At 58.6% G+C, this 57,671-nt stretch carries 49 protein-coding genes (1 of these 49 running past the window's edge); 28 read left to right on the top strand and 21 right to left on the bottom strand.

What is annotated here, in order from left to right; all coding sequences use genetic code 11:
* Positions 1-905 carry the 5' portion of a UDP-N-acetylmuramate dehydrogenase gene (murB, locus tag HUU60_09580; GenBank protein ID NUL82958.1) on the bottom strand. 73 nt of this gene lie to the left of the window's left edge, so the window shows 905 of its 978 coding nt (coding positions 1-905); the start codon lies at positions 903-905; its stop codon lies beyond the left edge, outside the window.
* A gap of 3 nt (positions 906-908) precedes the next feature.
* Positions 909-1,127, bottom strand: coding sequence for a 50S ribosomal protein L28 (locus tag HUU60_09575; protein NUL82957.1), 219 nt, complete (start codon positions 1,125-1,127; stop codon positions 909-911).
* Between the two features lie 62 nt (positions 1,128-1,189).
* Here HUU60_09575 and gatB point away from each other — a divergent pair, with 62 nt between their 5' ends.
* The 3 genes from gatB to HUU60_09560 are packed head-to-tail and all read left to right on the top strand — an operon-like array spanning position 1,190 to position 4,524.
* Complete coding sequence (gene gatB / locus HUU60_09570) at positions 1,190-2,629, top strand: Asp-tRNA(Asn)/Glu-tRNA(Gln) amidotransferase subunit GatB (GenBank protein NUL82956.1); 1,440 nt, start codon at positions 1,190-1,192, stop codon at positions 2,627-2,629.
* On the top strand, positions 2,626-3,408 hold the full coding sequence (locus HUU60_09565) for a hypothetical protein (protein ID NUL82955.1): 783 nt from the start codon (positions 2,626-2,628) through the stop codon (positions 3,406-3,408). Before gatB ends, HUU60_09565 begins: the two co-directional genes overlap by 4 nt.
* 6 nt (positions 3,409-3,414) lie before the next feature.
* On the top strand, positions 3,415-4,524 hold the full coding sequence (locus HUU60_09560; protein ID NUL82954.1) for an SLBB domain-containing protein: 1,110 nt from the start codon (positions 3,415-3,417) through the stop codon (positions 4,522-4,524).
* Here HUU60_09560 and HUU60_09555 read toward each other — a convergent pair.
* The 5 genes from HUU60_09555 to HUU60_09535 all read right to left on the bottom strand — a co-directional run bounded on the left by HUU60_09555 (position 4,493) and on the right by HUU60_09535 (position 8,711).
* On the bottom strand, positions 4,493-4,969 hold the full coding sequence (locus HUU60_09555; protein ID NUL82953.1) for a GNAT family N-acetyltransferase: 477 nt from the start codon (positions 4,967-4,969) through the stop codon (positions 4,493-4,495). The genes HUU60_09560 and HUU60_09555 overlap by 32 nt on opposite strands.
* Before the next feature lie 22 nt (positions 4,970-4,991).
* A complete protein-coding gene (locus HUU60_09550; GenBank protein ID NUL82952.1) occupies positions 4,992-6,350 on the bottom strand; it encodes a hypothetical protein in 1,359 nt (452 codons plus the stop codon).
* A gap of 10 nt (positions 6,351-6,360) precedes the next feature.
* On the bottom strand, positions 6,361-8,025 hold the full coding sequence (locus HUU60_09545; protein NUL82951.1) for a DUF1573 domain-containing protein: 1,665 nt from the start codon (positions 8,023-8,025) through the stop codon (positions 6,361-6,363).
* 69 nt (positions 8,026-8,094) lie between these two features.
* Positions 8,095-8,385 (bottom strand): hypothetical protein, encoded by a 291-nt coding sequence (locus tag HUU60_09540; GenBank protein NUL82950.1) that lies wholly within the window; start codon positions 8,383-8,385, stop codon positions 8,095-8,097.
* Positions 8,361-8,711: a hypothetical protein gene (locus HUU60_09535; protein ID NUL82949.1), complete on the bottom strand. Its 351-nt coding sequence runs from the start codon at positions 8,709-8,711 to the stop codon at positions 8,361-8,363. The genes HUU60_09540 and HUU60_09535 overlap by 25 nt, the downstream gene beginning before the upstream one ends.
* 149 nt (positions 8,712-8,860) lie before the next feature.
* Here HUU60_09535 and nuoG point away from each other — a divergent pair, with 149 nt between their 5' ends.
* Genes nuoG through HUU60_09520 form a run of 3 tightly spaced genes read left to right on the top strand, consistent with a single transcriptional unit; the run spans position 8,861 to position 13,632 of the window.
* The gene (gene nuoG, locus HUU60_09530) at positions 8,861-11,041 is read left to right on the top strand and encodes an NADH-quinone oxidoreductase subunit NuoG (protein ID NUL82948.1); all 2,181 of its coding nucleotides are present in this window, start codon (positions 8,861-8,863) and stop codon (positions 11,039-11,041) included.
* A gap of 6 nt (positions 11,042-11,047) precedes the next feature.
* On the top strand, positions 11,048-13,153 hold the full coding sequence (locus tag HUU60_09525; protein NUL82947.1) for a glycoside hydrolase N-terminal domain-containing protein: 2,106 nt from the start codon (positions 11,048-11,050) through the stop codon (positions 13,151-13,153).
* Positions 13,150-13,632, top strand: coding sequence for a thermonuclease family protein (locus HUU60_09520; GenBank protein ID NUL82946.1), 483 nt, complete (start codon positions 13,150-13,152; stop codon positions 13,630-13,632). The genes HUU60_09525 and HUU60_09520 overlap by 4 nt, the downstream gene beginning before the upstream one ends.
* Positions 13,633-13,752: 120 nt before the next feature.
* Here the strand turns inward: HUU60_09520 and HUU60_09515 are convergent, their stop codons facing one another.
* Together HUU60_09515 and HUU60_09510 are read right to left on the bottom strand one after the other, a co-directional pair.
* The gene (locus HUU60_09515) at positions 13,753-14,826 is read right to left on the bottom strand and encodes a mechanosensitive ion channel family protein (GenBank protein ID NUL82945.1); all 1,074 of its coding nucleotides are present in this window, start codon (positions 14,824-14,826) and stop codon (positions 13,753-13,755) included.
* Complete coding sequence (locus HUU60_09510; GenBank protein ID NUL82944.1) at positions 14,807-16,717, bottom strand: alginate lyase family protein; 1,911 nt, start codon at positions 16,715-16,717, stop codon at positions 14,807-14,809. The genes HUU60_09515 and HUU60_09510 overlap by 20 nt, the downstream gene beginning before the upstream one ends.
* 66 nt (positions 16,718-16,783) lie before the next feature.
* Between HUU60_09510 and ndk the strand changes: the two genes are divergently transcribed.
* Together ndk and HUU60_09500 are read left to right on the top strand one after the other, a co-directional pair.
* Complete coding sequence (ndk, locus tag HUU60_09505; GenBank protein ID NUL82943.1) at positions 16,784-17,203, top strand: nucleoside-diphosphate kinase; 420 nt, start codon at positions 16,784-16,786, stop codon at positions 17,201-17,203.
* Positions 17,204-17,208: 5 nt separating this feature from the next.
* Positions 17,209-18,429 carry a glycosyltransferase family 4 protein gene (locus tag HUU60_09500; protein ID NUL82942.1) on the top strand — a complete coding sequence of 407 codons (1,221 nt, stop codon included), beginning with the start codon at positions 17,209-17,211 and terminating at the stop codon, positions 18,427-18,429.
* Here HUU60_09500 and HUU60_09495 read toward each other — a convergent pair.
* Both HUU60_09495 and HUU60_09490 read right to left on the bottom strand, forming a co-directional pair.
* Complete coding sequence (locus HUU60_09495; GenBank protein NUL82941.1) at positions 18,417-19,763, bottom strand: VanW family protein; 1,347 nt, start codon at positions 19,761-19,763, stop codon at positions 18,417-18,419. The genes HUU60_09500 and HUU60_09495 overlap by 13 nt on opposite strands.
* Before the next feature lie 75 nt (positions 19,764-19,838).
* Positions 19,839-21,263 carry a cysteine--tRNA ligase gene (locus HUU60_09490; GenBank protein ID NUL82940.1) on the bottom strand — a complete coding sequence of 475 codons (1,425 nt, stop codon included), beginning with the start codon at positions 21,261-21,263 and terminating at the stop codon, positions 19,839-19,841.
* A gap of 97 nt (positions 21,264-21,360) precedes the next feature.
* On the opposite strand from HUU60_09490, the gene HUU60_09485 reads away from it, so the two are divergent.
* Genes HUU60_09485 through HUU60_09475 form a run of 3 tightly spaced genes read left to right on the top strand, consistent with a single transcriptional unit; the run spans position 21,361 to position 22,935 of the window.
* The gene (locus HUU60_09485) at positions 21,361-21,867 is read left to right on the top strand and encodes a hypothetical protein (GenBank protein ID NUL82939.1); all 507 of its coding nucleotides are present in this window, start codon (positions 21,361-21,363) and stop codon (positions 21,865-21,867) included.
* 23 nt (positions 21,868-21,890) lie between these two features.
* Positions 21,891-22,391: a hypothetical protein gene (locus tag HUU60_09480; protein ID NUL82938.1), complete on the top strand. Its 501-nt coding sequence runs from the start codon at positions 21,891-21,893 to the stop codon at positions 22,389-22,391.
* A gap of 43 nt (positions 22,392-22,434) precedes the next feature.
* Entirely contained in the window at positions 22,435-22,935 is a 501-nt protein-coding gene (locus HUU60_09475) for a hypothetical protein (protein NUL82937.1), read from the top strand.
* Here HUU60_09475 and HUU60_09470 read toward each other — a convergent pair.
* Positions 22,932-24,917: a carbohydrate binding family 9 domain-containing protein gene (locus HUU60_09470; GenBank protein NUL82936.1), complete on the bottom strand. Its 1,986-nt coding sequence runs from the start codon at positions 24,915-24,917 to the stop codon at positions 22,932-22,934. The genes HUU60_09475 and HUU60_09470 overlap by 4 nt on opposite strands.
* 61 nt (positions 24,918-24,978) lie before the next feature.
* Between HUU60_09470 and HUU60_09465 the strand changes: the two genes are divergently transcribed.
* Together HUU60_09465 and HUU60_09460 are read left to right on the top strand one after the other, a co-directional pair.
* Entirely contained in the window at positions 24,979-25,536 is a 558-nt protein-coding gene (locus HUU60_09465; protein NUL82935.1) for an HDIG domain-containing protein, read from the top strand.
* A gap of 4 nt (positions 25,537-25,540) precedes the next feature.
* Complete coding sequence (locus HUU60_09460) at positions 25,541-27,085, top strand: MBL fold metallo-hydrolase (protein NUL82934.1); 1,545 nt, start codon at positions 25,541-25,543, stop codon at positions 27,083-27,085.
* On the opposite strand, the gene HUU60_09455 is transcribed toward HUU60_09460, so the two are convergent.
* From HUU60_09455 to rimO, 3 genes are read right to left on the bottom strand one after another with little or no spacing between them, the layout of a single operon-like run.
* A complete protein-coding gene (locus HUU60_09455; protein ID NUL82933.1) occupies positions 27,082-28,248 on the bottom strand; it encodes a xylose isomerase in 1,167 nt (388 codons plus the stop codon). The genes HUU60_09460 and HUU60_09455 overlap by 4 nt on opposite strands.
* 24 nt (positions 28,249-28,272) lie before the next feature.
* Positions 28,273-30,234, bottom strand: a complete 1,962-nt coding sequence (locus HUU60_09450) for an AMP-binding protein (GenBank protein ID NUL82932.1) — start codon at positions 30,232-30,234, stop codon at positions 28,273-28,275.
* Positions 30,227-31,543 carry a 30S ribosomal protein S12 methylthiotransferase RimO gene (rimO, locus tag HUU60_09445; protein ID NUL82931.1) on the bottom strand — a complete coding sequence of 439 codons (1,317 nt, stop codon included), beginning with the start codon at positions 31,541-31,543 and terminating at the stop codon, positions 30,227-30,229. The genes HUU60_09450 and rimO overlap by 8 nt, the downstream gene beginning before the upstream one ends.
* Before the next feature lie 180 nt (positions 31,544-31,723).
* Between rimO and HUU60_09440 the strand changes: the two genes are divergently transcribed.
* The 13 genes from HUU60_09440 to HUU60_09380 all read left to right on the top strand — a co-directional run bounded on the left by HUU60_09440 (position 31,724) and on the right by HUU60_09380 (position 47,900).
* The gene (locus tag HUU60_09440) at positions 31,724-33,373 is read left to right on the top strand and encodes a hypothetical protein (GenBank protein NUL82930.1); all 1,650 of its coding nucleotides are present in this window, start codon (positions 31,724-31,726) and stop codon (positions 33,371-33,373) included.
* A 113-nt stretch (positions 33,374-33,486) separates the two neighbouring features.
* Positions 33,487-34,257 carry a hypothetical protein gene (locus HUU60_09435; protein NUL82929.1) on the top strand — a complete coding sequence of 257 codons (771 nt, stop codon included), beginning with the start codon at positions 33,487-33,489 and terminating at the stop codon, positions 34,255-34,257.
* A gap of 73 nt (positions 34,258-34,330) precedes the next feature.
* Entirely contained in the window at positions 34,331-35,095 is a 765-nt protein-coding gene (locus HUU60_09430) for a hypothetical protein (protein NUL82928.1), read from the top strand.
* 42 nt (positions 35,096-35,137) lie between these two features.
* Positions 35,138-36,091, top strand: coding sequence for a DUF1702 family protein (locus HUU60_09425; GenBank protein ID NUL82927.1), 954 nt, complete (start codon positions 35,138-35,140; stop codon positions 36,089-36,091).
* On the top strand, positions 36,088-36,855 hold the full coding sequence (locus tag HUU60_09420) for an ABC transporter permease (protein NUL82926.1): 768 nt from the start codon (positions 36,088-36,090) through the stop codon (positions 36,853-36,855). Before HUU60_09425 ends, HUU60_09420 begins: the two co-directional genes overlap by 4 nt.
* On the top strand, positions 36,845-37,591 hold the full coding sequence (locus HUU60_09415; GenBank protein NUL82925.1) for an ABC transporter ATP-binding protein: 747 nt from the start codon (positions 36,845-36,847) through the stop codon (positions 37,589-37,591). Before HUU60_09420 ends, HUU60_09415 begins: the two co-directional genes overlap by 11 nt.
* Positions 37,588-38,595, top strand: coding sequence for an ABC transporter substrate-binding protein (locus tag HUU60_09410; protein ID NUL82924.1), 1,008 nt, complete (start codon positions 37,588-37,590; stop codon positions 38,593-38,595). Before HUU60_09415 ends, HUU60_09410 begins: the two co-directional genes overlap by 4 nt.
* A 10-nt stretch (positions 38,596-38,605) precedes the next feature.
* Positions 38,606-38,884, top strand: coding sequence for a hypothetical protein (locus HUU60_09405; protein ID NUL82923.1), 279 nt, complete (start codon positions 38,606-38,608; stop codon positions 38,882-38,884).
* On the top strand, positions 38,885-39,166 hold the full coding sequence (locus HUU60_09400) for a hypothetical protein (protein ID NUL82922.1): 282 nt from the start codon (positions 38,885-38,887) through the stop codon (positions 39,164-39,166). It abuts the gene before it with no gap.
* Complete coding sequence (locus HUU60_09395) at positions 39,163-41,037, top strand: CRTAC1 family protein (protein ID NUL82921.1); 1,875 nt, start codon at positions 39,163-39,165, stop codon at positions 41,035-41,037. Before HUU60_09400 ends, HUU60_09395 begins: the two co-directional genes overlap by 4 nt.
* Complete coding sequence (locus HUU60_09390) at positions 41,034-41,966, top strand: RnfABCDGE type electron transport complex subunit D (GenBank protein ID NUL82920.1); 933 nt, start codon at positions 41,034-41,036, stop codon at positions 41,964-41,966. The genes HUU60_09395 and HUU60_09390 overlap by 4 nt, the downstream gene beginning before the upstream one ends.
* Positions 41,963-47,485 carry an SDR family NAD(P)-dependent oxidoreductase gene (locus HUU60_09385; GenBank protein NUL82919.1) on the top strand — a complete coding sequence of 1,841 codons (5,523 nt, stop codon included), beginning with the start codon at positions 41,963-41,965 and terminating at the stop codon, positions 47,483-47,485. The genes HUU60_09390 and HUU60_09385 overlap by 4 nt, the downstream gene beginning before the upstream one ends.
* Positions 47,478-47,900 (top strand): acyl-CoA thioesterase, encoded by a 423-nt coding sequence (locus HUU60_09380; GenBank protein ID NUL82918.1) that lies wholly within the window; start codon positions 47,478-47,480, stop codon positions 47,898-47,900. Before HUU60_09385 ends, HUU60_09380 begins: the two co-directional genes overlap by 8 nt.
* On the opposite strand, the gene HUU60_09375 is transcribed toward HUU60_09380, so the two are convergent.
* From HUU60_09375 to nadC, 4 genes are all read right to left on the bottom strand, one after another.
* Positions 47,897-48,529, bottom strand: a complete 633-nt coding sequence (locus HUU60_09375) for a hypothetical protein (protein ID NUL82917.1) — start codon at positions 48,527-48,529, stop codon at positions 47,897-47,899. The two genes, HUU60_09380 and HUU60_09375, sit on opposite strands and share 4 nt — an antisense overlap.
* The gene (locus tag HUU60_09370; protein ID NUL82916.1) at positions 48,529-50,172 is read right to left on the bottom strand and encodes an Rne/Rng family ribonuclease; all 1,644 of its coding nucleotides are present in this window, start codon (positions 50,170-50,172) and stop codon (positions 48,529-48,531) included. The genes HUU60_09375 and HUU60_09370 overlap by 1 nt, the downstream gene beginning before the upstream one ends.
* Before the next feature lie 114 nt (positions 50,173-50,286).
* Complete coding sequence (locus HUU60_09365; protein ID NUL82915.1) at positions 50,287-51,879, bottom strand: glycosyltransferase family 39 protein; 1,593 nt, start codon at positions 51,877-51,879, stop codon at positions 50,287-50,289.
* A gap of 14 nt (positions 51,880-51,893) precedes the next feature.
* Positions 51,894-52,736, bottom strand: a complete 843-nt coding sequence (gene nadC / locus HUU60_09360; GenBank protein ID NUL82914.1) for a carboxylating nicotinate-nucleotide diphosphorylase — start codon at positions 52,734-52,736, stop codon at positions 51,894-51,896.
* 35 nt (positions 52,737-52,771) lie between these two features.
* Here nadC and HUU60_09355 point away from each other — a divergent pair, with 35 nt between their 5' ends.
* Positions 52,772-53,626 (top strand): hypothetical protein, encoded by an 855-nt coding sequence (locus tag HUU60_09355; protein NUL82913.1) that lies wholly within the window; start codon positions 52,772-52,774, stop codon positions 53,624-53,626.
* Between the two features lie 35 nt (positions 53,627-53,661).
* On the opposite strand, the gene HUU60_09350 is transcribed toward HUU60_09355, so the two are convergent.
* Positions 53,662-54,684, bottom strand: coding sequence for a PEP-CTERM sorting domain-containing protein (locus HUU60_09350; protein ID NUL82912.1), 1,023 nt, complete (start codon positions 54,682-54,684; stop codon positions 53,662-53,664).
* 176 nt (positions 54,685-54,860) lie between these two features.
* Here HUU60_09350 and HUU60_09345 point away from each other — a divergent pair, with 176 nt between their 5' ends.
* A complete protein-coding gene (locus HUU60_09345) occupies positions 54,861-56,840 on the top strand; it encodes a DUF1929 domain-containing protein (GenBank protein NUL82911.1) in 1,980 nt (659 codons plus the stop codon).
* Here HUU60_09345 and HUU60_09340 read toward each other — a convergent pair.
* Entirely contained in the window at positions 56,837-57,463 is a 627-nt protein-coding gene (locus tag HUU60_09340; protein NUL82910.1) for a L,D-transpeptidase family protein, read from the bottom strand. The two genes, HUU60_09345 and HUU60_09340, sit on opposite strands and share 4 nt — an antisense overlap.
* Positions 57,464-57,671 lie beyond the last annotated feature (208 nt).

Below are 57,671 nucleotides of genomic sequence, written 5' to 3'. Positions count from 1 at the left end.
GCCTTCTTGGCCATCGAAGCCAGTTTCTTGATCTCGCTGGCTGTCGCGCCGCCAAAGTTGAGGATGAAGTTGGCGTGCTTTCCGCTAAAGCCCGCTCCCCCCAATCGCAGGCCTTTCAATCCGCACGCTTGGATCAAGTAGCCTGCGGGCACTACGCCTGCGGCTTTATGGCCCTCGGGCAGTTCGACAATCTTCTCGGCCAGCGCGTTGTCGTAGACGTTCTTGAAGAAACTTCCGACGCTCGGGCCGGGCGGCTGGCTGAGGATTCTGCGCCGTTGGTACTCTCGGGCTTCGGCAAAAATCTTGCGCGTATCCCTTGGCGCCAGCTTCATCCTGACCGCTAAGAGCGCGATGGGCAGAGCCGGATTCTGTCTCAGCCGACTGTCTCGGTAAGAGAACTGCATCCAGTCGGGCGAGACGGTCAGCCGTTCTCCTTGATAGACTACTTGCAAGTCGATCAGCAGATCGGCGATATTTTTGCGATAAGCGCCGGCATTGCTGACGAGCGCTCCGCCCAGGGTGCCGGGGATGCCCACTGCAAACTCCAGTCCGCTCAATCCTGCTTGCGCGTTCTTGAGGAACACTTCCTTGAACGGCGCCCCTGTTTCGGCGTAAGACTCCTCTCCCGGCACAATCTTCTCGCAGCCGTTATAGATGACCAGCGCTCGCACTCCTTTGTCGCTGACCAGGATGTTGCTTCCGTGCCCGATGACGAAGATCGGGATGTTCAGTTGTTGCGCAGTGGCCGTTAGTTCGGCAAACTCATCCAGGTCGGTTGCCTGATAAAAAAGGTCGGCGGGGCCGCCGACCCTCAATGCGCTGTGTTTCGACATAGGCTCGTCGCGCAGCAGCCTATGGGGAGACCGAATCCGTTCGACCAGTCGGTCGTACGGTTGTGGAGTCATTCTCTAAATGGCGCGAACGATCTTGCCCTTTTTCAGACAAGAGGTGCAGACTTTGAGTCTTTTGGCCGCGCCGTTCGCCAGCAAAACTCGGGCGCTTTGAAGGTTCGGCAGCCATGTGCGCTTGGTGCGCGGCGCTCGAAACTTCCATGCTCCCGAGTGTCGGTGTCTTATGTTCTGTCCAAATTGGTTGCCTTTGCCGCAAATGTCGCAAACTCGTGCCATGCTGCCCCTCCGCTAAATGTTCGGACGGTTAGTATACCCGGCGCTTAGGTAGAATCGGGCGGATGGAATATGTCGGCAGCGTCGGCATGGAGGTGCACGCCCAGCTCTTAACCAAGAGCAAAATGTTCTGCGCCTGCCCGACATCGTTTGGCGAAAAGCCCAACACGAACGTCTGTCCGGTTTGCCTGGGCCTGCCTGGGGCCCTGCCCATCGCGAACAAGCGCGCCGTTGAGCACGTTATCCGAACCTCCCTTGCCCTTAACTGCCAGATCGCTCCGTTGACCGAGTTTTATCGCAAGAACTACTTCTACCCGGATCTTCCAAAGGGCTACCAAATCTCGCAATACGGCGACTTGCATCCTATCGGACAGCACGGCTGGCTGGAAATCCCGACAGCAAACGGCAAAAAGAAGATCCATATTCGCCGCGTTCATCTGGAAGAGGACACGGGGAAGCTCTTGCACCTGATTCCCGGCGAAAGCGAGGTCGATTTTAACCGGTGCGGCATGCCATTGATGGAGATTGTAACCGAGTTTCCGCCCGACATCGAGAACGCAGAAGAGGCCAAGGAGTACCTGGTCCAACTCCGGGCGATTTTGACCTATATCGGAGCGAGCGAAGCGAGAATGGAGGCCGGCCAGCTCCGTTGCGAACCCAATATCAGCGTTCGTCCGTTCGGCTCGTCGGAGTATGGCGTAAAGACCGAACTCAAGAACTTAAACTCTTTCCGGTCCGTGCAGCGAGGGATCGAATACGAGATCGAGCGACAGATTGCCGAACTCAAGGCAGGCGGCAGGATAATCCAAGAAACGCGAGGGTGGAACGAGGCCCTCGGAAACAGTTTTGTGATGCGGGTCAAAGAGCACGAGCAGGACTACCGCTATTTCCCCGAGCCGGATTTGACGCCTATCAGAATCACGTCCGAATGGATCGAGGAGATTCGTTCGACCTTGCCCGAGCTGCCGCTGGCCAAACTCGAGCGCTATCAGAGCGAGTACGCGCTTTCGGCCTACGATGCCGGCGTGCTGACCGCCGACCGAGCGACCGCGGAGTATTTCGAGGCCTGCATCGCTCTTGGGGCGGATGCAAAGACCGCCGCCAACTGGATCACGGGCGATCTGGCGGCCAAACTCAACGAGACGGGGGTTCTTATCGACGCCGCCAAGGCGACCCCCAACCACCTGGTCGAGCTGATAAAACTGATCGAATCGAACGCGATCACCGGTCGCGTCGCCAAGGATGTGTTTGCAGAGGCCTTTGCGACGGGCGACTTGCCGTCTGCAATCGTCCAGCGCGAGGGCCTGACCCAGATTGCCGACAACGACGCTCTTGTCGCCATTGCGCGAAAGGTCATCGAGGCTAACCCAGACGCGGCGGCCAACTATCGCAACGGCAAAGAGACCGCCATGGGTTTCTTAAAGGGCCAAGCCATGAAAGAGACCCGCGGTCGCGCCAACCCGCAGGCTATCGAAGAGGCTTTGAAGAGAGAACTTTCACAATGACCGATCTGAACGAAACCCTGCTCAGGGAAGTCATGCAAGAGGCTCTCGAATCGCAAGGCGCCACCGTGATCGAGATTACCGAAGAGGAATGCCGGTACAAGATGGGAGAGTTCCATGGCGCTATTCGTTACGAAGCGTTGCGGAGATCGTTCGGCGAGGACCCGAATCCTGAAGTCGCCGTCCGGTTCATCCAAAAGTTTACGCCTGGGACGGATAGGTACTCGACATGGGACGAGGCCAAGACTGCGCTCGTGCTGGGCTTGGAAAGACAAGACACGATCTTGCCCGATCATCCCTGTAAGCCTATCGGCAACACGGTCGCGCAGATTCTGGGCATCGTTCCGGACGATGGCGATTCATGGCGATTCGTAACCGACAAGATGCTTGCAGGATGGGGCGTCGATCCCGAGGAAGCATGGGCGATTGCCGACTCCAACTCAAACCGTCGTATGGCGGAAAACGGGATCGAATCGACCGAACTGAAGGGCGTCAAGATGTGGTATTTCAGCACCGATTCGCTCGAAAAGGCAGGGTACCTTGCCGCCTCAGGCCTCAAGGAGTTTGTCAAAGACAAGATCGGCTGGCCGATCGTTGCCATAGCCCCCGCACAGGATTTTGTGCTGATGATCGATGCCAAGGACGATGTGAGCGTATTAGGCTATCCCGCAGTCAACGAGCATGAGAGTTCGCCGTTCTGCTTGACCACGGAAGTGTTCGAGGTTTCCGACGAAGGCATCCAGATCATTGGCGAGTTCAGACCCGATTCCGAGGAGGAGTAAGCAATCATGATAAGGACTTTCTTGGCGCTGATGTTGGTTGTGGCAGTTGCCTTGCCCGCGCTGTCGCAACAACGGCTCAAAGCGGGCGATTCCGTGCGGATCACGGTCGAAGAGGACGCTTCCCTCTCTCGGGTCTATGTCGTCAACCAGTCGGGCAATCTGATGCTGCCTTTGATCGGTATGGTGAAGGCCGAAGGTTTGACCCTGGACGAATTGGCGCAGACGGTTGCCCGCTTGCTGATAGAAGGGCGATTTTTCACCCGGCCGACCGTGAAGGCAGAACTGGCAACCTCGGGGCCAAAAGCGATCACGATCGAGGGGGCGGTGCGAACGAGCGGCAAACGCACGGTCAAGCCCACCGACCGATTGGCAGACGCTCTGGAACCGGCCGCCCCTTTTGAAGACGCCGATCTGACCGCCATCGAGATCAAGGCGGCCTCGGGGGCGACCAAAAGGGTCAACTTTGCTAAGTTCAAGGCCGACGGCGACCAGTCGCAGAATCCGCTGCTTCAAGATGGCGATACGATCATCGTGCCTCTGAGGCCGCAGGAGAACAAGGTCATGATCCTTGGTGCGGTCGCGCGTCCCGGCGTTCAACCGTGGGCCGAAGGCGATACGCTCGCCGTCGCGGTGGCAAAGGCTGGCGGACCGACGTCGGAGGCCGATGCGACCAAGATACGCCTGAAGCGAAAGGACGGCACGGCCACCGAGGTTGATCTGGCAAAGGACGGCGATCTTGCGCTCGGACCGGGAGACGAAGCGCTCGTTCCCATTCGAGCCGCCAGAGCCTTTATCGTTGTGCGAGGAGCTGTGCGCAATGCAGGCGTCGTCAACCACGCGGCAGGCATGACCATTACGCAGGCTTTGGATGCTGCCGGCGGGCCGGCAGAGGACGCTCGGTTGGACAAGGTCGTGATTGAGAGGCCGGAGGGGCGGCGCACAAAGAAGATCCATGTTAACGTGATGCAGATTGCGCAGGGCGGTCGAACGGACGAACCGCTTCAGGCGGGAGACACGGTCATGGTGCCCGGCGCCCCCAAGGAGAGAAACGTCGGCGACATTGTCCAAGTGGTCGGCGCCGTCATCAGCCTGATTTTTCTGCTTGGCCGTCGATGATTTTAGTCTCGCGCTTAAACTCGACAAAGCCGCGCGCCAGATAGTTCGGCAGGGCGGCGGGAGCGTCGAGCGTGCAGGTGTGCAACCAAACTCTGCGCTCGCCATTGGCAAACGCGGTCTCGGTCGCCTTGGTCAACAGCGATCCGCCCAACCCCTGACCGATGAACTCGGGCAAAAGTCCGAAGTAAGCGATCTGCGTCTCTTCGCCTTGCCGCTCCAACTCAAAGTAGCCGACCGTCTTTCCGTCCCGATAGGCCGCATAGAACTCGACATCGGGCTGGTCGACGCGAGCGGTCCAATCGTCAAGGCCCCAGTGCGAACGGTCGTTCCACGCCCAGTCGCGCCCCACTTCGCCATATAGCCGCATGGCCAAGTCAGAGTCTGCAAACCGCTGGAGATCGATTTGCGGCCCAACGTTCGGCTTAAGCCGTTCGATGCCCAACATCTCCAAATAGACGATCGTAACGCTAATGCTTGATCTGCTCCCAATATTTGGGCCAGTTGAAGTTCGGGCTGTGTTCGGGCACATGGCAGCTCAGCGCGCAGGTGTTTTCGTCGCCGCGAAGCGGCTTTACCTTGAGCGGATCGTCCACATGTTTGGAGCCTGGGCCGTGGCATGCCTCGCAGCCCACATCCTTTAGCATCCGCGTCTCCTGCATGTTCTTGAATCCCGACAGTTTGTCCATTCCCACCACATGGCACGCGACGCACTCGGGGTCTTTGTCCGCTTTGTCGTCGATCAGCGTCTTCATGGCGACGGCATGTTTGGTGTTGCGCCAGATGACCAATGCCTCTGAATGGCAGCTGCCGCAGACCGTATTGCCCACATAGGTCGAGCCGTCCGAAGTGGGCGATTTGGGCACTTGATTCAGCAGGTCTTCGGCCACAACTCGCGCGTCGTAGCTGTCCTTTATCTGCCGGATGGTCGGCTCGTCGGCAAAGTCGTCCGTTAGCTTCACATAGTCGGCCTTGGGCGCCTTCCAAGCCGATTCGTGCGTCAAATCGGATCGTCCGACATACTTGCCGTCGTTGCCGTTGGTAACCAAAAGCGCGTTTCCGACCCTCTTTTGCTCGGTTGGGCGATAATCTCCTGCTTCGGCAAACACGACCAGCGTAAAGGCGCCGATTACGCTTTCGCCTAACGCCTCGGCTTCTTTCTGAGAACCCTGAAAGAGCAGAATCTGCAGATCGCTGTTCCGGCTCAAGTCGCTCATCACCCGCTGGATTGTGTCTGAAGCGGGATCGACCTTTACGCCGGGATTCTGCGAGGAAATCATCAACCCATGCTTGTCGGAGATAACGCCGGTAATGCCGATGCGCACCTTTTTGCCCTGGACCTCGCGCTCGACGATTGCCATCTCTTCGAACAAGGGCGAGCCATCGGACTTTCTCGCGTTGGCCGAGAGCATCTTGCCCTTAAATCGAGCCTTGAGCGTCTCTAATGTCGGTACGCCGATCTTGTACTCGTTCGGGCCCAAATTGATCGCGTCGTACTTCAGCGCGTTGTACATGTCGATAAAGGCGTCCAGTTTCAAGGCGTCCTGGCGACCCCAGGCGTCGGGCGTATGGGCGCCTTTGGTCAAATTGCCGTTATCGACCAGCACGGTCGCAATGGCCGCGTCCAGTCCCTTGAGGTAGGTGGCTCGCCTGGGCATGCCGCCGGTAACCGGTTTGGCACATCCACAAGGCGTCAAGTAACCGTTCTGATCGGTGTTGAAAATGACCGTCAGCTGCGTGGCCGCGCGCGGAGCCGAGCCGGTTATCAAGAGGGCGGCGGCCAGCACAATGGGGGCCGCAATCCATGCGCTAAGAAGTTTGATCGACATCGCCGATTCCTTAGCCGCCCAGAAGATTGGCCATGACCGTGATCTCGATGCGCGGCTGGTTCGGATCGTCGGTATGGACGATCACGCTCTTGCGCGCCTGGCCCAAGGGCCAACCGCCTTTGTATCCAATGATCAGCCGATATTGCGACCCATCCTGAATGGTCTCAATTCGGTGCGTCATCGCTGGATCGCTGTTCTCAACGCTCGTGATCTTGAACGGTCCGCTTCGCTTGACCATGGTAACCGTCTGTTCGATGGGCAACGGCGTGGTCGGCGTGATCGCGCCCAGCCAAACGGAGATCGGCATCACGATGATCCCTTTCTCGCAGCTCACGCTGATCGTAACCTGAGGCTCGTTGATCGAGGTCGTCTGAACGGTCAGCAAGAAGATCGAACGACCAATGGGCGCTTCGGGTTTGACGGTTGCTTTGACTTTGTAGACGCCATCGCCATTTGCCGTCTTTTCCAACGCTGCCTCGACATAGGGCACGTTGGCCGTTACGCGAGTGATCTGAGCGTTTAGTTTCGGGCTGACGCGAAGCTCGAATTCTTGCACGGTCGGGCCCGTGTCGTTCAGCGTCAAAGTGTGGGCTTCCGAAGGGAGAATCTGCACGCCTTGCACGATAGTGCATCCAATTCGCACGGAGGAGAGCGGCTTGTCCGGATCGTTCGATGTGATCTCGATCGACTTGGCAAACTCGCCGCGATAGCCGGCGGTCTTCATTTCGGCTTTGATGATGCCTTCCGACTTAGGCGGAATGACTTTATCGTAATTGGCCACGGTGCATCCGCAGGTCGGCTTGGCCTCGATCTCCAGGGGGGCATCGCCGGAGTTTCGAACCTTCACCTCGAACCAGGCGCTGTCGCCTCGCATGATATCGCCAGCGTGATACTCCATCTTCTCAAGCACGAGGATCGGCTTGGGCATGTAGACCACGGTTCGGGCCTGCGCCAATTGCGCTAGCTTCGCGCGCCCCTGCTGCAGCGCCAAGGCACGCTTGACATCGTTGGCCGAAGGGGTCAGCGCGACTTTGTCGCTGTGCCAATCGGGACCCATAAAGTCTTCCTCGCTAGAGGTGGGCGCCAATCCAAGATAGCTGCCCAGCGCGTGGCCGGTCAAGTGCTGGATCGAATCGACCGTGTGCATATTTTCGGTGTAGGGAATCTTCAAGGAAATCCGAGCCAACCCAGCGCGCTTGCGCGAGAAGTCCGGCTCTTGCCCAGGGCCTGCCACGGGATACGAGATTCGCGTGTCCGAACAGATCAGCTTGAATTGCCCAAAGCTGATCTCGGCCACGTCCCATTCGTACAGAAGGATCAGATCGGCCTCGTCCGCGTTGTTGGTCGGTGTGAATTTGATGGCTCCGTTGAGAGCCGAGTTCCAAGCGCCGATCGCCTTGTTCGTCGCTGCGACGTAGGTTTCTCGCTGAGCTCTTGGAATGCTGACGCTGTTAATGTAAACCTTGATGTTCGAGGGAGCGGCTAAGCAACTGGCGTATTTGGCGGCTGTCTCAAACTCGCCTCGCGCCAACATGCTGGAGGTCCGTTTCAGCAAGTCTAACTCGACCGAAGCCGTCTCCTTGGGGAACTCGGGCGCTGGAATGCGATTGTCTTGGGCGGTCGCGACAAGGGACAGCGCTATCGCAAATAGCCCAGCGGTAACTAAGGCTCTCATCTTTAATATCCTCCTAACCAATGGGGCGCCAAACCGTGGCAGACCCTTAATATTATAGCCCAAACTTGGTCAGGGTAGCAGTGTGGCGCCGGGTGCGGACCTGACGACATTGGAATCTCGACCGCGATTGTCTCGCCCTGTGCGTTCTTGCCCTTTGCGCAACAGAGGCATAATCCCGGCAACGGCTCTATCGCCCTGATCCATCAAAGCAAAGGCAAAGCCGGGGTCCATCGAAGCAACATCGTAAAGGGTCTGTTTTGCCATCGGGTCGATCTCGGCAAGCGATAGGCTGAACTCGGCAAGTCGTCTTAATTCACCGTCGGTGAACTGAGAGATCAGCGCCAGCGTTCTTTCTTCCAACTGGCGGGGGGCCTTACGGTTCCTCGCGGGCTGCTCCGGCTAAAGACTTGATGCCCGTCGATCGATTCCCAATGTCGGTCCAGACATCGGGCCAATGTCTCCATCGCGCGCTTGCCAGCCGGTTTGCTATAGAACGCCTCGACGACTCCGGCGTTGACATTAACGTCGACAAAGAGCGAGGTTCTCTCCATTGCCGCAACCTGCGCCAAGGTCTCGCGCCAGCCTTGTTCAAGCATGGCGGATGTTGGGGTCTTCTGTTCGACATCTTGGCAATAACCGCAGGCTAAAAGCGCACACTGCGCGAGGAGAATCTTTGCTATTTTCATCGAGCGACCGCCTCCCACTCGATCTATGCCGCCAAGTCCATAGTTTCGCGTCGGACAACAGATTCCTTTCGCCCGAAAGGCGATGCGGCAGCCGCATGAGTCCCCATGTGCTAAAATTCACAAACTCGCCCGCTTTAGGAGGTTGGTCGATGCCGCGCCCCGCGCCACAAGAGCCAAAGCTGGTTAACATAACGATCAATGGCGTCGATATTCAGGCGCCGGAAGGCGAACTCCTTGTCGAAGCGGCCAAGCGCGCCAACGTCGACATCCCCATCTTTTGCTATCACAAATATATGGAACCGGTCGGCATGTGCCGCATGTGCCTGGTCGAAATCGGCTTCAAGCAGCCAGACGGAAGCGTTCGGAACATGCCCAAACCGCAGGCCGCCTGCACGCTGCCCGTTTCGGAAGGCATGGTCTGCTTTTCGGAGACTCAGCAGATCATCGAAGACCGGCGCGGCGTCCTTGAATTCCTTTTGATCAACCACCCCCTTGATTGTCCCATCTGCGACCGAGGCGGCGAATGCCCTTTGCAGAACAACACCCAGTTCTACGGCCCCTCTACCTCAAGATATATTGAGATCAAACGGCATCTGCCCAAGTCTTTCCCGCTATCTCAGCACGTTACGCTCGATTTGGAGCGGTGCATTCAGTGCGGCCGGTGCGTTCGGTTTACCGACGAGGTTTCGGGCGATAGCCAGCTCGCCTTTCTCTTCCGCGGGGCGCAAATGCAGCCCAGAAGCTTTCAGTTGACCGATTACGCCAGCCGGTTTAGCGGCAACGTGATCGAGATCTGTCCGGTCGGCGCCCTCACCAGCCGAGACTATCGATTCCGCGCGCGCCCTTGGGACATCGTAACGCAAAAGTCGGTGTGCAACGTTTGCTCTAACGGTTGCAACGTCTATGTCGACGGGCGGGATCGCCAGGTCATTCGCGTCAACGGTCGAGAAAACCCCGAGGTGAACGAGACTTGGACTTGCGACAAGGGCAAATTCACGATGGGACGCCCCAAGCGGCGGATCGAACAGCCGATGATCCGCAAGGACGGCATGCTCCAGCCTGCGACGTGGCCGGAAGCCTATGACGCCGTTATCAGCAAGTTCAAAGAGGCAGGCGCCAAGGCCGCGCTGGGCGGCTCGCGGCTGCCCAACGAAGACGCCTATCTGTTTAAGAGGCTGATGAAAGAGGCGTTTGGCGCTGCGAACCTCGATCATCGCTACTATCGGCTTCAGACCGAGTCTCCGGTCAAGAAGCGGTTGGGCGCGACGGCATCGCAGCGCTCTATCGAAGCGCTTGAGGACACGGGTCTGATTTTTGTCTTTGGCTCGCATCTGGCCGAGGAGCAGCCGATCGTCTACCTTCGGGCGCGAAAGGCCTGGCATCGATGGAAGACGCCGGTGATCGTGGCGCATCCTGTGCAGAACGATGTGGAGCAGTTCGCCTCAGTCTCGATGCGCTATCAATCTGGAACTGAATACGAGCTGATGTGCGGTCTGCTGAAAGCCGTTTGCGACCAGACTCCAGCGGGCGAACCGTTGCGCGCGGCGCTGGCCGAATGCACCCCGGAATGGACAGAACGGACGACCGGCGTATCTAAAATTGTGCTACAAAATGCGGCAAAAGCCGTTTTGGAGGCCGAGAGCATGATCCTCTTGGCCGGCGACCGCGCGCTCAACCATCGCGACCCCGAGAGGCTGATCGACGGCCTGATCAATTGGGTGGCGGTTACCGGCAACGCGACCCATCCGAAGGGCGGTCTTAACCTGATGCTGCCCGATTGCAACTCGCACGGCACTATGGATCTGGGGCTGACGCCAGAGGCCGGCGGGCTCAACACCGACGCAATCCTGAACGGGTGCATTCGCGGCGAGATCGAGAGCCTCTATTTGCTTGACAGCGACTTGCCCGATCGCCATTACGACCCGCTATTGGCCGAAGAAGCAGTGCGCCGTGCGCCGTTCTTGGTCGTGCAGTCGGCCGAATGGGGCTATGCCTCGGAGTATGCCGACGTGCTGTTGCCGGCTAAGTCGCTAGTCGAGCGAGAAGGCACCCTGACGAATTTGGAAGGTCGCGTCCAGAGGTTTTGGCAGGCGATCGACTGCCCGCATGACGCCAAGGAAGATTGGAAGATATTTGCCGACTTGCTTTTGCGGACGACGCTTCGGACGCCGCCTTTCAGCGCCCGGGAGATCATGGCAGAGATCGCATCGACCGTGCCCGGCTACGAAGGCGCCCAGTATCAGAATCTTGGCGCTCAAGGTATGTTGTTGCCGTTGCCGCCGCCTACGAGCGTCGATCTGGCGCCTATGGCGGCGCCGACCTTCGCATAACCCATCATGCTCCTGCCCGAAGAGAGGCACGGATTGCTTTACGACCGTCCCGCCATGCGATGGGACGAGGCGTTCCCTTTGGGCAACGGTCTTCTTGGAGCGCTGGTCTGGGGCGACGGGGCTCCGTTGCGCATCTCGCTCGATCGCACCGACCTGTGGGATTTGCGCAAAGTTCCCGAGTTCGACGGCGCCGACTATGACTACCAAACGATGGTTGCATGGCACCGAGCCGGACGGCACGACGACCTCGTCCGAGTCTATGAGAAACCCTATGAGCGGCCTTGGCCCACCAAGATTCCAGCAGGCCGCATCGAAATCGATTTGCCCGCCCAGTTCGTATCGGGGAAGTTAGACCTTTTGACGGCGACCGCTTCGGCAGGCGCAGTCCATTGCCTTGTACATGCCAAGGAAGCCGTCGGTCTGGTTTGGAGCCCAGAGTCTGAACTCCGAGCAAGGTTGATCGCCCCCGCGTTCGGCGGCAAAGCAGAGAACTTGGCGTCGGGCGGCATTACGGCCGGCGACCTTGCCCAGTTGGGCTACCCAGCGCCCATCAGGCGCCAAGGCAAGAATTGGGAAGGTTTCTTTCAGCAGGGCGCAGAGGGCTTTTCGTTCGCGGCCTGCATCGGCTGGAGCGACGATAGACGGCGCCTTTGTTGGTCGGTCGCTTCGTCCTTTGAGGGCAAAGACCCGTTTAGAATCGCCCAGCAACGGGTCGAGCGAGGCTTAGCGCGGTTCGATCGCTTGATCCGGTCCCATCAAGCTTGGTGGCGCGACCAATGGGCCAAAGTCGGTTTGCGGGTTCCCAACAAAGTTATCGAAAGACAGTGGTATCTGGACACGTACAAGTTCCTTTCGGCCTCTCGGCGAGGCAGCCCGCCCATCACCCTGCAAGGCCCATGGACGGCGGACGACGGCGGCCTGCCGCCGTGGAAAGGCGATTATCACCACGATCTGAACACTCAGCTGAGCTACTGGCCTTGCTACAGCGGGAATCGCTTAAACGAAGGGTTGTCCTATCTCGATTGGCTATGGAACACGCGAGACCATTGCCGAGACTGGACGCGCAGATTCTTCAAGCTGCCGGGCCTCTGTGTTCCGATGACTGCAGACTTGAACAACAGGCAGATAGGCGGCTGGCGGCAATATACGCACTCTCCCACCACGGCGGCCTGGCTTGCGCATCACTTTTATCTTCACTGGCGATTCTCGGGCGACAAGGAGTTTCTCAAGAACAGAGCCTTTCCCTATCTGCGCGAGTGCGCCGTTTTTATTGAGGCCGTTACGCGGTCGGAAGGCAAGCGTCGGTTGCCGCTCTGCTCATCGCCGGAGATCAACGACAACTCGCCCGGCGCCTGGTTCGATGTTTGGACGAACTATGACTTGGCGCTCTGCCGTTGGCTGATGGGCGCGACGGCCGAGCTGGCGGGCGCTCTAGGTCGGCGGTCGGAAGCATCCGGCTGGCGAGCCGTGCTGGCCCAATTCCCTAACCTTTATCGCGCCGAGGACGGCCGGCTGCTGGTGGCCGAGAATTATCCTCTAAAGGGCTCTCATCGCCACTTTTCGCACCTCATGGCGCTCCATCCCCTTGCAATCGACCAAGGTCCGCATTCGATCCGCCAAAGTTTGGCGGAGTTAGAGCGGATCGGTTCCGACTATTGGACGGGGTATAGCTTCGCCTGGCTGGGCAACATTGCGGCCTGGGCGGGCGAGGGCGCCAAAGCCGAGCGCGCCTTGACCGTTTTTTCGGAGGCCTTCTGCCTGCGCAACTCCTTTCATTGCAACGGGGATCAGAGCGGCAAGGGCCATTCTCGATTCACCTATCGTCCTTTTACGCTGGAAGGCAATTTTGCCGCCGCGGCTGGTCTTCAGGAGATGCTGGTTCAAAGCCATGGCGATGTTGCACACTTCTTTCCGGCTGTGCCCACGGGGTGGCGGGAGGCTCAGTTCGTTGGGCTGCGGCTTGCGGGCGCGTTCGTCGCGTCCGGGCAGATGAGCGGTTCCAAGATCGAGGCGGAGTGCCTTGCTGAGCGGGGCGGCGCACTGCGTTATCGCTTAGGTTTGGGCGAGGAGAGGCAGATTAAGATGAGAGCCGGAAGCAGGGCCCGTTTATGAAGATTTTGAGCGCATTAAGGCCGACTTTAGCCATGCTGCTGGTGGTTGTCCAACTTTCAGGCTGCAATGATACGAAGTCGTTTGCGGGCGAGGTGGTCGGCGTTACGGACGGCGATACGATCGGCGTTATGCGCGGCGGCAAGGAGGAAAAAGTCCGGTTGCACGGCATCGATTGTCCGGAGATGGGACAAGCCTATGGATCGAATGCCAAGGCTTTCACCAGCGAGTTGGCCTTTGGCAAGACGGTCGAGGTGCGCGAGCGAGGCAAGGATGGTTACGGCCGGACGATCGGCGATGTGGTTTTGCCGGACGGCCGGCTGCTCAATCATCAGTTGGTCGAGGAAGGGCTGGCCTGGTGGTACAGGAAGTACGCGCCCGGCGATAAGAGGCTTGAAGAGTTGGAAAGGGGCGCGAGAGAGTCCAGGACGGGCTTGTGGGCGGACGCTGATCCAACTCCGCCTTGGGATTATCGGAATTAAAGAGACTCGGCGCGCTCCGAGGGTTTGGGGGAGATTCGTACTCAAAATTGTGCTACATTTGTGCAGATTCCCGTTCGGATCGCGGGGACGCTCGCCTTCCCGTCGCCTAGCCCTGTCCGGTCAACTTTCGGTAATCACGCGCCTGATCGGATAGGGGATCTCGATGCCGACCTCTCGGTAGCGTTTGTGCAGCGCCTTGACAAACTCGGACTGAAGCAGATATTGTGCGGTCGGGTCTTTCACCCTTAGAATCACAACGAACGTGATCGAAAAGTCGCCGAAGGTCTTCCATCGCACCAAGGGCGTCCATTCCGGATGGCCGCCCTCTACGGCATTCTGCACCTGTTGTCCGACCTCGACCGTGATTTTTTCGACGAACTCCAGATCGCTGTCGTAGGAGACCCCGCAAGGAATGTTGACCGAAGTCTCTTGGGCGGGCTGGTTGTAATTGATCAAAATGCTTTCGCTCAGTTTGCCGTTGGGGATAATAACGACGTTGTTCGACCAGAGTTTGATCTTCGAGTTCCGCCAGCCGATCTCTTCGATAAACCCTTCCTCGCCCGACTGGAGTTTTACCAAGTCCCCGATTCGCATCGGTCGATCGACGTTCATCAAGAAGCCGGCGGCTATGTTGGACAGCACGTCCTTCATTGAGATGCCGCCGATGATGCCTCCCACCGCGCCGCTGGCCAACAACGGTCCGGTGTCTATCCCTAGAATCCGAAGGGCATAAAGGCCGCCTAGCAGAATCACAACGACGTAGGCGACCTTTCTCAAGATACTTGCGCGGTGGGCAATCTCGGCGACGTTCTCGGCTTGACGGTGCGAGTATGCCTCGGCTGTGGCATTGATCACCCCGAATGCGGTAACGATGGCCAAGGCCGTCCAAGCGAGCGATAATCCTTTTGCAAGGCTCTCGGAGATGCCCGGCTTGTCCTGTATGAATAGGAGGCTGTCCACGGCATAGTAGATTCCGGCAAGCACGAGCGCCCAGACGACCAACCCTCTCGCCGGTTTGATCAAGAGGTCGCCCGCCATTCCTGGGTCGGGGCCCAAAAGCCGCATCATGAGACTCTTCCACGCGAGGCGAACGACAATGGCAGCGCCCAAGAAAAGCGCGAGAATCGCGCCGCTCGTCAGCCAATCGGCCAGCTGCGGGCGCGCCTCCCAGAACTCAGAGGACCAAAGAGGCATCGAATCTCCAAATCGCCTTTACGGGCAGGCTCGCGACCGGAATGGTCAAGACTGCTACCGAACAGCGAACTTTTTGACCAAATTGCGGCGAGTACCAACCTTCTTCTATTGCGATCGCAGGCAATCGGTCGCCGTCTACTCGGACGGTCAGCGCGCAATTCTCGCTAGTCGCCCTGACCGACTGTTCGTCAATCGCCGAAACCTGCCAGTCGGGATGAAAATGCCATCTCCACATAAGTTTCGCCGCCTGAGCGCCCTGTTTGGACATGATCGCGTCCTCGACCGTTAGCGAATTCGGTTCCCATCGAACGCCTCGCTGGTGCATGATGGGCGAATAGCCGTCGTGCACGGCGACCACATCTGTTGTGTCGTCGTTGCAGTCGACTAGGCTGGTTTCGGCGCGCTTGCCCCACAAGAAAGCGCCGAGATTCTGAGACTGGTCGGTATCGTTGACCTGCACGGTGTTGTGCGCGGCTGTGCTGCGAAAATGGTTGCGCCAGTCGGGGTCCTCGTGATAAGCGTACGTGCCCGAATCGATCAGGCACGGCTTGCCGCCGATAGACATCGCGATCGAAAGCGCGTCGGCGTGCCCATGGGCCGCGATGGAACCCAGCCCAAGCGGCCCGCAGTCAAACAAGGCGTAGAGAAGGCCATCGCCGCCGCGGAGCGAAACGAGCCCTCCTTGACGATAAACTGCTCGCTCCTTGAGCAATGATCCGCCGCTGGGCGCTTGGCCCGTCAACATGACGCACAGTTCATCGTGCGTCGGATCGAGCGCGGGCGGCGGCTCCTCGCCAAGCGCTTGCGCCAACGCCCTCCCGACCACAATGTGCCGGTTCGAGCCAATCGGCCAACAGGGCACGATCGACCCGTCGTCCTCATCTCCCAGTTGTGGCACATAGCCCGATTCGTCCATCACATTGCGGGCAAACGCCAGGTTTTTGACCAGCCTATCGCGAACCGTTTGATCGCCTTCCCATGCGCGGGCGTGCAGGCAGAACTCCCAGACGAACGGCAGGTAGCCGAAGGCTTGCTCGGCGTTAACGCCATCCTCGTAGAATTGCCGGGCGATCTCGCTCTGCAAGATGCTCATGCCCCTTGCGCGCCAAGCCTCGGACATTTGGCTGGGCAATCGCTCGGCCAGGAATGCCAGCGCCGCGGCCTCGCCTAGTACGTGGTTGTTGGCCGACGAACCGACCGAAAGATGCCGATCGATGAACTCTCCATGTTGAAGCAGCGCGCCCGCGATCGATTCGTGGTCTATTGCGACGTTGCTGCGCGAAATCCAGGCCCAAGCGTAGAGCCAGGCAAACGCCCTAATGCCGTGTTCGAGCGCAGAAGTCCAATGAATGCCATGGCCGCGAGGGTTTGTTTGAATCCAGTTTTCGAACCATGTAGCACAAGTTTGAGCGTACTTTTCATCGCCTGTAACCGCATAGGCTTGCGCCAAACGCACCAATGGCCCGCCTCGAGAAGGCTCCCAGACATACTTTACGCCGCCTGCCAAGTCGATTCGGCGATAATCCAGAGTCTTGGCAGACTGGTCGGGCCACTCTTGTCCCGACGCGTAGTTTTTGCGCCAGTTGGGCGGGTTGTCGAACTGGACGTCGTACCCAAAGAAGCGCCATCGGCCTTCCAACAGGGCATCGGCTTCTTGAACGAGCCTTGCCAAGGATTCGGAAGAGAGCGCTGAGAAGTCGTTCGGCAGTCGTTGCGCTTGTTCTCGAACGATCTCGATCGCAGGGCGCCGGAGGAGTCTTTCGGCGGTTTCGTGCGGGCTTTCCTTGGGCAGCGGCGATAGTCGGTCGCGGGCAGCCCGGGCCGCTCGCACCGCGATCTCGGAGGGGCTCATCGCCAACAAACGACGCATCTTCCATCGCAGGCCGCTCATGCCTGCTGATTATACTTGGCGGCTGGTATACTTGGCCTAAAGCAACCTCAGCCTCAGGAGGAGCGCATGAGCGAACGAACTCTTATTTTCGTCAAGCCCGATGGAGTGCAGAAGGGCTTGGTCGGAGAAATCATTTCCCGGTTTGAGCGCCGCGGAATTCGAATAGTCGGTCTAAAGCAGATTCACCCCAGCCGTCCGTTGGCCGAAGGGCACTACAGCGTTCATCGCGAGCGGCCGTTCTTCGAGGCGGTGGTCGAGTTCATCACATCCGGCCCTGTGGTGGCTATGGTTTTGGAATGTCCGAACGCCATTGAAGTGACTCGCTCGATGATGGGCGCGACCGATCCGTCCAAATCGGCTCCAGGGACGATTCGCGGCGACTTTGGCCTTGACATCGAGCGCAACATCATTCATGGCTCGTCCGATCCGGAAGCGGCGGCCTACGAGATTCCCTTGTGGTTTAAGCCTGAAGAGCTTTTGGCCTGATCGAGATGCCCGCTCGCGGCCAAGTTTTGATGCTGACTTGGGAGTATCCGCCTAAGATTGTTGGCGGCATCTCGCGAGTGGCGCAAGAACTCTCCGAAGCTTTGGTCGAACAGGGCTGGCGCGTCATTGTGGTTACGGCCTCGCATCCGGGGGCACCCGAACAGGAGAGCGTCAACGGCGTCGAGGTAACCCGAGTCGACCCCGGAGGCGACGACAGCGATTTTGTCGCTTGGGTCAAGAGGCTCAATAGCGCCATGGAGAAGGCGGCGGACGAGATCCTAGCTGGCATCGATGCGGCGACTCCGGTTGTGCTTCACGCGCACGACTGGCTGACGCATGCCTGCGCCGTGGCGCTCAAGGAGAAGCACAAACTGCCGCTAATCTCCACGGTTCACGCCACAGAGCACGGAAGGCACGGCGGCATCTACGGCGAGACTTCGCAATACATCCACGAGGTCGAGCGGAAGTTGGTTTACGATTCGTGGCGCGTCATCGTTTGTACGGAGTTTATGAAGGAGCAGGTCGCGGCGACTTTGGGCGCCCCTGCCGACAAGATGGATGTTATTCCGAACGGCGTCAACGCAGAGAAGTTCGAGTTTGGGTTTTCTGACGAAGAGAGACGAGCGTTCCGCGCCCGCTTTGCCGCGCCAGACGAGAAGATAGTCTTTTTTGTCGGTCGGATGGTGCCGGAGAAGGGCGCTCATCTCTTAATCGATGCGATGATGACGGTGAGGGCGCTTCAAAAGAACGCCCGATTGGTCATTGCGGGCGGCGGTTATCGAGATCATCTCGTCGGTTTCTCTCGCTTCATTCGCATGGGGCGCGACGTTACCTTTACCGGCTTTATCCCTGATAGCGATTTGCTCAAGCTTTATCGGTCGATCGATTGCGCGGTCTATCCCAGTCTTTACGAGCCCTTTGGCATTGTGGCGCTAGAGGCGATGGCCGCTAAAGCGCCTGTCGTGGTCTCCGATATCGGCGGCTTTCGGGAGATCGTCCGACACGAGATCAATGGAATCCAAACGTACGCGGGCAACTCGGAGAGCATCGCGTGGGGGATTTTGCGCTGCCTTCAAGACCCAGAGAGCGCGCAGAGGCGAGTGGAAGCGGCTTATAAAGACGCCACAGAGATTTTCAATTGGGAGCGTATTGCGAGCGCTACAGGCTCGGTCTACGATCGGGTCTGGTCGGAATATCTGGCCAGCGGCTGGGGTCAGGGCAACTGAGGCTCGGGCGCAGGCTTCGAGCCGACGGCAACGACCCTGGGCGACGCAGGATAGACGCTTAAACAGATTTGCTCATGCTTCACTTTTGCGCCGTTCTTGTACACCGTTCGATAGGTGGCCACTCGTCTGCCCGAGGCTCCCTTTTCGAGCACTTTCGTCTTGCCGGTCTCCAAGGTCGCCAAAGTCGTCTGCTTGGTCGGCGCGGGGGATGCGCTGAGATACCGGGTTGTAACGACGACTTTCTTATCCGGTTCGGGCGTGCCCAAGAAGCGAACGGTCAGGCTGGAAGCGCCGACGCTGACGTTTAGTGCGATCGCATGGTCCAAGCTGTTTTCGATCACCAGGTCGTGTCCCGAATCGGTTACTGTCGCATCGCGACCCATTGGCACATAGCCGATCGCCATCGAGTGGTTCGAACGCTTGACGATCTTTAGATCGGCCAACATCGCCGCGTTGAAAAGCGTGGACGACACTTGGCAGACGCCGCCGCCAATGCCCTGCTCTTTTTTGCCGCGAATGATGACCGGCGCTAGGCGATAGCCACGGCTGCGCAATCGCTTGCCCACCGTTTCGTTGTAGCTGAGTTTGTCGCCCGGCATGAGAATGAGGCCGTCCAGAGGCGACGAAGCCAGCGCGATATTGTTGTTACGATTCGTTTGGCTCTTTGGGAAATTTGTTGTAAAGCTGCCCAGAACGCCCGATATGTGGGAAAGTTGATCGGCCTTGATGGGCGCTTGGGCAAGCACTGTCAACGCATCAAAGGCGATTCGATCTGGTTGAGCATCCAAGGACACCCTCGAAAGTTCGTCAAAAAGACTCTCTTGCGCCATCGAAACGTCTAGAACGGCGCCGATTTCGTCCGGCAAGACGACCACTTTGCCCTCGCGCCAAACTGCTCGCGCATTCTTGGGCTGGCTGTCGTGCTCTTTCAACGGCTCCAACGCTCGATCGAATCGGGATGAATCGATGCTCCAAACCGCATCGACTTCAATTTGCGGGCGACCGATCAATTTCTCGACAGGTCCGGTCTGCTTCCATGCTTCTATGGCTTGCTTGGCCGTGGCTTCCACATCCAGTCGCACGCCCCACGCCCACAACGGTTTGGAAATTTCTGGTTTTTGGGCAACGACGGTCGGCGTGCGGCCGATTTTCTTCCAAGCGGCGGTTAGCTCGGTTTTCAGGTCTTCCTCGGTCAGCCGCTTGGCGACCATCCCGCCTACCTTAACCGTTGCCGAGAGCGGGGTCGAAGATTGAGCGGCATAGTAGATAGACCCGCCCGCTACAAGCGAGAGGGCGACAACGGTCAGGAGTACGGCAACGATCCAGCGCTTCATGCGTTTCTCTTCATCCATCCTGGGATCAAGCTTCCTTTACAATAAGTATCGGTCAAACCCGACAATTGTTCCAACTTATGCGCGTCGCCAGCTCGTGCCCTGCGCGCCGTCTTCCAACAGCAGTCCGATCTCCTTCAGGTCGTCTCGGATTTGGTCGGCGATTTCGAACTGCTTGCGGTATCTCAGATCTTGCCGCCACTGGATGACCTTCTCCATCAACGGGCCGATCAGTCCGTCGTCGGCTATAGTCTCGCTTACGAGCGGAATCCCCAGCGCGTCCTTTAGCATCCAACGCAGGGCCTCTAAAAGCGCCGCCCACTTCTTGGCGCCTTCGGCATCGCCCGTCGATCCGATCGCCGCCAAGCCGCTATTGATCTCTCCGATTAGTTCGAATACGACTCCTAGGGCGCCTGCCGTGTTAAAGTCGTCGTTCATCGCGGCTGTAAAGCGTTCGCGATAGGCTCTGGCCGAATCGTCGTCCGATGATTCTAACTCGCCGTGAGACGTCAACCACGATTCCGCTCTCGAGACCGCAGCTCGGATCCGCTCGTATGCCGCTTTTGTTTCGTCCAGTTTTTCGAAAGAGAACTCCATCGGCTTGCGGTAGGCGGTCGACATCAGGTAGAGCCTCAGCACCACGGGGCCGTATCGCTCTAGCGCTTCGCGGATGGAGACGACGTGTCCGGTCGACTTGGACATTTTTTCCTTGTCCAATCGAACGGCGCCCCAATGCATCCAGTACTTGGCAAACGGCTTGCCCTCTAAGTAAGCCTCGGATTGGGCGATTTCGTTTTCGTGGTGCGGAAAGATCAAGTCCGTGCCGCCCGCATGGATGTCGAACGTCGCTCCCAGGTACTTGAGGCTGAGGGCGGAGCATTCGATGTGCCAACCTGGGCGACCGCGCCCCCAAGGGCTGTCCCAGGCGGGTTCTCCCGGTTTGGCCGCCTTCCAAAGGGCAAAGTCGCCCGGATGGCGTTTCCGTTCGTCTACCTCGATCCGGGCGCCCGAGATCATCTCTTCGATCGTCCGACCGGAGAGTTTGCCGTAATCTTCAAACTTCTCGACCGCGAAGTAGACGTCGCCGTCCGCCTGATACGCGGCGCCCAGTTCGACCAGCCGCTCGATCATGGCGACGATGTCGGCCATGTGCTCGGTTACGGTGACGAATTTGGGCGGCTGGATGCCCAGTTCCATCGCATCGTCTCGGTACATCTTGCTGTACTTTGCCGCTATCTCTTCGGTCGTGAGACCTTCTTCTTGAGCTCGGCGAATGATTTTGTCGTCGATGTCTGTGAAGTTTTGGACAAAAAGCACTTCGTAGCCTAATTGCTCGAGCCAGCGCTGAACGACGTCCATAAACACGACGCCACGCATGTGGCCGACATGGGGCGGCGCCTGGGGCGTCAAGCCGCAAGCGTACATCGAGACCTTGCCCGGTTCGCGGGGAACAAAGGTCTCCGTCCTTCTGGTCAGCGTGTCGTAGATGCGCAGGTCGCCCATGGTATTTCGAGTTCGAACTCAAATTATACCGTTCTGCCGACGCGCAATCGTCCAAAATCGGGGTAGAATATGTCGGAAAGGAGGCTGGCGAGGGGATATGTTGCGACTCATGGCGGCTGTTTGTGCGGTCTTAGCAGTGGCCGGGCTATGCATGGCTCAGGACGTGAGAAGGGTGAACGTGGGACCAAACTTCTCGTTTAGATTTGTGGACTCGGTGACGAACACTGGGATCAGCCGAATCAAGGCAGGAGATACCGTCAGGTGGGTATGGATCAGCGGGTCGCATACGATCACATCGGATACGGGGTTGTTTAACACTTCATTCAATAGCACTAGCCCCCCATTCAATTTCCAGTTTAACGTGCCGGGTCAATACTCGTATCGATGCCAGCCGCACTTCTCTTTTGGCATGGTGGGCACGGTGATCGTGCTGCCTCGCGGGGACGTGGACGGCAACGGTTGCGTCGACGATGTCGATTTGGCACTAATCTTGCAGAGATTTGGAGAGTCGTGCGCCGGGTGCGGAGAGGATTTGAATCGGGACGGCATTGTGGACGATGTCGATCTTGCGATCGTCCTGACCGAGTTTGGCGTCGGATGTTGAGAACAACGCACAGGAGAAGGACAATGAGCAAACTGATATTGAGTCTGTTAGTCGCAACGCTGATCGGCACGGCGACATTTGCGGACGAGCGCGAAGTCATCGTCGGGCCCGATTCGGATTACTCCTTTATGGACGTGGTGTCGCACAATCGAACCACCAAGATCAAGACCGGCGATTCCGTGAAGTGGGTCTGGGAGACCGGCTATCACACGACCACTTCGGTCGACGGCTATTGGGACGCCGAAATATGGTTCGACAACCCGGAGTTCATCTACACCTTCAACACGCCAGGCGTCTACGAGTACGTCTGCACGCCTCACATCTTCCTCGATATGGTGGGCACCGTCATTGTCCATGCGCCGGGCGATGTGAACGGAGACGGTTGCGCGGACGACACCGACCTCTCGTTAGTGCTCGAAGCCTTCGGCCTAGACGGGAATCGGGATGAGGACTTGAACGGCGACGGTATCGTCGACGATGCCGACCTTGCCGAAGTTTTAACCTATTTTGGAACTGGTTGCTAATTAGTTTCTGTTAGCCAAGTAGAATACGAAAGGAGGCTCGCCCATGTGCAAGCTTTTGACCTTCTTGTCGTCTGCTTGGCTAGTTGTTTGTCTCAGCTGTGCCGATACCCGCACCGTCGTGGTCGATCCGCAGGGCAACTTTGACTTTGTGGATGCGGTGTCCGGCAACTCTCTCTCCAAGATCAAGGTCGGCGATACAGTCCGTTGGGTGCCAGGGCAAGGTTTTCACACGACGACCTCTCGTACCGGGCTATGGGATGCGATCATCTTTGAGGGGGCCCCCCCGTTCGAATACACTTTTACAGCAGCTGGTACGTACGAGTACCTTTGTGTGTTTCACGAGTTCTTCAACATGTTCGGCACGGTAGTAGTCCATTCGCCCGGCGATGTGAACGGCGACGGATGCGCGGACGATACCGACCTCTCGATGGTGTTAGAGGCCTTTGGGCTGACGGGCAATCGGCCGGAAGATTTGAACGGCGATCGGATTGTAGACGACGCCGACTTGGCCGAAGTTCTGGCTTTCTTCGGTACAGGCTGTTAGCGCAGTTCCATCGGCGTTACGATCTTTAGCGCAAACCTTGTCTGAGTTCGCGAGGCGTTGGGCAGTCCGAACAAGAAGTAGACGTCGGCGCCTCGCCGAGCTCTTTGGAGGAACGTTACGAACCAATTGTTGACGCTCGATAGACTCCCCAGCGATTCTCCTTGTCCCACAAACCGCAAGCCGATGGAACGCTCTGCGCTCAAGTCGTAGTTGGCCGTGAACACAAGCTGGCTTAGCCGAATGTTTGTGTGGATAGACGGCTGAGGATAGGTCAGCTCGAATCGTTCGTAAGAAGCCGCAAAGTGGGACTTCTCGTCTAAGGGCCATCTCTGCTCTAAACTGATGTAGCGGCTTTCGCCGCCGCCCTGCTTTCCAATCAGTACAAACGCGCTGCCCGAACGGTAGTTGTCCAGCACGTTCCAGCCATGCGATACGCTCATGTATCGGTCTCTAAACGGCGGTCGATTGCCTGCCGTGTAAGACAGGCTGAACGAGCGATGCGATCGCAGTCGAACGCTAAAAGTTCCGCGCGCAGTCTCGTCCAACAGGCCGCCCGTTGCGCGCTCGCGCTTGTTTAAGAAGGCTGAAGCTGTCCATGAGAGAAGAGCGCTGGAGGAAGGCCGATCGAACCAGAAGACGAACAGACGTTGGCCTCGAAATCCGGTTTCAGGCACAAACCCGGTGGAGGGGGCAAACCCTGCCGTTACTTCGCTGAACGCCAAGTCCCAATTCAGCGTCCTCTCCGGTCCCGAGTATCTTAGATTGACGGTCGAAGATGAACCAGACTGAGCGCCGGAATAAACCAGATGCGACGCATAGGCGGCGTATTGACCCAAGCGTTGTTTGATCGTATACTCAAAGTCGGCTCCGTAGACCTCTTCGTCGATGCCATTGTGTCGCCCGGCCAGACCCATTGCTCCGATATGCGACTGGGGTGCGAACTGATACTGGATCCGTCCTACCGACAGCCCTTTCCCAGCGTTCGTCAACCCCAATGCGCCATATTGGATTGGGCCAGAAGTTCCAAACGTCTTAAACGCGGCGTCAACTTCCCGCGCGCGAAGAGAGTAGAAGACGCTCTGGGGAGGAAAGAAGCCGGCGCCCTCCTGAAAGAAGGGCCGCGTTTCTTCCAACGACTTCTCTGTATAGGAAAAATCGATGCTCGCCACGTCGCCCAGAATATTCTCGAAATCTGGGCGCACGGTCAGCTGCGCCGTGGATCCGTTCGCCATCAGATACTTCGCGTCCAATCCGATTCGACCGTTCTCATTCATACGGTCCGCCGATCCGATCGCGTAGGGCATGATCAAAATCGGACGCCTTGGGTCGGGAGTCCTTAGACCGACCCATCGAGCGTGCTTGTGCTCGTCCATAAAACGTTCCATGTTCGGAAACACATGGTAAGCCTCGTCCCTCGGTATCGAGCGAATGAACGCAACGCCAAACGCCGTCTGCCCAGACGGGTAGCGCAACAGCCTGAACGGGATTCTGGCCTCTAACTCCCAACCTGATTCGGTGGTACGGGCCTTGGCCGTCCAATCACCGCTCCAGCCTATGACCTCTGTGTTTCCGCCCGGCGTGTCCAGTTTCTGAGTGCCCAAAGGGTTCACTTGGAACCAGTAGGGCGTGCGCCTTCGGTCTTCCGGATCGATTAGGATCGCGAACAGGTCGTCGTTCTCGACCTTGCCGTCTCGCTTTTTCTCTTGTGCGATGATCTTGTTCGGCTCAGGATCGCTCAGAATTGCGGCGATGTACAAGGCCTCGGAATCGAAACCGAGATAGACGACGGACTTGAAAGCGGACGGCTCCCCGCTCTTGCCGTCCCAGAACTGATCGATGGCCGCCGCTTGCGACCACTCTGCCGCTTCCACTCTCCCGTCGATCGTGGGCGCGGTTTCGAGTTCGCGCGCGGGCACCGAGCCGTAATCCTGCCCAAATGCGGAACCCAAAACCAACGCAACGAAAGCCCCCCAACCTTTCACGCCCATATTCTACTTCCCTGTGCAGGTTTCACGGTCTAACTTGACGAAGCCTTTCATTCCGATGAACAAGACGCGCGAGGATGCCTGGGCGCTGCTCTGTCGATACACGCAGTCGGAGAATCTTCGCCGCCACATGCTTGCGGTCGAAGCGGCGATGCGCCATTATGCAGCGTTGTTGGGAGGCGATCCCGATCAGTGGGGCATGGCCGGGCTATTGCACGACTTTGATTACGAGCAGAATCCCACGCTGGACAAGCATCCTTTTGCCGGCATGGAGATTCTGCGCGCCGAAGGATGGCCGGACGAGTTTATACAGACGATCGCCAGCCATGCGCCGCACACGGGCCAGCCCAGAGACACGATCGAGCGCAAAACGCTCTTTGCGTGCGACGAGCTTTGCGGATTTGTAACGGCGGTCGCGTTGGTGCGCCCGTCCAAGAAGCTCAGCGAGGTTGAGCCGAGATCGGTGATCAAGAAGATGAAGGACAAGGCCTTTGCCCGTGGAGTCAGCCGCGAAGACTTGGTTTTAGGCGCCGAGGAGTTGGGCCTGCCGCTGGAAACGCACATCCAGAACGTGATCGACGCGCTGTTGCCCATCGCGGACGAATTGGGAGTATAAGGAAGTGCAGATTACATTTTGGGACGGGATCGGTTGCATCGGCGGCAACAAGATGCTGTTAGAGCGCTCTGACGGGCGCTTCTTGTTGGATTTTGGCACGAACATCGGACGTTCGAACCAGTTTTACGACGCCTTTTTGCAATCGCGGGAATCGGCGACCGGCGTTTTCGAGCCGATTCGGATGGGTTTGCTGCCCAATGTCCAAGGCCTTTATCGGGACGATTTTTTGTGGGGCGGCGCTCCTGACGGTCCGGCCGTCGAAACGCCCGACGCGCTGTTGCTTTCTCATGCCCATGCCGATCATGTGGGCGCGGTTAGTTACCTGCGGCACGAGGTCAAGGTCTATTGCACGCTGATGTCGGCGGCCATGATCAGGGCTTTGGAAGAGACCTCGACCTTTTCTCAAGGCGTCTGCGTGATGCGGATGAAAGAGACCAATGAGGAGGGTTTGATCAAGGGCGTGCGAGGGAAAGTATCCGAGCCCAAGACCGAGAGGCGTTGGCGGCCCTATTTCAGCGCCGATAGAGCGCCCTCGAATGAACTCGCGTCTATCTGGGTCTCCAGAGTAACGGCTGAAGAGAAGTATAACGAACCGCTCGACTTGTCGCATGACCTTCCAGACGGGGTTAAACACTGGCCTGTGGACCACTCCATCTACGGCGCCTGCGCTTTTGGCGTCGAAACGGAAGCGGGCTGGGTGGTTTACACCGGCGACCTTCGATTCCATGGCAGCAATCGAACGCTCAGCGAGGCGTTTCGACGCGAGGCGGCGGCTCTCGGGCCCAGAGCCTTGATCATTGAGGGCACGACCTTATCGCCAGGCAAGAGCGCTAAGTCCACAGACACTGAATTAGAAGTGCGCGACCGGGCCGCCGATTTGATGCGAACGGCCGAAGGGCTCGTCGTGGCCGACTTTTCGCAAAGACATCTCGAACGGCTTTGCCTGATGTGGGAGGCTGCTCGAGCCAGCAATCGCACGCTGGTTATTCCTGCCGACGACGCCTATCTGCTCTACATGGCCAGTCTGGCCGCCAGCGAACATGAGAAGTTGCCCCAGTTCGATGAGATCGCGATTTTTGTTCCTTATTCGACCGGACATGACAAGACCTGGCGAAAGAAGCTGGACGATTTCTTGCCGGATGTCCGAAGGCTCGCCCCGCCCGAAGTACGAGCCAATGCAGGCGAACTTGTCCTTTGCATCGGTTACTTCAATCTCAACCAGTTGCCCTATGTCGCACCCAAGCAAGGCGGTCTGTGGATACGTTCTAGCAGCGAGCCCTTTAACGAGGAGATGGAGCTCGACATCAAGCGGCTTAAGACTTGGCTGGACGAGTTTGGTTTCCGATACGCGCCCGATGAGGAGGAGGATCCGTTGCACGTCTCGGGCCATGCGTCGCCCGAAGACCTGTTCGAGACTGTGCGCGCGATACGGCCCCAGACCCTTATCCCGATCCACTCCGAGCATCCCGAATTGTATGAGCCCTTGTGCCAAGAGTTGGGAATCGAGCTGTGGATTCCGCAACAGCCAGGCGACCAGTTCGGCGTCTAGCGGACGCCTAAGAGCAGTTCGGTTGTCAGTTGGTCCAACTTCTCATACATCAGGCCGCGCGAACCCATTGCCGTTCGATCGAAAGATCGGCTCCTTAAAGCCTCCGCGCTGCCGGCGGAGTAGTTTGCGCACAATCCCTCTAACTCAGGGTCGCCCGAACGAATCTGATAGAGAATTTCCTGGATGTCGGGGTCGGCGTTGAAGCGCGCGGCTTTCTCTTTCAAAATCAGATAGGTCTTCATGCAGCCGCGGGCAAAATCCCATACGCCTTCTTGATCTTCGGTTCGATAGGCGTGCGCGTCGAAGTGTCGCGGGCCAGCGTAGCCGTTGTCCTCTAGGAGCTTTACCAAAAAGAAAGCGCCCTTAAGGTCTTCCGCTCCAAAGCGCAGATCTTGATCGTAGCGCGCCAATTTCTGGCCGTTCAAATCGATATGAAAAAGTTTCCCGCGCTCCAAGGCCTGCGCTACGGCGTGCGTAAAGTTCAAGCCGGCCATGTGTTCGTGCGCGACCTCTGGATTGACGCCGCACATGGCCGGATCGTCCAGCGTCTCGATAAAGGCCAGCATGGAGCCGGTGGTGGGCAGGAAGATGTCTCCCCTCGGCTCGTTCGGTTTTGGCTCTAGCGCGAATCGAAGCTTATACCCCTTATCCTTCACATATCCGGTCAGCCAGTTGATGCCCTCGCGCATCCATTTGATCGCCTGAACGGGGTCTTTGCCGGCGTCTGTCTCGGTGCCTTCGCGCCCGCCCCAAAAGACGTACGTCTCTGCGCCCAGCTCGACCGCCATGTCGATCGAAGCCATCGACTTTTGAAGCGTGAAGGCCCGTACTTGCGGATCGTTGCTCGTGAACGCGCCATCCTTGAACGCCGCATCGAAAAAGAGGTTTGTCGTACCCATCACGACGCGCATTCCAGTCTCATTCAGCGCCTGTTTGAACTCGGCTACGATTCGGTCCCGCTCGCTCGGGGTGGCATCAATGGGGACCAAGTCGTTATCGTGAAGGTTCACCCCATAGGCGCCTAATTCGGCCAACTTGTGGACGATCTGCACCGGCGTAACGCCGGGGCGCACAAAGTCGCCGAAAGGGTCGCGCCCACGGTTGCCCACCGTCCAAAGGCCAAAAGTGAACTTGTGCTCGGGCTTGGGTTGATAGTCGCTCATGGTAGTTGCGATGATTCCGCGCGATCAGCCGTTTTCCTGTGAATCGCGCAGAGCGGCGACGGCTTCGAGCGCCGACGGATTTTCGAGAGCGGTCAAGTCGCCCTGAGGCTCTCCCAAGTAGGCTGCTCGCAGGGCGCGTCGCATCACTTTGGCGTTTCGCGTCTTTGGCAAATCCGATACGAACTTTACCGCCTTCGGCGCCATGGGTTTGCCTAACCGTTGTCCGGCCAGTTCGATTAGTTCTCGTTCCAGTTCAGGCGTCGGCTCGGCGCCGGGCTTCAGCACTGCGAACGCCACCGCCGCTTGGCCTTTCAGTTCGTCCGGCACGCCAATGACGCCCGCCTCGGAGACCATCGGATGCTCTACGAGCGCCGATTCGATTTCTGCCGGCCCGACGCGCTTGCCCGCGATCTTGAGCGTATCGTCCGCCCTTCCTAGGATGTACCAATAGCCGTCCGCGTCTTCTAGACAGAGATCGCCGTGATACCAGAGATCGGGCCATTGGCTCCAATAGGTCTCTACATAGCGTTCGGGATCGCGCCAAAAGCCCCGCGTCATGCCGGGATTGATGTTGCGAACGGCGAGCAGACCGACCTCGCCCTTTAATCGCTCTCCGCGCTCGTTGAGGACTGCGACATCGACTCCCGGGTTCGTCGTGTTGAAGCAACAGGGCTTCAAAGGTCGCAATTGCGTGCAGCCCAATATCCCGCCCGATATTTCCGTCCCGCCCGAATAGTTGATGATCGGCGCGCGTCCCTTGCCGACGTTCTTCAGCGTCCAAAGCCACGGTTCGGGGTTCCACGGTTCGCCGGTCGATCCGATCAAGCGCAATCGATCCATCGCCCATCGCTGAGGATGTTCTTCGCCCGATCGCATCAGCGCGCGGATCAATGTCGGCGTCAACCCCAATACGCTGATGCCGTGCCGATCCGTCATCTGCCAAACGCGATCGGGAGTTGGAAAGTCGGGCGCGCCGTCGTACATGAAAAGCGTCGCGCCTAAGATGAGGCTGCCCATGATGACCCACGGCCCCATCATCCAACCAATGTCGCTCAGCCAACTGACCGTATCGGTCGGTTTGACATCGAAAAGATGAAACATGTCTTGCGCCGCTTTGACCGGAAACCCGGAATGGATGTGATAGGCGCCTTTCGGCTTGCCGGTCGTGCCCGACGTGTAGATGATCATGCAGCCCTGATCGGAAGGGAAGGCGGGGGGTGAAAACTGGTCGTTTTCGGACAAGACGTCTTCATAGAGCCGATCTCTGCCCTCTGTCATTTCAGGCGAGCGGCCCGTCCGCCTTACAACAATGCAATGCTTCAGCGAAGGGATGTTGGCCGCCGCTCGGTCCGCAACGGATTTCATATCGACGACCTTTCCCCTGCGATGCGTTCCATCGGCCACAAACAGAACTTTCGCCTCGGCATCGTTCATGCGAACTTCGAGCGGCTCATGGCCGAACCCAGAGAACAGAGGCAGTGCGATCGCTCCTATCCGAGAGATCGCCAGGAGGGCGATTGCGACCTCGGGGCAGAAAGGCAAGAACAGACCGACGCGGTCCCCCTTTTGAACTCCCAACTCAATAAGACCGTTCGCCAATCGATTGGTTTCCCCAAGCAACTCGGCATAGGTATATCGTCGAGTCGCGCCCTCTTCGCCTTCCCAGACCAGCGCCGTGCTGTTTCCATTTCCCGCCGCAATGTGGCGATCCAGCGCGCTCTCGGTCCAATTGAGCGCGCCGCCTGCGAACCACTTGGCCCACGGCTTACCGTCGATCAGATCGAGCGTTTGACGATACGGCGTCTTCCAAACGAAGCCTGCGTCCTCGAAGAAGGCCCTCCAAAACCAATCGGGGTCGTCGACAGATCTGCGCAAAAACGCTTCGTAGCTTTTAATGCCGTACCGCTCCATTTGGCGCGTAATGTTGGCGTCTCGGATGGACTCTTCGCTGGGGGTCCAGGCAACCGGCAGATCGAATTCAGTCATTCTCGGAAAAGAGATCGTAAACGTCGGCTCTCGTTATCTGGGCACTGACCATCTGACCGGGTTTGAGGTCGCCCTTTATGAACAACTGGCCGTCGATCTCTGGCGCGTCGCGAAAAGTGCGGGCAATGGCGTACTGCCCGTTCCGGCCTTCTACGATCGCCTCTAGCGTTCGGCCCACCCAGGTTTGATTGCGCCGAAGCGAGATCGGTTGCTGAAGCCGCATCAGTCGGTCGAATCGCTCGCGCTTGATCCGAGTCGGTATTTGATTCTGCGCCTCTGCGGCGGGCGTGCCCGATTCCTTGGAATAGAGAAAGGCGCCCAATCGATCGAACTGAGCCTCTTTGACAAAAGCGAGCAAGTTCTCAAACTGTTGGTCCGTCTCGCCGGGATAGCCGACGATGAAGGTCGTCCGTATGGCGACATCCGGCATTGCAGATCGGAGTTTCTCGATCATCCTTAGGTAGGTCTCTGCGCTGCCTGGGCGTTTCATTGCTCGGAGCACGTCTCGATCGGCGTGTTGCAGCGGCACGTCGATGTAGGGCAGGGCTTTGGGCAAAGTCGCCAGCGTCTCGATCAACTCGTCCGTTACCCGCGAGGGATAGCAGTAGAAGAGTCTGAGCCACGCGATTCCGTCGATCCCGTTGAGACTTCTCAACAGTTCGGGAAGCATGAACTTCTTGTAAAGATCGTATCCGTACTGGGTGGAGTCCTGCGCGATCAGATTCAGTTCGACCGCGCCTCGTCCGGCCAGATCGCGCGCCTCGTCCAGAATCCTCTCGATCGGTTTGGAGACATGGCGACCCCGAAACGAGGGAATGGTGCAAAACGCGCATTTGTGATCGCAACCTTCCGATATCTTGAGATAGGCGGACCAGGGCTGTCCCGCTCGCGCCCGCGTGCCGACATCGGCCCAGCGATGATGCGGCGGACGAACGTCGAAAAGTTGAGCCTTTGAGGCCAGCGTCTGACTCATCACCTCGCCAAAGCGTCCCATCTGGCCAACGCCGACAAAGGCATCGACGCCCGGGAGTTCTTTTACAATCTCAGTCCCCATCCGTTGCACAAGGCAGCCGGCGACGATCACCTTGCCTGCTTTGCCCTTCTGTTTGTCCGAGAGCGCCTGCCTGATAACCTCGAAGCCTTCCTTTTTGGCAGATTCTAGGAATCCGCAAGTGTTGATCACGATGGCATCGGTCGAATCGCCGTTCGCAGACAATTCGTAGCCGTCTGCAGCCAACACGCCTGCGATTTCTTCCGAATCGACCTCGTTTTTGGCGCATCCGAGAGTGATGATTTTGACTGAGGGCATGAGATTCCAAAAATTATACCGGGAAAGAAGGAATCCGCCCTCTTCGCGGCGAATAGTTCGTTGGAGATTAGTAAAGGAGATATTGCCGCATTGCGTTGTTCTTCGCCGCCCTATGTCGCCTGATGGTTATCGCCCGTGCAACGGGATTGCCATAAACGAGAATCAGGAGGTATGTCCGACATGAAGCGCACAACGCTTACGCTGATCGCGGTCAATTTGATCGCGCTTTCCGCCGCACAGGACTGCTTGCCAGTCTTTATGCCGACGGACCAACTTCCGCCTTGCGCAGAATCTCCTATTTCTGAGTACCTGGCCCAGCAGCACCAAATGTACGGGCCCGACATCATCATGCGCAATCCGGCTCACCACGGATTTAACAACTGTATGCCCCCGCCGCCCGATGGCGGCCAGCAGACCCACCAGTTTGGCTCGAAGGTCAACTTCGAGATCTCCTTAGATCGCGGAAACACCTGGATGGCGATGGAGGCGGAAGCCGATTGCTTGGTCATGGTGCGCCACCGTGAGACCATCCCAGGCACGAGAGTCTTCGACACCGAAATGCTGCAGTTGAATATTCAGGGCGGCACGCTTCCGCCCAATGTGATGGTTCGAGAAAGCCCAACATTGCCCTCCGCCGGTGTAACGCGAATCTCGTCTGTCGCTGGCGGCTTTCGAATCGACAGTTTCTTCGACGTCTTTACCGAGCTGAGCCTGGACGGCGGCTTAACGTGGATGCCGGCCAACACGCCTGGACACGTCTGCCTGCAGTACGACACGCAGGCGCTGATGTCCGGATGTGGCAACGGCGATGGCAGCGCAACGGTCTTAACCGACATGTTCGGCTCGGCTGCCGGCTCGTTCGCAGACGGGTTTGGCGGCGACGAGTTTGATCCGAGAGGAGCCTTCGTCAGAGACGCGCCCACTTTTAGCGTGGGGACGTTCTTCTTTGCTCCAACGATCGCGAGAGAGCTGTTCACTTCGAATATCGAGTGGCCTGATGCGCTGGGCTTCAATCCGGACGTTAGCGTTTCGCTGACTCGCGTCGAACGGGGCCAAGTTACCGACCGGGACAACGACGGCCAAAACGACTACCTTGAAACCGAGTTCGACATGACGGCGCCCTTCTCCATGAATGTCAAAGTCATTCAAGAGATGGTCTGCTGCCCAGAGCCCACTTGGATGGTTACTTACGTGATGACGAATACTGGGCTTGGACCGGCCGACTTCAGTATGCATCGCGTCTGGGACATCGACCAATACTGGTCGGGCAGCTTCACCAATGAAGAGGTCGGTGTAGCGGGCAACGGCGATCCGCTTGGTCCGGTCGTGTTCCAGCGAGAGTTTGGCGCAGCGTTCGCCGCGACGACGATGGGCCTCAGCAGTTCGCCTTCGGCCGACTTCTACTATGGCGGCAAGCAGGCTCACATACCGACGGGCGGAGGACCGGCGTTCGGGTTCGGAACCGATGTGCTTACCTGGAATAACTACGGGATGCCGCTGACTTGGCGCAACTATGTGGCGTTTCTGGGCTATAACATAGATGGGGCCAGCGGCGCCGCCAACGGAGACGGACATATCGCTCTGGAGCATATGGTCAGTTTGGCTCCGGGAGAGACGAAGCAATTGACCTACTATCACGTGTACGGCGGTCTCAGGCCGACCCGCGTGACAGGGGACGTCAACTGCGATGGTTGCGTGGACGACACGGACCTGGCGATCGTGCTGAGTCTGTTCGGAACGAACATGAGAGCCGGCGATGTGAACCTGGACGGAATCGTCGACGATACGGACTTGGCTATCGTTCTGGCCAACTTTGGACTTGGCTGTTAAGACGAGGACGCTGGAAGGGACGCTACCATCTGTACCTCCAGCGCATTGAATCAGAAGCCGAGGAAGGGCCTCGACGCCCTTCTTCGGCGAATCTAGACTGGAGGTAGATGCAAATGCGTAAAATGACGAGTTTGACGCGCGGCGCAGTGTTGAGCGCGCTTGCGGCAGGCTGCATCGGCGCGGCAATGGCTCAGGGGACGTTTCCTGGCCCCGATCTTCCGCCGCCGCCGGGTACGTACATCAGCCCGGACCTCTTTCACATCCTGTTTGCCAACGGGATCGTGATAGAAGACCCGTCGCACGCGCGCTTCACCAACTCTATGCCGCCGCCCCCGCCAGGCGGGACTCAGATCCATGAGTTCGGTTCCTTCCTGACATGCAGGGTGGTGTTGCCTGACGGTACGACCGTGCCCGCAGTGATGCAAGGGAACGTTGTCGTGCGGGTCCATGGCTTGCCGCCCGGCGAACCAGAAGTTCGAACGTTCGAGACCGAGATGCTACAGATGAACTTGGTCGGCACCGTGATGGGGCAGTTGGTGCGCGTTCGAGAAAGCCCGACGCTTCCTTCGCGCGGCGACATTCGCATGAGGGCGCTGCCAACAGGCCAATTCAGAATCGACAGCTTCTTCGACATTTGGGTCGAAGTCAGCTTGGATGACGGACAGAACTGGATTCCTTCGACCAACGCGGGGCATGTTGAGCTGTCGCGCGGCGGTTGCCCGGGCGGCGACGTTAACGGCGACGGAATCGTGGACGATGTCGATCTGGCGCTTGTGCTTTCGACGTTTGGCACAAACGATCCGATGGGCGATGTCAACGGAAGCGGTCTCGTGGACGACACCGACCTTGCGATCGTCCTTCGGGACTTTGGCAAGAGTTGCTAGGTCCTAGGCCAAGAACCAACGCATCCTGAGCGCCTTCGGGCGCTCAGGATGAAAGAAAAAGGAGGTTGCACCCATGCCAAATGTGCATGGTCGTTTGTTTGCTACGCTGTTCGCCTGCATTTTTGCGGGCGCTGTTCTCGCACAGGGGACTTTCCCCTCTCCCAACCTTCCTCCCCCGCCAGGCACCTATATCAGCCCAGAACTATTTCATGTTTTATTTGCAAACGGCATTATTATCGACGACCCGTCTCACGACAAGTTTCAACCCACGACGCCCCCTCCGCCGCCTGGCGGAACCCAGATCCACAACTTCTCCTCGATCATCCGTTGCAACGTAGAGTTGCCTAGCGGCGCCCGGTTCCCCGTGTTTATGAACTGTGTAACGGTCGTTCGCGTTCATGGCAACCCGCCCGGCCCGGATCCGACCGTGCGCACCTTCGATACCGAGATGCTGGCGCTGAACGGGAGTTTCATGATGGGCGGTATGGTTTGGATGATACGGGAAAGCCCAACGCTGCCGTCGCGAGGCCAAACGAACATCAGGGCGCTTTCGACCGGTGAGTTTCGAATCGACAGCTTCTTCGACATTTTTACGGAACTGAGCATGGATGGCGGCGCCTCCTGGATACCCAGCACTAACGCAGGCAGAATGAAGCTGACCAGGGGCGGTTGTCCGGGCGGCGATATCAATGGCGACGGCATGGTTGACGATACCGACCTTGCGATCGTGCTCTCGACCTTTGGCACGAACGACCCGAGAGGCGACGTGAACGCCGACGGCGTCGTCGATGACACCGACCTGGCCATCGTGCTCGCCGACTTTGGACTCAGTTGCTGACAGACCAGTTGGCTCCGAATGCTTGGAGCCCGTTAACCGACTATGGTGGCCGAGAAGATCGCAGGGCAGACTAAGGGTCTAGGCCTTGCCGCCCTGCGGTTGCGGCTATTCGGACTCAGCCTCGACGAAGCGACCTTCGTTCGTCGAGGCTTTCGTCCCACTGTGCCCGAGAAGCAAGCTCGGCTGGAGAGAGTCGGCCAGACGTTCCTAACAGGCTACCTAACTGCCATTCGAACGAACGACCCAGCGTTGGTCGAGCAAGACCTTAGGGGTATTGACGGCGAGTTCAAAGGATTCGCCTACGAAGGCGCGGCGATGGGCCTCTTCCTGCTGGACACGGTCGCTCCATGGCGCAAGGATCGATGGTCGAGTTTCGCTCGCGGCGCGGGCGAGCCTCACCTCTACATGGCGCACGTTGGGGCCGGCTGGGTCTTGGCAAGGCTCAAAAGGTCGTTCGAACGCTCGACCCGATCGATGGATCCGCTCCTCCGATGGCTGACTCTGGACGGGTACGGTTTTCACGAAGCCTACTTCAAACCCGATCAGACGGTCGCATATGGAAAACGACCGAATATGAATGGATATGCGCCGCGCGCGTTCGATCAAGGCGTGGGCCGCGCCGTTTGGTTTGTATCCGGCGGCAATTGTCAGAGAGCGTGCGATGCGATCGAGAATCTTGAAACGGAGCGCAGGGCGGACCTTTACGCAGGTTTAGGCCTAGCAACGACTTATGCGGGCGGCGCCGACGAAGAAGAACTCGGCTACATTGCCGATAGATGTGGCATCTATCTTGCAGATGTCAGGCAAGGCTCGGCATTTGCCGCAAAGGCAAGGCAGAGGGCGGGTTTTGTGCCAGATCATACAGAACTGGCCTGCCAAGTTTACGCAAAGATGTCCGCGGACGAAGCGGCCAAGGCGACCGATGACGCTTTGATCGATCTGCCGACCGGCGATTACGAAGAGTGGCGAACCCGAGTTAGGAAAGCGCTATCGTGAACAACAGCAAACTGAGGAGAACCTTGTTGCCGGTCGGCGTCGCGCTGGCCTCGCTCTTTGTTTGGCACGCTCTATGCGCTACCGGCGTCCTTTCTCCCACCATTTTCCCCAGTCCGGCGCAAGTATGGGACGCCGCGATTAAAGAGATTGGCAACGGCCGCCTTCTGAACGACGCCATCGCCTCGCTCTATCGGGTCATGGCCGGGTTCCTGTTGGCCGCGCCCGTCGGCGTCGCGCTTGGCCTTTGGCTCGGCCTCAATCAGACTGTTCGAACGGCGCTGCTGCCCGGCATCAACTTTATGCGCAGTCTCTCGCCCTTAGCCTGGATACCCTTTGCCATCGTCTGGTTCGGCGTCGGGGACTCGCCGACCATTTTTCTCATCTTTATGGCCGCCGTGTTTCCGATCGCCATCTCGGTCATCGCGGCCTGTTCGACGATTCCGTCGGTCTACTATAAAGTGGCTAAAGATTACGGACTGCGATCCGTCGAGAGATTGGTGAAGATCACCATTCCGGCTATCGGCCCGCAATTGATCGCGGCCTTCCGAATAACGGCGCTCCTTTGTTGGCTGGTAGTCGTCGCAGCCGAGATGATCGCAGGCAGGGACGGCCTTGGCTTTGCCATATGGGACTCTCGCAACGGCCTTCGAATGGATCTGCTGGTGCTCAACATGATCGCGATCGGCCTGATCGGTATCGCAGCGGATCGAATAATTGCGCAACTGACCAAACTGCCAAACGTTCGGTGGGGCTATGAGCGGTAGCGCGATCTCTGCCAAGGATGCGGTCATCCGCTATGGGGATTTGCTGGCGGTGGACGGAGTCGGCCTGGACGTAGCGCCCGGCGAGTTTGTCGCCTTGGTCGGACCCAGCGGTTGCGGCAAGACCAGCATACTGGCCGCGCTGGCGGGGCACATCAAACTTTCATCGGGATTTGTAGAGCGATCCGGAGCCGCCCGAATGGTCTATCAGCAAGACGGGCTTCTCCCTTGGATGACCGTGCGCGAGAATATCATGCTCGCCCTGAAGAACATTCGCTCCAAACCGGAGAGAGAAGAGCGCCTGAGCGAGATGCTTGAATTGACCGACCTGAAGGAGTTTGCAAAGTCCTTTCCCCATGAACTTTCCGGCGGTATGCGCCAGCGCGCCGAACTGGCCCGCGCCCTGGCCGGCGACTGCTCCGTCCTTCTATTGGACGAGCCCTTCTCCTCGCTCGATTGCCTGACGCGAATCCGACTTCGGCACGAATTGGCGGTAATTTTAGAGAAAATGCCTCGGGCCGTGTTGATGGTAACGCACGATGTGCCCGAAGCGGTCCAACTGGCCGATCGGATCATTTTGTTGAGCGAGAGGCCGGCGCAAGTCGTGATGGAGATCAAGATGAATAAGCCCCGACCGCGCGAACTGACCGATGAGTCGGTCGTCGGGGCCGTATCCCAGATTCTTACCAAACTGGGTCTGACCGGGAACCATCCTGCGCTTATGGGAGGCGCGCAATGAAAGCCGCATCGATAGCCTTGGTGGTCATTCTTGCATTTGTCGGCGTAGCGCTCGTCCGCTTAAAACCGTGGCAAAAGCCTGAACAGGCCAGAGCCAAGCAAGAATTGAGCGTCGGCTTCCTGCCTGTAACCTGCCATCTCACCTGTCCGGTTACGGACTTTGCCACCAAGACGAGCGATTCGTCGCGGTTCGTGTCTCAGAAGTTTATGGACTTTCCGACCGTAACCGAAGCGATGCGGGCAGGACGGCTTCGAGCCACATTCATGATCGCTCCGCTCGCCATGAAGCTGCGCTCCCAAGGGCTCAACGTCAAGATCGTCTATCTTGGGCATCGAGACGGCTCGACCGTAATGGTGGCAAAGGACAGCCGAGCAAAGGATCTGCGCGACCTAAAGGGCAAGACCTTCGGCATCCCCAGCAAGTACAGCAACCAATACCTGGTCATCCGAAAGCTGATGGAGGACCAAGGCGTGGGAGAGGACGAGATTCGCTTTATCGAGGTGCCGCCGCCCGACATGCCGGCCGCCTTAGAGACCGGCGCTATCGATGCCTACTTTGTCGGAGAGCCGCACGCGGCTAAAGCCGAACTGGCGGGAACGGGCCGCGTGCTTTATCATGCAAAGGACATCTGGCCAAACTTTATCTCGTGCGCTCTGGTCGTAACCGACGATCTGATTAGGGACGAACCTGAACTGGTGCGAGATTTAGTGCGCGGCATCGCCGAAAGCGGCGAATGGGCAGAAACGCATCGTCTTGAAGCGGCGAAAGTCGTCGCGCCCTACTACAGGCAGGACGAGAAGCTGTTGAAGTACGTCCTTACGCAGCCGCCCGACCGAGTGAGCTATGTAACTCTAGTGCCCGAGGACGAAGAACTGAAGAAGATCATGGACATGGCGCTCAAAGTAGGCGTGATCGATAAGCGGGTCGAAATGAAAGATATGATCGATCGAAGCTTCATTCCCCAAGAGATCAAGCCGGCCAAGATCGACCCGAACAAGTCCTAGGAACTGAACAATGGCGTGGATCAAAACGATACCCTTGGACCAAGCGGAAGGCCCGTTGCTCGAGTTCATTCTGGAGCAGCGCAAACTCTATCCGGCAGAGTATGCGATGCCGGTAGACGTGCCCAACCCGGGTCCTAGCATCGTCGAATCGCATTCGATTATCCCGAACGCGCTGTTCCATGCCTTTGCAACTTTCGGCTCGCTCATGTCGCCCGATCTTCCGCTCAGGAGAGACCAGCACGAGATGATTGCGACGGTGGTCTCGGGGATCAACCGATGCGTCTACTGAGTGGTCAGTCACGCAGAGTTTCTGCGTCGGGCAACCCTGGACGACGAGATGGCCCAAGCAGTCGAGCGAGATTTTCGTTCGGCGCCTATCAGCGATCAAGATAAAGCCATGTTAGAGTATGTGGAGAAACTGACCAAAGACGCGACCCAAATAGGGCCGCAGGACCACGAAAAATTGTCGCAGGCGGGATTTGACGACGTTGCTCGGCTTCAAATCACGCTCATCGCCTCTTGGTTCTGCTACATTAACCGAGTCGCCGATTCATTAGGAATAGGGAGATGACGAGCATCCTAAGAACGAACGCAAAGAAGATAGTCGCCGCACTGATCGTGCTGGCGATGTTCGGCATGGCGCGTCTGCCCGTAACGCCGGATTCCGAGCAACGAGAGCTGGCCTCGCGCTTCAAATTCGAGAAGCACGAGCTTCCCGGCGTACCGGGCAGACCGTTCCGCAACGTTCGCGATGTGCATCCAAGCTTAGAGCGCATCTCGGCCTGGATCTCGTCCGTCGGCGGCGCCGTTGCGCTCAACGACCTTGATGGAGACGGCCTCAGCAACGACGTTGTCTATGTAGAGACTCGCTCCGATCAAGTCATCGTTGCGCCAGTGCCGACCACCGGCGATCGATTCGAGCCCTTTGAACTGATCTCTGACGACTCGGCCTACAAGCCCGGCACGACCGCCCCCATGGGCGCAATCCCCGCAGACCTGAACCAAGACGGCCTGATGGATCTGCTGGTCTACTACTGGGGACGGACTCCGGTTGCATTCCTCAGAATAGGGGATGCGCCTCTTTCTGCCGCTGGCTTCAAATCGGTCGAACTGGTCGAAGGCGCCCAACGATGGTTCACTAACGCTGCCACCATTGCCGATATAGACGGCGATGGAATGCTCGATATCGTTATCGGCAACTACTTCAACGATGGGGGCAACATCCTCGACAAGGACGGCACGGGAATCGAAGAGATGCAGCACTCCATGTCTCGCGCTTACAACGGCGGACACAATCGAATTCTCCGCTGTGCCGCCATAGGCGACGACCTCCGATACGAGGAGTTTATGTTCGAAGAGCAGATTGCGCGAGGCTGGACGCTGGCGGTCGGCGCGTGCGATCTGGATGGCGACCTTCTACCCGAGATCTACTTCGCCAACGACTTTGGCCCGGATCGGCTCCTGCACAATCGCTCCAAGCCGGGAGAGATCGAGTTTGCGCTTCTGCACGGCCGCAAAGAGTGGACGACGCCCAACAGCCAGCGCATCGGAGTCGATTCATTTAAGGGCATGGGCGTCGATTTTGGCGATATCAACGGCGACGGCATCCCAGACATCTACGTCAGCAACATCGCCGCGCCGTGGATGCTCTTAGAAAGCCACTACATGTGGGTCAGCGTCGATGATGCGAGCGCAATGAAGGAGGGTCGCGCCCCTTATCAAAACCATAGCGAGCGGCTCGGCCTATCCCGCAGCGGATGGGGCTGGGAAACGAAACTGGACGACTTTGACAACGACGGCGCGCTAGAAGCGATCCAGGCGACCGGCTTTGTGCGAGGCGACAAGAACCGATGGCCGGAACTGCAAGAACTGGCCACCGCCAACGACGAGTTCTTACCCGATCCGCGCTTCTGGTTCCGCTGTCAGCCGGGCGACGACCTGAGCGGCTATCAGCACAATCCGTTCTTCGTGCAGGCTTCGTCGGGTCGATTTGTCGATCTTGCCAAGCTGATCGGTATCGACGAGCCGATGGTAACGCGCGGCATCGCGACGGCGGACGTCAACGGCGACGGCCTGCTGGATTTTGCCGTCGGCAACCAATGGGAAGCCTCCTTCTTGTACCTCAACAAGAGCGAAAAGGCGGGACGATCCCTTATCTTGAATCTTCGTTTGCCGACGAGCAACGGACGATCTCGCTCCGCCGTCGGCGCGACAGCGACCGTCGAGCTTCCAAACGGGCGCAAGATTGCTCGGCAGGTCGATGGCGGCAACGGACACTCCGGAGCGCGATCGAACGAACTTTGCTTTGGCCTTGGCGACACGAACAGCGAACAGATAACCGTTACCGTCAAATGGCGCGACGCCAATGGCCGTCCGCAATCCAAGCAACTGCAGTTGAGCCCGGGCAGACATGACATTCTGCTCGATGAGGGCGACCGATGAGCCCCACGACTTGGAAGCAAGACGTGCGGCTAGGCGGCCTGCGCCGCTTTGCCATCGCCATCACCGTGCTCAACATCCTTGGCCACACGGTGTTAGGCTTCGAGCAGGCTTGGCTTCACCCGTTCGTCTCGTTGGCAGCGGCCTACGGCACAGAGATCTTGATCGAATTGGCCGATGCGATCGCCCATCGCCGTCCGCCGCGATTCTTGGGCGGAATGCGCAAGCTGATCGACTTTATGCTCTCGGCTCATATCACGGGTCTGGCCGTCGCGATGCTCATCTATCCGAACGCTCAGTTCTGGGTCGTTGCGTTCGGCGCCAGCGTCGCCATTGCCAGCAAGCATTTGTTAAGAATGTCTCTCGACACCGGCAAGCGGCACTTCCTCAACCCGTCCAACTTCGGAATCACGGCCACGCTGCTTGCCTTTCCCTGGGTCGGCGTGGCGCAGCCCTATCAGTTCACAGAGAATCTGGTCAACGCTTGGGATTTCGTGCCGGTCGGCATTATTCTCTTTACCGGCACGTTTCTCAATTTTCGATTTACCAAGCGGCTGCCCCTGATCTTCGCATGGCTGACCGGTTTTGCGCTTCAGGCTTTCATACGAAGCGCCTATTTTGATACGCCGTTCTTGGCCGGGCTGGGGCCGATGACGGGCGTAGCGTTTGTCTTGTATACGTTCTACATGGTCACGGATCCGGCCACTACGCCGGACGATCCGAAGAATCAGATGCTTTTCGGCTATTCGGTCGCTTTTGTCTATGCGCTCCTCATGGTCTTCCATGTGGTTTACGGCTTGTTCTTCGCGCTCACCATCGTGTGCGTCGTCCGTGGATTGTCGATAGCCCTGAACAACGCCTTGAAGGCCAGCCGGCAAGAACCGGCGACCGCCCAATCCTCCGCGATGTTCACAGGAGGCAAGGATCGGTGAAGATCGCGGTCATCGGCATGGCCTGCCGCTATCCAGACGCCGCCAACCCCCAGGAACTCTGGGAGAACGTCCTGGCTCGCCGCCGTGCATTTCGGCGCATTCCCGACGAGCGATTGAGGCCCGCGGATTACGTCTCGGACGACCGCTCCGACCCCGACCGCGCCTATTGCGACAAGGCAGCCGTCATCGAAGGCTACGAGTTCGACCGCGTCAAGTTCAAGGTTTCGGGCGGCACCTATCGACAGGTCGATTCGGCCCACTGGCTCGCGCTCGATGTCGCCTCCCAAGCCCTATCGGACGCCGGATTCCAAGACGGCGCCCGCCTGCCAAAAGAGACGACCGGCGTGTTGCTGGGCAACACCCTTACGGGAGAGTTCAGCCGGGCTAATCTCATGCGCTTGCGCTGGCCATACGTGGGTCGCGTGCTGGGAGAAGCCCTTCAAAAATCCGACTGGTCGAGGGATCGCATCGCCGAGTTCTTGGCCGAGGTCGAACGGGCTTACAAGTCTCCGTTCCCCGAGACTGCGGACGAATCTCTGGCAGGCGGCCTCTCCAACACCATCGCCGGACGAATCTGCAACTACTACGACCTAAAGGGAGGCGGCTATACGGTCGATGGCGCCTGCGCCGCCTCGCTCTTGGCAATCTCTAACGCGTGCCAAGCGTTAACGAACGGCGACCTTGATTGTGCCATTGCTGGCGGAGTCGATCTGAGCCTCGATCCTTTCGAGATTGTAGGGTTTGCGAAGGTCGGCGCCCTCGCGCCCGAGGTGATGCGCGTTTACGATGCCCGCTCTCAGGGCTTTTGGCCGGGCGAAGGCTCTGGGATGGTCGTGCTCATGAGACTAGAGGACGCCTTAGCCGAGGGTCATCGGGTTTACGCGGTCGTGCGCGGTTGGGGCGTTTCGTCCGATGGCAGCGGCGGCATCACCCGGCCCGAAGAGGAAGGGCAAATCCTCGCTTTGCGCCGAGCCTATAAGCGCGCGGGCTATGGAATCGATTCGGTCGTCTATTTTGAAGGCCACGGCACCGGCACCCCTGTCGGCGACGCCGTCGAATTGGCCACGATCAACCGGGCGCGCGCCGAAGCCGACGCCAAGGCGGCAAAAGCCGTCATAGGCTCCATCAAAGCCAACATCGGACACACGAAAGCAGCGGCCGGCGCAGCGGGTTTCATCAAAGCCACCCTCGCCCTCAGCAAACAGCTCTTGCCGCCCAACAGCGGCATGGAATCGCCTCATGCAGAGTTCTTGAAGCCCGAATCCAAACTGAAGCCCCTAACCCAGGCCGAACCTTGGCCGATCGATCAACCTTTGCGCGCCAGCGTGAGCGCGATGGGCTTCGGCGGCATCAACTGCCACGTAACCATGGAGGGCATTGTCGCCGAGCGCAGGGAGAAGCTGACCGCGGCAGAACGCAAGCTGACCGGCAGTTGGCAAGACGCCGAACTCTTCATCCTCTCGGCGCCCAGTTTGGACGATCTGAAAGACAAAGCCAAGAAGATCGCCGACATCGCGCCGACTCTCAGCCTTAGCGAACTCACCGACCTTTCGGTCGCGCTGGCGAGCCAAGCGCAGGACGAACCCTTCAGAGTGGCAGCTGTCGCCTCGTCGCCGAACGAACTGGCCGAACGAATCCAACCCCTCTTGCAGTGGGACGGCCAAGGCTTTGCTTCTTATGCGGGCGCTTGGGCGGGCAATGGCCAGGGCGGCACGGTCGGATTTCTGTTCCCGGGCCAGGCCGCGCCGGTACGGCTCGAACCGGGCGTCTGGGGCCAGCGTTTCGAGCCGATCGAAAATCTGTTCGCAAGCGCGCGCATCCCGGCGGGGATTGACGCGAAAGACACAGCCGTCGCCCAGCCTTCCATCGTTGCATCGACTTTGGCCGGCTTATGCGCGTTGCAGGTCGCTCAGGTGAGCGCTTCGTTCGCCATCGGCCACAGCCTTGGCGAGATAGTCGCGTTTCATTGGGCAGGCGCTATGACCGCTTCTGACGCCGCCGATCTCGCGCTGGAGCGAGGAGCCGCCATGAGCGCGGCGCCCGGCTTGGGCGGTATGGCCAGCATCGCCGCCGGCCCGCTGGAGGTCGAAGAACTGATCAAGCCCTTTGGCGACGCTCTCTGCATTTCCGGCCTGAACGGAGTCGTCCAGACCGTCGTTTCTGGCGAATCGAGCGCCGTCGATCGACTGGTCGAACAGGCTAAATCTAAGGGGCTGCAGGCCGTCCGGCTGTCTGTCTCGCACGCCTTCCATTCGCCCCAAATGCGCTCTGCCGCAGACAGGCTAAAAGCGGCGCTCGATCGACTGGCGCTCAATCCTGTCGCCATGCCGGTCTATTCGACCATTACCGGCGCCCGGCTGGACGCCGATGCGGATCTAAGCAGTCTGTTAGAGGATCAACTGACCCGCCCAGTGCGCTTTAGCGATGCCGTTCGAGAAGCCTCTGCTCAGAGAATCGACCTCTGGATCGAAGTCGGCCCCGGTCGGATCCTTTCTGGATTGGTCTCTCAACAACGCTCGACGCCCTGCATCTCGATCGACGCCTGCGGGTCCTCCTTTGCGGGGCTCTTGGAAGCCTGGGGCGCCTGCTTTGTATTGGGCGCGGGCGACCCAAGAACAGCGCTCGCCGACCGATTCTCAAGGCCGTTCGATCTTGATCGCCAGCCGAAGTTCTTTGTCAACCCTTGCGAACTGGCCCCCGACTTCGATACGCCCAAGATGCAGCGCAAAGAAGCCCTGGAAGATCCAACGTCAACTCAGGCGGACAGCCCGCTAGAATGCGTTCGTGCGATCATCGCTAAAAAAGCCGAACTGCCGATCGAGATGGTCAAGGAAGAGAGCCGCTTGCTGCGAGACCTGCACCTGAACTCCATCACGGTCAGCCAGATTGTAACCGAAGCCGCCAAAACGCTCGGATTGCCGCCGCCCGCCGCGCCGACCGAATACTCCAACGCAACCGTGGCCGAACTGGCCCAAGCGCTCTCGGAGATGAAGGGCGCGCCTGCAAGACCAACCGCTATCGACGGCGTCGAAGCTTGGACGCGAGCCTTTGCCATAGAGTTCGCGCCAGTGCCAGAGTCGAGTCCAAAGGAAGGCCAAGCAAAGGTCGAACAACTCGGCTCCGAAGCGCTGCTTAAGAACCTAAAGCCCCTTCATCCCGACCGCGACACCCTCATCGTTGCGTTGGATAGTCGGGAAAAAGCAGCGGAACTCTTGTTAACAGCCGCCCACAAGGCCATCAACGAGAACTTTGCACGATTCGTCGTGATTCAAACCGGCGCCTTTGGCGGAGGCTTTGCAAAGAGCCTGAAGCTTGAACGGCCCGAGGTGAGCGTTGGCATCGTTACACTGCCGTCGAAACCCGATTGGAGCGCCGTTGCAAAGGAGATCCTTGCAATAGACGGATTCCAAGAAATCGTGCATGATGGCCGTCGGCTGACGCCGATTCTTAAGCCTGTCCGATTTTCAAAATCGAGCCAGACTGTTATCGGCGATCTTATTCTGGCTACTGGCGGCGGAAAAGGCATCACAGCGGAGTGCGCCCTGGCCTTGGCCGAACGATTTGGCGCGCGCCTGGCTGTCATCGGCCGTTCCGATCCAAACGACGATCCGGAACTGAAGGCAAACCTTGAGCGCATGGCCGCTAAAGGCGTCGAAGCCCGATACTACGCCGCCGATGTTACGGGCGACGTTGGCGGCACGATCCGACAGATCGAAAAGGAGATGGGGGCCGTCTCTGTTCTCTTGCACGGCGCAGGCGTCAACCGGCCAAAGAAGATCGAAGACCTTTCGATTACCGACATGCGATCGACCCTCGCGCCCAAAGCCGCGCTTTCGTCGATCTTAAACGCGCTCTCCAAACCCCTCGACTTGCTGATTACTTTTGGCAGCATTATCGGTCGCGCCGGAATGCCCGGCAATGCCGACTACGCCTTTGCTAACGAATGGATGTCCGAAGAGACTATTTCGACCGACAAAGCGAAGCGTGCGATTTGCTTAGAATGGTCCGTTTGGGGCGGCATTGGCATGGGCGAGCGCCTTGGCGTGCTCGAAATCCTTTCTGCCCAGGGCGTGCAGCCGATCCCCATCGATCAGGGCATCGAGATCCTTCTCAATGCCGTGCAAGACCCCAGCGCCCCGAATCGCATGGTCGTTTCGGGCCGATTTAGCGGCTTGCCGACCTTAAAGACAGAGCAATCAGACCTGCCGCTTCTTCGCTTCCTCGAAACGACGCTCGTCCAGGCGCCGGGCGTCGAACTGATTGTCGAGGCTCGCCTTTCTCCCGCGACAGACTTTTACCTCGACGACCACGCCCTGCAGGGCCAACGAATTTTCCCCGCCGTGATGGCGCTCGAAGCCATGGCGCAGACCGCTTTGGGCTTAACGGGCAAAATCCCGACCGCTTTTGCCGATGTACGGTTCGACCGTGCGATAACGGTTCCAGACGAGGGCTGCACAATCCGAATCGCCTCGCTTCTGGACGGCGACAAAGCGCTGCTCGCCGTTCGCTCATCGGAGACTCAATTCCAAACCAACCATATGAGCGCAACGGCCGAGTTCGAGCCTCAAGAATCGACCGAGAATCAGTCCAGCCTCGCGCCGATCGACTTTGACCCATCGGAGGAGATGTACGAGAAACTCCTGTTCCAGAGAGGGCGCTTCAAGCGAGTTGCGCTTTACCGAGACATCCAGGCCCAAACCATGACCGCCGATCTCAAGCACGATGCCGGAAAATGGTTCGGCGACTATCTGCCCGCGCAGCTCCTGCTCGGCGACCCAGGCTTGCGAGACGCCTCGCTTCACGCGATCCAAGCCTGTATTCCCCACTCGACTTTGATCCCCCTCTCGGTAGAGAAGATCGTTCTCGCCAAGCACGAGCGCGACGCAACGGCCACTGCGACCGAACTCGAACGCCAGCCGCCCGATCACACCTACGAGCTCTGGGCGGGCAAGGAGCGTTGGCAAGGATTGCGATTGCGAGAGGTTGCGCCGGCCCAGATGGACGATGGATGGCCGGCCGAGCTCGTCGCGCCCATCGTTCAGCGCGCGATCGGCGGAGATTTGATAATTGTCGGCAGCCAAGAAGACCCGGCCGAACGTCTGGCACAGACCATTGGAGCGCCGATAACTCATCGCCCGGACGGCAAGCCCGAAGCCAAAGGCTGGCGCGTCTCTGTTACCCATTGTGGAGACCTCCATCTAGCCGTTGCGTCAAAAAACCTTGTAGCGGTCGACGCCGAACGCATCGATCAAAGCGACATCGACTGGCCAAACCTCTTGGGCGAGCGATACGAACTGGCGAAACAGATAGCCCGACAATGGAACGAGCCGCTCGAAACCTCGCAAACCAGGGTATGGACTGCCTTGGAATGCCTTAAGAAAGCGGGCAAGCCCTTTAACGCGCCGCTAACGGTGGCGGATAGCGGCAAACTGATGAGCGGAGACGCGACCATTTACAGCCTCGCCCTCGACTCGCGAGAGGGCCGGTTGGTGGTAAGCGTTCTTACGACAAATGCCTAACTACTACGAAATGCGCCTCGTGGTGGGTTTTGAAGAGACCAACGTCGTCGGCAACGTCTACTTCGTCAATCATCTTCGATGGCAAGGCCGTTGCCGCGAACTCTTCATCAAGGAAAAGTGCCCCGAGCTTCTGACCGAGATCGCCGATGGTCTCTACTTGGCCACGTTGCACTGCTCATGCGACTACTTTGCCGAACTGAACGCTTTTGACGAGGTCGCTGTGCGCATGTCGCTCAGCTCGGTTAAACAGAACCGAGTCGCCATGAAGTTCGAATACGTTCGCCTCAAGAACGGCTCGGAGGAGCGCGTTGCTTTTGGAGAGCAAGAGATTGCCTGTTTTAAGCGCGAGAACGGCCAGATGGAAGCGACGCCCGTGCCTTCGGCCCTGCTCGTTGCGTTAGAGCCTTACGCCTAAGATTCGCCCGCAACGTCCTCTAAGAAGCGCTCTGAATCGGTTCGAAATCGATCCACAAATCGAGCAGCGTCCTCGCTTAGTTGATTCAACGAAAGCGCGGTCGGAGTCGAAACGTTCAACTGAATGAAGTAGTGGCTCGGCTCGGCGAAGAACGGTTCGAAGCGCAGATCGCACGAGAACGGCCCGTCGTCGTAGTTGATTCTCAGGCCGATGCCGCGCAAGCCCGGAAAAGTCTCTCGCAGTCGCTCCGGCTGGTAAGGGCTGAAATATTCCACCGATCGCTCGGTAGCCGCGCCATTCGCGTCCATGTACCCCACCAACTGAAGCGCCATCGGAAACCGATCCTCTAAGAGCAGCGCTTCTCGAACGGGCGACAGCAGATCCGCTATCTCGGACGATCCCAGTTGCAGGTTTTGGCTCTCTTGCGCATAATTCATTTGCTGCTCGGCGAACACAAGCGATGAGCGCGTTGTCGGATTGATGAACGCCACTGCCGGCTGATTGGGGATGGGCTGAGCGGCCCATCCGGCGCCTAGAGCCTCCAAGATCCGCTGTCGCCGCAAATCGTTCATCTGGCCGATCGACGCCTGCAAGATCAACTGAAGCTGTCGCGCCTGCACCTCCGACACTATGGAACCTCCGTCGCGCCGGTCTTTGCCTTTACGGGCGCCGCGAACGCGAACGATCGATGAACGTCCCCCAGCGCAATCTTGGTCTGATTCTCGCGCGGCGAGTCTTCCTCCCATTGGATCAGGTAGCCATTTGCCCAGCCCACCCGATCCTCTTCGTCCAACGCGGACGGAACCACCTTGCACTCTAAGACTTGCGCGCGCCGATAAGGCATCAAACTCTTCTTCATCTCGGCCAGACTGCCGCCGTGCACCTTAAACTCCTCCAGAGGCCAATCGTGCTTTGCCCGAACGAAGATCGCTCGGCGCATCGCATGTTCGAGCATCTCCACGTTTTCGCCCTCGTCGCCGATGATGTGTTCGGCCACCTGAGGGTGCGCCTCTATCAGGAAAGCGTCATGGTCCTCCTTGCGAGCCTTGGTGGCCAGTTCCTGCTCTACCCATAGGCTGATCGTCTCGGGCGATGGCAGTCGCCCTCGACCGAAGCAGTTAGGACAGGTAATGGTCAGGCTCTGCGAGACCGACTCAGATGTGCGCTTGCGCGTCATTTCCACCAGGCCAAGCGAACTGATCTTGCCGATTCGATACTTGGCGCGGTCGTTCTTCAGGGCCTTCTGAAGCGCCGCCATCACTTGACGGCGGTCGGCGTGGCGATTCATATCGATAAAGTCCAGCACGATGATGCCGCCCATGTCGCGCAACCGAAGTTGCCGGCACGCCTCGTCCACCGCTTCCAAATTGGTCTTTAGGATCGTTTCGGCCAGCGAGGTTTTGCCCGTATATTTGCCCGTGTTCACATCGATGGCAGTGATCGCCTCCATTTCGTCGATGACCAAGAAGCCGCCCGACTTCAGCCAGACCTTGCGGCGCAACAGCCGTTCCATCTCCTTCTCGACGTTGTAATGCTCGAAAATCGACTCCTCGCCGTCGAACAGGGATACCCGCGATAGAAGCTTCGGCGAGATGTGCTTCAGCACCTCATGTACTTTTTCGTACTCGTCCGGATCGTCGATGATCAGGCGACTAACGTCCGATGAGAACATGTCCCGCAGCGCTCGATAGAGCAGAGAAGCGTCCTCGTGCACCAGGGCAGGCGCCCGAACCTTTTCGCTCTTCTTCTTAACCTCGGTCCAGATGTCCGCCAGATACTGGATGTCCTGCGTGATCTCGGCGTCGCTCTTGCCCTCGGCTTCGGTGCGCACGATCACGCCGAAGTTGTCCACCTTCATCTTGGCAACCAAGTCGCGCAGGCGATCGCGCTCTTCGCGATCCTCAATCTTGCGAGAGATGCCGACATGGCTGCCGTCGGGCATGAGCACAAAGTAACGGCCCGGCAACGAAATCCGCGTCGAGACACGGGCGCCCTTTGTGCCGCGAGGCCCCTTGATCACCTGCACCATGACCTCTTGGCCCGCCTTCAACAGTTCGGCGATCTTGCGCTTTCGCAGCTCCGATCGCCGCATCGACGCCGCCGGATCTGGACCTTCCTCTCCCTCGGTCAATACGTCCGCGACATAAAGAAACGCGTTGCGCTCTAACCCGATATCGACAAACGCCGCGTCCATACCGGGAAGAACGTTTTGCACCAACCCTTTGTAAATGTTTCCGACAATTCGTTCGCCGCGCTCAACGCGCAGCTCCATGATCTGGCTGTTCTCTAGAACCGCGATTCGCGTCTCTCTGGGCGCGACGTTGACCAGGATTTCCTTTACGACTTTATCTGTGGAGATACCAAACGCCTCCCTTTTTCTTAGATTCTACCTCTTGAGCCGGTAGAGCCGCACTTCGGGATAGACATAGAGCATGTCGTGCGGCGGGTTTTTGGGCAACAATCCCCCCTTCTTGCCGAACGCGAACGCCAGATCATAAGCAGCCTTCAGTTCTTTCATAAACTCGATACAGTCGGGCAGACGCAGCCGCTCGTCGTCAAAGTACTCGAACTCGCTGATAACGACCCATTCGGGCCGTTTCTCTCGAAGCGCATGAACGTTCCACTCGGGCGGCGCCATCGCAATCAGATAGGGCCGATCGACCAACCCGACCTGCCGATCCTGCATCGTGAGGGCGCCGGATTGCGGGAACAGAGGCGGCGTGTAGAACCAAGGGTCCTTGACAAATGCGATCGAGCCGCTGTCGTGTTCCTCTAATGCGACTTTTGCCTGATACCTCGGATCGTGATCCAACATGACTTGGGTCCACGCATAGCCCATGGCTGCCGTATGCGCAATGCCTCCCAAAGCGACGACGACTAGCGCAAGCCCGGTCGGCTTCATCCCCGAGCGCCCATCGGTCAGCAATCTTGTGGCAACTGTCAGCGCATTGCCGACGCCCAAAGCCAAGATAGGGAACAGCGGCAACAAATACCGCATAAAGCGAATCTGCGCGAACCCCAATAGCACAAAGAAGATGGCGAAGAAGAGAAGAGCGCCGACCGCCTCCTTCTGGCGAGCCAATCCCGCCAATCCGATGGCGCTGGCTAACAAGAGCGCTCCTCCAAATCCTGCCGTCAGGTTGGGGTCGAGATGGTATAGCCAGCCCGGCCCCGTATCGACAAACACCAATCCATGGCCCTCTTGCGCATGTCGAAGTTCAAAAGTAAAGTCTTTCCAAAACTGACCAAACTCCAGCCACACGCCGGGGCAGAGCGCCAGGAATCCAATGGTAAAAAAGAGCGCCAATAGCAACGTTCGGACTGCTTTGACCCTGGGCTTCGCCTGGCCCTGTAGCCAAATGGCGCTGATTGGAGCGATCAAGACGACCGCCAAGTTGTATTTGCACCCTGCCGCAGCGGCGGCGCAGAGGGCGGCAAAAACTAACCTCTTTCCGGCGGTAGGGTCTTCTGCCAACTTTGCCGTCTGCCACAAGCAGGCCGCAACAAAGAACGCTGACATGACATCGACCGTCTGAAACCGGCTGTGCATTAAGAACCCTGGCGCAACGGCCAACGCCGCAGCGCCCATAGCCGCAGCCCAAATCGGCAGCCATCTGGCCCCCAGCGCAAAGGTCAGCAAACAGGTCAAAGCCCCAAACATTGCGACCAACCATCGACCGATTCGCAACAACGAGGCATGAAACTCAGCCCGATCCTCGTCCGTCGCGTCCCGGCTCGGCGTCGCCACAAACCCATACGCCTGCGCGCCATGATAGACCGCGCTGAAGAGATAGAAAGGCAAAGGCGGGTAGTTGTAAAACCCAGGCGAAAAATCTCCGGCAAACGGATTGGTCTGATAGTTGGCAATCGCTAGATTTAGAAACTCGTCCGGATGATAGGGATAGTGGCGTTCCTTGTTCGGCAAGCCCCAATCGATGCCGACCAGACGCACAGCCAGCGCCAGCGCGAAGACCGCCAAGCCGACCGCTCGGACTATGGAACGACCTCCATGTGCATGGGCAAAATGGGCGCCGAGTGGGTCAAGGCTCCGACAGAGATTAAGTCTACGCCCGTTTCTGCAATCGAACGCACGGTCTCAAGAGTAATGCCGCCCGACGCTTCTAAAAGGACGCCCGGCGCCATTCGCACCGCTTCCCGCATCTCGTCGAGGCTCATGTTGTCCAGCATGATAGCGTCAGCCTTGGCCGCTACAGCCTCTTCCACCTGTCCCAAAGTGGCGCATTCCACCTCGATCTTGGCCAGGTGCGGAGCGCGTTGCCGAGCCCGATGAATCGCTTCCGTTAGGCTGCATCCAGCAAGGGAAAGATGATTGTCCTTGATCAGCACGGCGTCGAACAGGCCAAAACGGTGGTTTCGACCGCCGCCCACCGCCACCGCGTACTTTTCTAAGGCCCGCATGCCGGGCGTTGTTTTGCGCGTGTCGGCGATTGCGGTCTTTGTGCCCGCGACCGCTTGAACGTACCGCCAGGTTAGCGTCGCTATCCCGGACAACCTCTGCAAGATATTGAGCGCCGTCCTCTCTGCCGTCAGCGCCGAACGGGCCGAGCCTTCTATCCGCATGACGGCGCCGGATACCCGATCTCCGTCCGAAGCCAAAGAACGAACCTTCAGCTGAGAATCAACCCGATGAAAGATTTTCTCGGCAACAGCCAGTCCGCACACGACGCCCTCGGCCTGAACCTCGATTTCGGCACGAATGGCCGCATCCTCAGGCACGACGGATGCGGTTGTGATGTCGCCAAAGCCAATATCTTCCGCCAGCGCGCGGTCGATAAAATCTTCCAGCCACAGGGCATCGGGCATTATGGCAACCATGACCCCATTGTGGCACAGCGCAGGTATGCTTGGCCATGGTCGCGGTCTTCGACGTTGGCTCAAACTCGCTCATCTTGCTGGTTACGGACGGCCAAAACGACCTTCACGACGAAGTACGGATCACTCGGCTTGGAGAGGGACTCGATTTTGCAGGCAAATTGACCGCCGAAGCCATCCAGCGGTGTATGAACGCCGTGGACGAGTTTCTTCCCTTGACAACTGGCGCCAAAATTCTGGCCGTCGGAACGGCCGCTTTAAGAGAAGCCACAAACAGCGATCAATTGCTCGCCGAGTTCGCAAAACGCGGCATTAAGCTCCGCGTCCTATCGGCAGAAGAGGAGGCGGGCCTCAGCTATGCCTCGGTCGTCGATGACGCGGCTTTTGGCCCGGGGGCAACGGTTCTCGACTTGGGCGGGCGGAGTTTGGAACTCGCCGACCAGGAGCGCAGAATCAGCCTTCCTATCGGCGCATCCAGCGTTACCGAGAGGCATCTGACGAGCGACCCCCCAGCCCCTTCAGAACTGCTCCAAGCCTGCGTCGAGATAGATAGCAGGCTCGAGCCACTCGCTCAGTTTCAGCCTGTAACTCGATTAGTTCTAATCGGTGGCACTGCCACAACGCTCATGGCGATCAGGCTCGGGGCGTTCGATATAGAACGCATCCACGGCGCGTCGATCACGCTCGAAGAAGTCTCCGAAGCCCTAACGACTCTTGCGTCCATGACCGCAGATCAGCGCCTTTCCCTTCCCGGTTTAGACCCGGGACGAGTACGGGCCATCCTCGGCGGCGCCTTGTTTCTCGAACGCGCAATGGTCAAACTAGGCGTCGAGACAGCCCAAGTAAGCGTCAAAGGTCTGCGCCACGCGATAGCAAGAGAGCGCGGACGTTAGCCCGCGCTCTCTTTGCTAAGGAGACAGATGAGGAACTACTTGCGTCGTCGTCGAGCGGCCAAGGCCAGCAGGCCTGCGCCCAGTGCAACCATGCTGGTCGGCTCCGGAACCACGTCGAAGCAATACCAGTTGACGTCGTACGGGCCGAAAGCGTCGCCAACGATGTCGGTCGTGCCGTTCGCATCGATCATCTGGAAGCTCGCAAGAGTTGTCGTAGTCGCAGATGAAGAACTCAGTACCGCGTTCGGGTATTCGAGCATGCTTCCAGTGCGGAAGTCGTCGTCGCATGGGCTGCCCTGATCCAACGCCAGGTTAAACCGGCCAACGGCGATGTAATATCGGCCAAGGCCATAGTCGCGCCGCAGTCTCGACTGGAGCGTCGTGCCCGCGCCGCCGTTATGGATGCTCTCGTCGTCGCTGCCATATCCGCGAATAGGATTTAAGTTGGCATCATAAACCCAAATGTCGGTATCCAGCGTGGTCTGCCCCACGAAATTGATCGTGATGGTTCCCATCTCGTAGTCGCCAATGTCGCGCGGCGTGATCGTCATTCGCTCGTACGAAGCGATGTAGTCCGCGCTGGTCGAGCTCGTGCCGGTTACGCGATAGTCGATCTGCTCGCGCTTGCCAAAACCATACCACTGCACAAAGCGAGGCGGGGTAGTGGCCGTTGAGCCAGTCTGTGCGGCAACTTCCGTCGCTGTAGGCGTGCCGACGGTCGAGCCGTCCCACGGGCCAAAGGCAGCGCCCGTCTGGCTAAGCCCCCGAATGGTGGCCGTGTGGCCCGCAGTTCCCTGCGTCGTCAGTACCAATCGGTGCCGATAGATCCCCAACGCATCGCCGGTCGTCTGAACGCGGAAATAGTCCAGCCCCGCGCCGGTACTGGATGTGCTGTTGCCTTGAATGGCCGTGAAGTTGCCCGTGCCCATTAGAACATTGTTGGCTGCCGCCTTAGAGTCGTTCGGCTCGCTCTCGACAAACGTCTGAGCGTTTGCGCCAGTAACGACCAGCACGGCTGCGCCAGCGGCAAGATAATGCATGAAACGGGTCTTAAGCATGGTGTCATGCCCTCCTTATCAGTTCCAAAATGGATCAAGGGATGCGGATTTCTTACCCGACAAGACGCCCTTGTTTGGTGCGGTAATTATAATCCAAATTGCTCGCAAGGGCGCCTAGTAAAAGCGCCTGAATCCGCATGGAACCGAAACCCGGTAGACTCCCTGTTGATACAACCATGAAGCGTCTGACCTTTCTTCTGCTTGGATTGGCGGCCTCTTGCGCCCTGGCACAAAACGAAGCCCAACTGGGCCGCTGGGACTTCCTTTACGCTGGCCTGGAAGGCGCTCGCCCCGTGCGCTGGCGCGCCTTCGCAATCGGCCAACCGCCTTACAGCTGGCCAGAGCCGGACGAACGCAGCCTCTACAATCCGGGCGGACACGACATCAAAGGCTACTACGGCATCAACGCCGTGCTTCTCCCATTTGAATGGGACGTACAGCCGGGCGAACGTCAACCTCGCGGCGTCCTCATGTGCTGGGGCTACGGCTGGGATTCCAACAGCCTCAATTACGGAAGCTACCTTCTGTGGCATCCGACGTTCCATACCGGCCGCCGATCATACGGCTTCTGGGGCTACATTCCCGATCCCGATCCGGGCGCGCCGATCGAAGATCGTCTCTTCAATTCCAATATCTATGGATCGTCCCAAATCGCTCTGCCCGATGGTCGCCTTCTCTTTCCCGGCGGCGCGTTTAGGGCGCCCAGCGGCGGACGAGACGGCCTGAAAGGGGCGCAAACGTGGAATGTTGCCGAATGGAACGTCGCTCCCGATAGAGGCCGAATGGGACCGTTCGAAATGGCCGAACAGCGCCGATACGCCGGAGCCTTGATGCTTCCGAACGGCAAGGCGCTGATAGTGGGCGGCACGCACGACAACTACAGCCCCCTCACCTGCGACACCGATCCCAACCCGTTCACCCGTACCTACGAGATCTTCGATCCGGCTACCAACTCGCTCCAGGTTTTTCCGCTGAACGTGCTGCCGTGCGATGCGAACAACCCGACCCGCTACCACTTTTTGGACCAGCGCCAGCATCTGGGCTCGGCTTATCCAAGGGTGAACGTGGTCTCATACATCCAGAACGGTCAAATCCAGAGCCGGGTCGCCTATGGCGGGCCGCACTTTCCGGTTTACCTGCTTGATCCCGACCGGCCCGAGCTGGGCTGGCAGCGGCATGCCAACCTGCCCGACCCCTCCTTCCAAATCGCGCGGTTGTTCGGCAATGCCGTGCTGCTGCCGCGCATGGAACCTGGTGCCCTGAACCCTCAAACGCCCGCCGACCAAGTCCTGTCCAGGGTGATCCAAATCGGCGGCGCGAACGGTTGCGATCCCTACCAAGGCGTCAAGTTTGCCACGATCCACGATTTATCGACCGGCGTGCCAACATGGCACAACGCTCCGCCCCTCTCTCCTGGGCGCAAGGGGCTGATGAGCGTTATTCTGCCCACGGGTCAGATAATGGTCTTGGGCGGAGTGAAGAAGGACTTCGATCGCCGAGACTGCATCCCCAACTGGCAGGCAAGCGATCTCTCGCTCGATGCCTATTTGCTGTCTCCCGATGCCAACGGCGATTGGCGGACCGGCCAATGGCGCGCGCTCGCTCCAATGCCGAGCGTTGATAACGATCTGTCCGGCGAAGAGGGACACGGAATCCCCGACGGCGCCCGATTCGTGCACTCAAGCGCCGTTCTGTTGCCCGATGGGCGCGTCTGGACGGGCGGCGGCCACATGCCCGGGCCCATCGGCGGGCCGGCCTATGTCGTCAACCAATACCCGACCATCTATAGCCCGCCCTACTTGTTCAAATCGGACGGATCGCCCCGATCCGATGAAGACCGTCCTACCTGGAAAGGCGCTGCGGAGTTTGACGGCGTCGGTTACGACAAAAAGATCATCGCCCAAATCCGCGTGCCAGAAAAGTTGGGCGAGTTGGTCTCGGTCGCGCTCATGTCGGTTTCTGGCGGCTCGCACTCTAGCGAGTTTGGTCAACGTTTGGTGCGGTGCGGCTTCAGCCGTCAAGGCGATCAGGTCGTGATTCGCACTCCCTATTCGCCCCATATCGCCCCGCCGGGGTGGTATATGATGTATTTGATCGTTCGTGCGGCGGACGGCTCGTTCGTGCCCAGCACAGCGGCTTGGGTTCGGCTGAATTAGCGGCGATAGTCCGTCATGCGCTTGGCCAGTCGCTGATAAAGTTCGTCGTTTGCTGGCGGCTGCTTCTTTCTAAAGTCGTAGGGAGCGATCCATATCTCGCGCTGCTTTGCCCGGGCTATGAGGCAGAAAAGTTCTTCGATCGCGGAATCGCCAATGGCGATGCATCCGATCGAAACCGCCCGACCGTGCAAGAAGATGTCGCCGCCCATTTCGCTGACGGGGATTGTGGATCGCGCAATGTCGTCCCTGTTGGGATAATCGATCCGAACGGACAGGTGGTATCGGCTGTTGGGGTTCAAGTCGGTCAGGCGGTAAAGACCCTCCGGCACTTGCTTGTCGCCTTCCTTACGCTTGGGGCCGGGGCCGCCGCTAGCCGCCGTAATCGGGTACTCGGTCAAGAACTTCGGGCCTTTAGGCGTTTCCATCCAGACTTCCAACTTGCGCTCATCCTTCATCGCAATGAGCGTGAGTCGCTCCGGCGGGTAGTTTTCTAGTCCCGTTAACGGCTTGAACTTGGCGTCGGACTTGGCGCCGTACTTCGCCAGCACGTCGTCCACCGATCTTTGCGACCGGCAACCCGGCAAAAACGCCAGCAACAGAACCGTGAGCAGAAGTCCCCCCATCGCAAGATTATGGTCTGATTCGTGTCTAAAATTGTGCTACAAACCAGGGTTTTCCCGTTCGGCGACACATTGGAACGCCAGGCTTCCGCCTGGCCCGTCCGGTCCGATTCCTTTCGCTCCCCTCCCTAAACTCGCCAGAGTTTGGGGAGGGGATACAGGGGAGGGGCACAATCGCCCGAGATAGACCGATGTTCGCCATTGAGACGGA

The organism is Armatimonadota bacterium (assembly GCA_013359125.1).
Taxonomy (GTDB): domain Bacteria; phylum Armatimonadota; class Fimbriimonadia; order Fimbriimonadales; family GBS-DC; genus JABWCR01.
The sequence above is the reverse complement of the archived record's forward strand: the minus strand, read 5'-3'. Positions and strand labels throughout refer to the sequence as shown.

What these genes read in the sequence shown, in the direction of transcription:
- HUU60_09575 (NUL82957.1), bottom strand. Translation starts at nt 1,127, where the DNA reads ATGGCACGAGTTTGCGACATTTGCGGCAAAGGCAACCAATTTGGACAG.
- gatB (NUL82956.1), top strand. Translation starts at nt 1,190, where the DNA reads ATGGAATATGTCGGCAGCGTCGGCATGGAGGTGCACGCCCAGCTCTTA.
- HUU60_09565 (NUL82955.1), top strand. Translation starts at nt 2,626, where the DNA reads ATGACCGATCTGAACGAAACCCTGCTCAGGGAAGTCATGCAAGAGGCT.
- HUU60_09560 (NUL82954.1), top strand. Translation starts at nt 3,415, where the DNA reads ATGATAAGGACTTTCTTGGCGCTGATGTTGGTTGTGGCAGTTGCCTTG.
- HUU60_09555 (NUL82953.1), bottom strand. Translation starts at nt 4,969, where the DNA reads ATGTTGGGCATCGAACGGCTTAAGCCGAACGTTGGGCCGCAAATCGAT.
- HUU60_09550 (NUL82952.1), bottom strand. Translation starts at nt 6,350, where the DNA reads ATGTCGATCAAACTTCTTAGCGCATGGATTGCGGCCCCCATTGTGCTG.
- HUU60_09545 (NUL82951.1), bottom strand. Translation starts at nt 8,025, where the DNA reads ATGAGAGCCTTAGTTACCGCTGGGCTATTTGCGATAGCGCTGTCCCTT.
- HUU60_09535 (NUL82949.1), bottom strand. Translation starts at nt 8,711, where the DNA reads ATGAAAATAGCAAAGATTCTCCTCGCGCAGTGTGCGCTTTTAGCCTGC.
- nuoG (NUL82948.1), top strand. Translation starts at nt 8,861, where the DNA reads ATGCCGCGCCCCGCGCCACAAGAGCCAAAGCTGGTTAACATAACGATC.
- HUU60_09525 (NUL82947.1), top strand. Translation starts at nt 11,048, where the DNA reads ATGCTCCTGCCCGAAGAGAGGCACGGATTGCTTTACGACCGTCCCGCC.
- HUU60_09520 (NUL82946.1), top strand. Translation starts at nt 13,150, where the DNA reads ATGAAGATTTTGAGCGCATTAAGGCCGACTTTAGCCATGCTGCTGGTG.
- HUU60_09515 (NUL82945.1), bottom strand. Translation starts at nt 14,826, where the DNA reads ATGCCTCTTTGGTCCTCTGAGTTCTGGGAGGCGCGCCCGCAGCTGGCC.
- HUU60_09510 (NUL82944.1), bottom strand. Translation starts at nt 16,717, where the DNA reads ATGAGCGGCCTGCGATGGAAGATGCGTCGTTTGTTGGCGATGAGCCCC.
- ndk (NUL82943.1), top strand. Translation starts at nt 16,784, where the DNA reads ATGAGCGAACGAACTCTTATTTTCGTCAAGCCCGATGGAGTGCAGAAG.
- HUU60_09500 (NUL82942.1), top strand. Translation starts at nt 17,209, where the DNA reads ATGCCCGCTCGCGGCCAAGTTTTGATGCTGACTTGGGAGTATCCGCCT.
- HUU60_09495 (NUL82941.1), bottom strand. Translation starts at nt 19,763, where the DNA reads ATGAAGCGCTGGATCGTTGCCGTACTCCTGACCGTTGTCGCCCTCTCG.
- HUU60_09490 (NUL82940.1), bottom strand. Translation starts at nt 21,263, where the DNA reads ATGGGCGACCTGCGCATCTACGACACGCTGACCAGAAGGACGGAGACC.
- HUU60_09485 (NUL82939.1), top strand. Translation starts at nt 21,361, where the DNA reads ATGTTGCGACTCATGGCGGCTGTTTGTGCGGTCTTAGCAGTGGCCGGG.
- HUU60_09480 (NUL82938.1), top strand. Translation starts at nt 21,891, where the DNA reads ATGAGCAAACTGATATTGAGTCTGTTAGTCGCAACGCTGATCGGCACG.
- HUU60_09475 (NUL82937.1), top strand. Translation starts at nt 22,435, where the DNA reads ATGTGCAAGCTTTTGACCTTCTTGTCGTCTGCTTGGCTAGTTGTTTGT.
- HUU60_09465 (NUL82935.1), top strand. Translation starts at nt 24,979, where the DNA reads ATGAACAAGACGCGCGAGGATGCCTGGGCGCTGCTCTGTCGATACACG.
- HUU60_09455 (NUL82933.1), bottom strand. Translation starts at nt 28,248, where the DNA reads ATGAGCGACTATCAACCCAAGCCCGAGCACAAGTTCACTTTTGGCCTT.
- HUU60_09450 (NUL82932.1), bottom strand. Translation starts at nt 30,234, where the DNA reads ATGACTGAATTCGATCTGCCGGTTGCCTGGACCCCCAGCGAAGAGTCC.
- rimO (NUL82931.1), bottom strand. Translation starts at nt 31,543, where the DNA reads ATGCCCTCAGTCAAAATCATCACTCTCGGATGCGCCAAAAACGAGGTC.
- HUU60_09440 (NUL82930.1), top strand. Translation starts at nt 31,724, where the DNA reads ATGAAGCGCACAACGCTTACGCTGATCGCGGTCAATTTGATCGCGCTT.
- HUU60_09435 (NUL82929.1), top strand. Translation starts at nt 33,487, where the DNA reads ATGCGTAAAATGACGAGTTTGACGCGCGGCGCAGTGTTGAGCGCGCTT.
- HUU60_09430 (NUL82928.1), top strand. Translation starts at nt 34,331, where the DNA reads ATGCCAAATGTGCATGGTCGTTTGTTTGCTACGCTGTTCGCCTGCATT.
- HUU60_09425 (NUL82927.1), top strand. Translation starts at nt 35,138, where the DNA reads ATGGTGGCCGAGAAGATCGCAGGGCAGACTAAGGGTCTAGGCCTTGCC.
- HUU60_09415 (NUL82925.1), top strand. Translation starts at nt 36,845, where the DNA reads ATGAGCGGTAGCGCGATCTCTGCCAAGGATGCGGTCATCCGCTATGGG.
- HUU60_09410 (NUL82924.1), top strand. Translation starts at nt 37,588, where the DNA reads ATGAAAGCCGCATCGATAGCCTTGGTGGTCATTCTTGCATTTGTCGGC.
- HUU60_09405 (NUL82923.1), top strand. Translation starts at nt 38,606, where the DNA reads ATGGCGTGGATCAAAACGATACCCTTGGACCAAGCGGAAGGCCCGTTG.
- HUU60_09395 (NUL82921.1), top strand. Translation starts at nt 39,163, where the DNA reads ATGACGAGCATCCTAAGAACGAACGCAAAGAAGATAGTCGCCGCACTG.
- HUU60_09390 (NUL82920.1), top strand. Translation starts at nt 41,034, where the DNA reads ATGAGCCCCACGACTTGGAAGCAAGACGTGCGGCTAGGCGGCCTGCGC.
- HUU60_09380 (NUL82918.1), top strand. Translation starts at nt 47,478, where the DNA reads ATGCCTAACTACTACGAAATGCGCCTCGTGGTGGGTTTTGAAGAGACC.
- HUU60_09370 (NUL82916.1), bottom strand. Translation starts at nt 50,172, where the DNA reads ATGGAGCTGCGCGTTGAGCGCGGCGAACGAATTGTCGGAAACATTTAC.
- nadC (NUL82914.1), bottom strand. Translation starts at nt 52,736, where the DNA reads ATGGTTGCCATAATGCCCGATGCCCTGTGGCTGGAAGATTTTATCGAC.
- HUU60_09355 (NUL82913.1), top strand. Translation starts at nt 52,772, where the DNA reads ATGGTCGCGGTCTTCGACGTTGGCTCAAACTCGCTCATCTTGCTGGTT.
- HUU60_09350 (NUL82912.1), bottom strand. Translation starts at nt 54,684, where the DNA reads ATGCTTAAGACCCGTTTCATGCATTATCTTGCCGCTGGCGCAGCCGTG.
- HUU60_09345 (NUL82911.1), top strand. Translation starts at nt 54,861, where the DNA reads ATGAAGCGTCTGACCTTTCTTCTGCTTGGATTGGCGGCCTCTTGCGCC.
- HUU60_09340 (NUL82910.1), bottom strand. Translation starts at nt 57,463, where the DNA reads ATGGGGGGACTTCTGCTCACGGTTCTGTTGCTGGCGTTTTTGCCGGGT.